This window comes from Synechocystis sp. LKSZ1, from assembly GCF_040436315.1.
Taxonomy (GTDB): Bacteria; Cyanobacteriota; Cyanobacteriia; order Cyanobacteriales; family Microcystaceae; genus Synechocystis.
Genome location: NZ_AP031572.1, coordinates 1,262,436 through 1,320,106 on the forward strand (window position 1 = coordinate 1,262,436; position 57,671 = coordinate 1,320,106).

A 57,671-nucleotide genomic window follows, 5' to 3' on the forward strand; every position below is an offset into this window, starting at 1 on the left:
AAACCCTGACAGAAGACTGGTCCTTGGAAAGACTCAAGAGGATTCGGGGGGCCCGCATTCTCTTGGTGGAAGATAATGACGTTAATCAGGAAGTGGCAGCTGAGCTATTAGAAGACGCGGGCTTTTTAGTAGATGTCGCAGCTAATGGCCAGATTGCAGTGGAAAAAGTACACTCCTCCCCCTACGCCTTGGTACTGATGGATATGCAAATGCCGGAAATGGATGGCGTTGAAGCCACGAGGATCATTCGTCAAAACCCCGATTACGATACCTTGCCGATTGTGGCGATGACAGCCAATGTGATGGAAGGAGACCGACAACGTTGTTTGGAAGCCGGTATGAATGACCACCTCGGTAAACCGATTGAACCCGATGAACTCTGGAAAAAATTACTCCAGTGGCTCCCCGCTTCGTCCGAGACCCCAGCCCCCCCTGAGGGTTCCTCTGGCCCAGGGCCAACCATAAATGAAGCGCTGGCCCTTCCCCAGGGGATTCCTGGCCTCAACCTCGAAGACGGCCTGCGACGAGTCCTGGGCAAGCAAACGCTCTACCTCAATATGCTTCGTAAATTTGTAGCTGGGCAAAAGTCCTTTGAGGCCGAGATCACTACGGCCCTCGATGGGGAAGATACGGCCCTCGCGGAACGTCTGGCCCATACCCTCAAGGGAGTTGCTGGTAATATTGGGGCCAGTGAAGTGCAACAGGCCGCCGCCTGCCTGGAAAAAGCGATCAAGGAGGGCCAACCTCGACGGGAAATTGAGGCCTATCTCGCAGAGGTGACCTTTCCCCTGCATCAGGTGATCGAGGCCTTAGAAGCTCAACTAACACCGTCCTCCCCTACCCCTACTGTTCTCAGTCAATCCCCGGTGGATTTAGCACAAGTCAAATCTGTCTGTCAGCGCTTGGCCCAACTCCTCCAGGAGGATGATGCGGAGGCTGCGGATTTTCTGCAAAACCATCGTGATCTGCTTAGCCAGGCCTTTCCCGGCCATTATGCGGCTATCGCCGCTGGCATCAATGCCTTTGACTTTGAAGCCGCCCTGATGGCCCTGAATTTGGCCCTGACGGCAGAGACAGACTCACAACCAAATTAGGCTAGAGTAGGTTGTGACTTTGATCGGTTCCCCACTCAGGTTATTGGGTCAGCAGTTCAGCTTTACCTCTAGCCGTCACTTCACTCCCCTCAATCAACTGATGGATACCTCCTCCTCCCCTAACCTGAGAGCAACCATTCTCGTTGTTGATGATTCCCCCGACACCTTGACCCTGATCAGTGGTTTACTCAGGGATCAATACCGCGTCAAAATTGCCAATCGAGGAGAACAGGCCCTGGCCATTGCCACTACTACGCCTCAGCCCGATCTGATCCTCTTGGACATTATGATGCCAGAGATAGACGGTTACGAAGTCTGTACTCTACTGAAGGCCAAGGCCTCAACCCAGAATATTCCAGTGATTTTCCTAACGGCTAAAACCGAGATTGAAGATGAGCAGTATGGCTTTGAACTGGGGGCTGTGGACTACATTACCAAACCCGTCAGTCCGCCCATTCTCTTGGCGCGGGTTAAAACTCACCTCAATCTCAAGAGTGCCTACGACCGTCTACAGCGTCTGCTTAAGTTTCGGGAAGATATGGTCAACATGATTGTCCATGACCTACGCAACCCCCTCTCCAGCATTCTGCCCATCACCGATACCCTCCTAGAGAGTCCGGAGCTGCCCCCAGAACGTCGGCAAAAAATGCTCCAGTTAATTCAAACCGGCGGCCAGCAACTGCACATCCTGGTAGAAGACCTCCTACTCAAAGCCAAATTAGAATCCAGTACCCTAAGCCTCAAGCGTCAGCCCACCAACCTCTGTGACCTCTGTGAGTTGGCCCTGAAGGAATTAGAGGCTATGGCCGCTCGCAAGCAAATCCACCTCTGCACCCAATTCCCCCTACCCCCCCACCGCTTCATCAACGTTGATGCTCTACTGTTTCGGCGGGCCATCGAAAACCTGATTACCAATGCCATTAAATTTTCCCCCTCCCAGAGTGAAATAACGGTTTCAGTCCATTATCCCGAAACAAAGGGAGCCGTCATTTCCGTCGCCGATCAAGGCCCAGGCATTGAAAGTAGTCTACGGGAATGTATCTTTGAAAAGTACGAAATTGGCCCTACCCTAGATGGTGTTCCCCAGCTTGGTTTGGGACTAGCCTTTTGCAAAATTATTGTTGAAGCTCACGCCAGTAAAATCAGTGTGGCCGATAATCCCCCTCAAGGCTCGATATTCACTATTGAAATTGATCACTAATCTTTCCCCATTACCTTGACATTTTTGTTTATGGATGATGCTTTAGAGACTCACCCCAAAGCGACTCTTCTGGTGGTCGATGACACACCAGATAATTTGGCTTTTATGAGTGGATTATTAAAGGACTTCTACCGGGTCAAAATTGCTAATAATGGTGAAAAAGCGCTTAAAATTGCCCAAACTCTGCCATCACCAGACCTGATCTTGCTGGATATTATGATGCCCGGCATGGATGGTTATGAGGTTTGTTTCCGTCTCAAGGCCAACCCCGCTACCCAGTCAATTCCCGTGATCTTTTTAACCGCAAAGGCAGAAATGGAGGATGAACAAAAGGGCCTGGAATTAGGGGCCGCCGACTACCTCACTAAACCCGTGAGTCCTCCGATCCTCATGGCCCGTGTCAAAACCCAATTGGCCCTCAAGGCCTCCGCGGATTTTCTGCGGGATAAAAATGCTTTTTTAGAGCAGGAAGTGGCCAGACGCACCCAGGAGATCATGGCCATTCAGGATGTCACTATTCAGGTCATGGCCTCCCTGGCGGAAACCCGCGACAACGAAACGGGAAATCATATCCGCCGCACCCAAAATTACGTCCGGGCCCTAGCGGAACAGTTAAGAAATCATCCCCGCTTCCAGGCTTTTTTGACAGATCACACTATTAAGATGCTCTATAAATCTGCGCCCCTCCACGACATCGGTAAAGTGGGTATTCCAGACCGTATTTTGCTGAAGCCCGGTCGCCTGACCCCGGAGGAGTTCGAGATCATAAAAACCCACACCACCCTAGGGCGGGATGCCATTGTCCAAGCGGAGAAAAGTTTGGGAATGAAGGTGGGCTTTTTGCAAATGGCTAAGGAAATTGCCTATTCTCACCAGGAAAAATGGGACGGTACAGGCTATCCCGAGGGCCTATCGGGAGAGGATATTCCCATCTCAGCTCGTTTAATGGCCCTGGCAGATGTCTATGATGCACTGATTAGTCGCCGGGTCTATAAGGAACCCATACCCCACGAGCAAGCCATTGAGATTATTCAAGCCGGTCGGGGCCAGCATTTTGATCCCGATATAGTAGAGGCGTTTCTGGCCATACACCATACCTTTAAAGCAATTGCTGAACAGTTTGTCGATGACCATAACAAGACGCCTTAGTCGTTCTGCTCTATAGACTGAAAAATCAACCCTTTACCAAGGCTAGTTGATAGTTCATCATTGTAAAGATGAAGATCTCGCTGGGGGAAAGGAATACTAATTTGATGCTCATTAAAAACCTCTAAAATTGCACAGTTCAAATCGCTAATAACTCGTTTTTTATTATTGATATCATCTAGCCAAAACTTGAGTTCAAAATTCAAGCAAGAATCACCAAAACCGAGAAAAAAAGCAACAGGATTAGGGTCAGCAAGAATTTTAGGATGATTGGTTGCAATCGCTAATAGAAGTTGAATCACTTCTTCAGATTTCGATTCATAACCAACCCCAATGGACACTGAACAATAGACCAGACGATCACTCCCTGTATAGGTAGTTAAATCTGAGGTAAAAAACTTTTGATTAGGAATAACTTTTTCAGCATTATCTAATAAACGAACCACTGTTGTTGCCCGAATACCAAGCCTCGTTACGCGACAGGTATCCCCATCCACACTCACCACATCCCCTGGTCTTAAAACCCCTTCAAACAGTAAAAGAATGCCACTGACAAAATTACTGACAACCTGCTGTAACCCAAAACCAATACCAACGGATAGGCCCCCCGTAATCGCGGCAACAGCCGTTCCATTTACCCCAACAGCTCCCAGAATAATCACAATCCCCAGACTAATTAAAAAATAACGAATTAACAATAAGCTGGCTTCAATTTTGCCACGTTCTAGTTCCGCTTTAGAGTTCAAAAGATTGAGGGTAATTTCTTCTAGAATTACAACGGTTACAATCCAAAAATAAAAGCCTGTGATTAACCCAATCAGAGAGCCAATTGTAACCACACTGCCAAACAATTTAAAGAGATAAATTTGAAATAAGGACTGAAGATTGTCATTTAACGTGGCCATACTACCGACGATAAATAAGACGATTAGAGGGGTGAAGAGACGACTTTGATAAGCGCGAATAATTCTCACTGGGAAAAGATTGTAGAGAGCCATCATCCCCAAACGATAAATAACGTAAACTATCATTAAACGGAAGGCTCTAATCACTAAACCATCCGTCCATTCTAAGGAATAAAAGAGGAGACGGCCTAATCCCAATAGTCCTAAACCAAGTAGGGGAAAATCTAAGGATTGAATGAAAAACGCTCGGTATTCTCGCCAGGAAAGTCGTTTATCTCCTAGGGAAAAATTAGTAAAATTTGGGAATTTATGCTGGAGCCAATGCCACAAAAATTTGGAGAAAAACCAGGCAAAAATTAAGGAAGAAAAAATCACTATCCACTGATGTTGTACCTCTGGACGACGCAGAAAAATGCCTTGTCGCAGGAAAAGGTCTGATAGGGTGGGAATTTGAGTTTCCATTGGTAAAAATAGAGAATCTAATGGGTTGGGGAAGAGCTAGTGGGTTTCATGGTAAGTCCTAGTTGGCGGTTAATTAATTCAGTCAGTTCTTGGGCTGCTTGCTCAGTCGAAATTTCGCCTGCGATCGCCGACTGATAGAGTGATTCTGCCACATCAAAACTGGGAAGAATTTTCGCTAAATTATCGAGGCGAATGGCAACGGCTGTCTTGGCTTGCTCTAGTAAAACGGATTCAATCGGTAAAAAGGCTTGATCCATTAACACTTGGCGATTGGTAGGAATAAGACTTTCGGTTTGAACAATACCTTGAAGTTGATGTTCGGGATTCGTTAAAAATTTGCCGAGGGCAATCGCCAAAGCACTTTCATTGTCCGACGTGCTCCGATTAATCATCAAGGTTTCTGTATAAAGAAAAGGAGTTGCTTTAAAGGGTTTGTTTCCAGGTAACAGTGCCACTTTTAGATTCTCTTTTAAGATTTTTTTAAAGGTAGCAATTTCAGAGGAATTGCAGACATAATAGGTTAAAAATCCCTTAAGAAATGCTTTGTCCAGGATTTTATGATCCGTTCTCAGTATCACAAAATTTCGTTGCGTAACTGCTTGTTTGAGCCAGGTTAACCATTTGCTCCAGGCGGCTAAACTAATTTCTATTTGACCCTGATCATTGACCAAGTAGCCACCAAAATTACCGATTCCCCAAAAGGTATCTTCAAAGTTAGAAACCATGCCAATGGAATAGCCTTTTTTTGCTCTTTCTATTAATTCATCTAGGGTTTTTGGTGGTTGACTGAGGCTAGAATTATCACTGTTTTGTAATTTTGCCTGGTTATAGCATAGCACTTGAGTACTGGATTTTAAAGGGATACCATAGAGTTTATCTTGATAACGAATTTGTTGGATATTGGCAGGGAAATAGCGATTTAGATCCATCTCGGCAGGGGCGATCGCCCGAAGACGCTTACTTTCAATTAAGGCTGGTAAGTTGCGGTTCAATTCGATCAAGGCACTAGCACCAAATCCCTTTTGAGATTGCCCAATAAACTTCGAGATAATTTGCTCTTTAGGAAGGTGAATACTTTGGATTTTAACATTAGGGTTAAGTTGTTCAAATTCTTGAAAACTATCATTAATTAATTTGGCCGCCTCAGGCTCTAAAGAATGCCAGATCAATAAATTACCTTGAAGTTGATTACCCGTTAGAGGAACTTCCTCATTACTACAAGCTGTAATACAAGTCAAAGAAAAAACAAGCAGTAAAAGTAAATATCTCCATGTTAGCCATTTTTTAAAAGAAAATTCTGTCTTTAATTGCTTTTTAGCTATGGCCAAAATATCTCTCACTGGCGTTAACAGAGCAAACATTTTGACAATCCTTTTTCTTGAAAATCAGAAATCGTACAGGGCAACAAGTTATTAAACAAGGAGGAAAAGTAATTACCATTTTTTACCAAGTCCTACTTTTTGACAAAGATCAAGGATTTTCCTGCTTGAATTTTTTAATGGCATCAATTAACTTTTGCACAGAAGCCTGACTAATAAAATCCAACTTAAACTGTTCACCCTGGCTCAAATATTCCGCATAAGCAGATTGTAAATAGGGACGAAATTTTTCATTTTGATTAATATAAACTTCAAAAAAAGAAATCTCAATAGCCGCCGTGTAATCAGTGATTAAATTCTGACTGGGTAAAGTTAATTGGGTCACAGTTTCAATGCTTTTACTCAGACCTGCATCCAATTCCGAAAAGTTAACGTGGGCTTGCCCTTCGACCATGGCCCAATATTTTTTGGGGCTTCCCAACCAGGTAAAAGAGGCGGCTTGTTCTAAGGCAGGCGGAGCGGCAGGATCATAGCTTCCTGAACCCAACATGATAGGAATGGTAATTTTACTTAGTCCCTTGGGGCCAAAAATGCCGCGATTGACAGGATTGGCCGCAAACACCGCTTTAACTCGATTATCTCGAAAGTTATAGGTTTGTCGGGGTAAATCTAAGGCACGACATTCTAGTAAAAGAGCAATGTTAACACCACCATAAAGTTGATCGCATTCCTGTTTAAGATAGTCAAAATCAATTTCTGCACCGGCGATCGCTAGGGCCGTATACCCCCCGAAGGAATGGCCGCCCATGCCCACATTTTGCAAATCTAACCTATTTTGAAACTCAGCAGCATTACGCCGTTCTAGCTCATCAATGACAAAGCTAATATCTTTAGGACGGTTAATAAAATCATTGAGATCAAAAGCGTCCCGATGGTAGCCTTCCAGCACTTCCTTGGCCCAAATACTATCACTACCAGGATGTTGGGGAGCCGCCACCAAAAAACCGTAGGACGCTAAACGCTCTAAAGCTTGGCCATAATCTTCAGGACGGGAGGCTAACCCATGGGAAAAAACCACCACCGGCCTTTTTCCGTCAGTGGATTGGGGAATATAAACATCCACATAAAAGGAGCGATCGCGGCTTTTATCAGTTAAATTCCAAACTTGTTTAGTAACTTTATAGGGGCCAACCTGACGCAGATCCGTTAACTGGGAATAGTCCACAGGGCGATCGGTGGCAGCTTCCTGGGCAGTCAACTGACGAAGTTCACTAATCAGAGTTTCCGTTGCTAGGATAAATTTATTAGCCTCCTGAGCAAAACCCAACAATAGTTCTCCCTGGAACTGCATGTTAGTCGGCAATTTTTTTAGGACATTGATCAAGGTAAAACCTTGAGGATCAAAAGCCGCTTGAACCAAAGCAGCTCTAAGAGCAGACTTCCCATTACTGCCTCCCTGAATTGTAATACCTCTACCTAGACGAGTGAGAATATCTTCACCAATACTAGTATTGAAAAAACGAGATACAACTACTGGCGATAAATCAATCTTTTTAGTCAGGGCCTCTCGAAAGGCAGCTTTTTGTTCGGGTGTTGTAAACTGAAGATAAAATTCGAGATTTTTATTGATCTTTCCTTCTTTGGCAAACAATTCCAATGAACTAATCTCAACGGAAAAGTTCAGGGGATTATAGATAAAAAATAGCTTTTCAGCAGCCTGCACTGGCATTACTGTTAAACAAGTAGCTCCGATTGCTAACAAAAAGGAGCTTATTTTCCCTATTGGATACCGTAAATCATGAGCTTTAAGCATTTGGAGTGGCTAATGGATGACTAAATTTATTTAAGTTGTACGATGGTCGAGATAAATGTACAGAGGGAAATACACCAAAACTAAAAATGAAAGCTAGCAGAAAGAAAGGGGCCATTAAAACTTTCGGAAAAGCCAAAGGCATTACTACCACTGCCGTTCTGATAATTGATTTCATAGAAACGATATCCTAGTTGCAGGGAGATATTTTCCCGCACCCAATAATCCATACCAAAGAGTAGATTCCAACTATAGTCAGTGTCTCCTGCAAGGCCAAAGCCTGAGTAATCTCCCCGTAACCAGAGGGAAATGGGATCGGAAAGTTGAATCCCCACCTTTGCGCCGAGCAAAGGCTCAAACCATAGCTTACTCGCTTGATAGGTATTTTGGGCCGTCCCTTCAAGATTGACCAGCGTGCTCGAAATTTGATAATTGATGGTGTTTTCTAGACTTAAATTGAGACTATTGAGCCGAGTGCCAACAATAGGTTGAAACCAGATTCTCGGGAAGCTTTGGCCCGATGGCTCCTTTGGCAAGCTGATCGGCGGTGTGTCACCAAAATTATAGGTAAGCGCAAAATCATAAATACCCTGATTAAACGTGAGGCTACTACTAATATCATTGGCAACCTGTTGCGGGTCTCGATTCTCGACAAAATCTTGAATCGTTTCTAGTTTTTCAAGTTTCTGATTCACCTGAGCTTGGGTTTCCTCCAAGGCCCCTTGCAGTTGTTTTAAGGGTTCACTATCTTGGATTTGGCGTAGTTCATCTATTTTTTGTCGAGTTTCTGTCAGGGTTGCTTGGAGCGCTTGGAGATTTTGTCGTACTTGATCTAGGCTCGGTGGCTGACCAATTCGCTCAATTTTATCCTGGATATCTTGAAGCTTATCCTGGTTTTTAGCAATGGCACTATTAATCGCAATGGCCGCTTTTACTTTTTGATCTGCATCGAGTTCAAACCCCGCTTCCCGAAAATTTTTAAGGTCTTCTACTTTTGCTGTCAACGTTTCTAAGCGCTGTTCTTTTTGGGCAAAATCGTCCTTGGCTTGATCAATGCGGCCCGCTAAATTCCCGAGAGCGTCCCTATCCTGCCCAAGCGTTTCCTTCAGCGTTTTAAGATTATTTGTCAGCGTCGCTAACTTGGTCTGGATCTCGGTTGCTTTAAGCTCCTTGGTCTCTCTGAACGTTTGAACCTGCTGATCGAATTGATCGGCAAATGCTCCTAGGTTCGTGTTAATTCCCCGGCTTAAAAGATAGTCCACCGTATTAAAGACACTCGGCGTGCGCGTATTGACCCGTTGAATGCTATTGACAGCCCCTAAGTTGGCATAATAGCCATCAATAATGAAACCCCAATTTCCTTTCCAAGCTTCCACTCGACCACTAGCCGTAAATTTTAGAGATTGCAACAGAGAGCCCAGACCCAGGCTATAGTTCACCGTTCGACCTCTAACCGTCGCACTGCCGTAGGTACTTACAGGCACCGTAACATAGGGCTGAAAGGTAAACCGCCAGCGATTATCATCTTGAATTGGTGAGGACTGACTCAACTCAGGAGACGCGGGGGCCGGTGCCGGCGGGGGTAAAAATTTCTGAGAAATTAGGGTATTTGGTGTTGTAGATAGAATTTCTAAATCCGAGGCGCAGGAACTCGTCGGAGCGGGCAAGGGTTGATCTTCTTCCAAACTGGATTCGGTCGGTGCAATCGCATTTAATTTCGGGATAGCCCTATTGCAGGAACTAACTAATTTTTCTGCTGTGGTTATTGAAGATAGTTGAACAGGGTTAGCCAGTACTTTTTGTGCCAATATTCCAGATGCGCCAATTAAAAATCCTTGGATGATTAATGTTAATGTGATGGATTTTTTTTTATTTTTAGACACGGTGATCATTCCTATGAGTTTTTTTAAATGCAATCCATTTAACCAGGGGCTACGCATCTAATTTGTAAAAAGCAGATTAGACAAGGGTTTGAGAAGTTACTTGAGTTTTTCAGTAAATCCCAGAACCATTGCCAGATATGGGTTTGATAATTTAAATGCGTTTACCCTGTCCATTTAACCTGCGTTCGAGGATTAGTGACTGGTAATGCCGTCCATAATTTTTTCCATTACCTGGTCAACCGTAAAGCTGGCAGCTTTTTGGCGCGGAGGAAACTCCTCAAAAGTTGAAATAAATTGAGCAACCAACGGTTGAGCCGCTAATACCAAAGGAATGTGATCAAACATCCAATCCCAATAGGTATTCGAGGTAATATCGGCACGTTCATAGGGATCGGTGCGGAGATTGAACAGTTTTGGCACGCGCAATACGACAAAAGGTTCAGCCCAAATTTGACAAGTACCTTGTACTCGTTGTTCCATGAAAACGGTTTTCCAATGATCATAACGTAGGGCCATTAAGTTGCCATCATCACTAAAGTAGAAATATTCTAAGCGTGGGCTTTTTTCAACTTCTCCTTTCAGGTAAGGAACAAGGTTATAGCCATCAAGATGTACCTTGAAAGTTTTATTCCCTGCCTGATGACCCTTGAGTAGTTTTTCCTTAATCTCTGGATCACCCGCGATCGCCAGCAAAGTCGGCAACCAATCCAGATGACTGACAATTTCATTGGAGATCGTACCCGGTTCAATCACACCAGGCCAGCGAATCAGTTCAGGAACCCGAAAGGCTCCTTCCCAGTTCGTATTTTTTTCACTGCGAAAAGGAGTCATCCCTGCATCGGGCCAGGAATTCATGTGGGGGCCGTTATCGGTGCTATACATAACAAACGTATTATCCGTAATACCGAGAGCATCGAGATAATCGAGCAATTCACCCACACATTTATCGTGGTCAATCATCACATCGTGGTATTCCGACTGCCAACGTCCCGACTGCCCTAAACTCTCAGGTTTCGCATGGGTGCGGAAGTGCATATGGGTCGTATTAAACCAGACAAAGAAGGGAATATCGGCCTTGACTTGGCGATCGATAAAATCCTTAGCTTTCGCTAGAACTTCATCATCAATAGTTTGCATCCGCTTTTTAGTCAATGCGCCCGTATCAACAATGCTTTGGGTCCCGTCGGGGTTCGCTTTACAGTCCAGTACACCGCGTGGGCCAAAATTTTTCTTGTAATTGGGAAAATCAGCAGCAGGAGGATAGTCTCGTAGTTCGGGTTCTTCTTCGGCGTTGAGGTGATAGAGATTGCCGAAAAATTCATCAAAGCCGTGATTAGTCGGCAACATTTCATCTTTATCGCCCAGATGATTTTTACCAAATTGACCTGTGGCGTAACCCATCGGTTTCAGTAATTCGGCGATCGTGGGGTCTTCGGAACGCATTCCTAAATTGGCTCCAGGCATTCCGACTTTACTTAAGCCTGTGCGAAAAACGCATTGACCTGTAATAAAAGCCGATCGCCCTGCGGTACAACTTTGTTCGGCGTAGGAATCAGTGAATAGCATTCCTTCTTTAGCAATACGATCAATATTCGGGGTTTTGTAACCCATTAAGCCATGGGTGTAACAACTGAGATTGGATTGACCAATATCGTCACCCCAGATAATCAAAATATTGGGTTGTTTTGTTGACATTTTTGATTCCCCATTCAATATTAAATCGGAACTATTCGATTATAAATTAATAAGCGGTTTAGAAATCTAAAGATTTAATAATGACTCCAATAAAACTAATGAAGCCAATCACTAATAAGGCTACCCCAACAATTTCCGCGCTGTGAGACTCTTCGTAGGTATAGCGATCACGTTGAATTTGCTTCAATAATTGACGGTGTTCTTTCAATCCTAAAGCCATTCCTAACATTCCTGTGCCAATAAAAGCCAAACCGACAATTACCGAAAATCTGACAGGATCAACGTGATGAACCACTTCAGTACGCTCAATGGTTCTCACAATTGTAGGAATGCCAAAACCAAAACCAATCAGAGATAAAGAAGTACGAATCCAAGCCATTAAGGTACGGTCAGCGGCGGCTCGACTTCTATATTTAGCCAGTTCAGTGCGATCGCTGGCTAATTCATTAGTAGAAAGTGGCTTAGAGGGTTCAGGATCCTTAGGAAATTGATTCATAATTATTGCAACAAAAATAAGGGTTTAATGCTTATAAATAATCTATGATTATTCGTTTTTTGTTGAGACTGGGATTCTAATTCTTTGGTTAAAAAATGATTTAAAAAAGTTCGGATTAGGGCGACGATTCCAAGTTTGCCTAAAGAATCAAAGGAAGAACTTAAAGTTGTAGTAAGAATATCGGCCCCTAACTGAAATTCTAAAGCCATTACCAACCACATCCCAAATTCTAGTCGGATTTGCGAAAATTTGTTTGGGCCATGATGACGATTAAGGGTGATCGCGAGTTGTCCTATTTTTACGATCCCTAAGATAATACAAAATACAGCAATAGCTTCTAGTAAGAACTTAAACAAGGTAATAACCAGAGCTAATCCACCTTCTAAATGTTCCAATAACTCCACTAAGTTCACCTCATTTTCAACTAAATATTAGGTTGCTATTTTCAGTTTGTGCTTATACCAAATTGAATATAAAATGCCAAAAACAGATCCTAAAATTAGGTAAGCAATCAAAGTAGGAACAACTTGCTTTTGTATGTCATTTAAAACTGCAATAAATAAGGCTAAACCGACATTACGAGCAATACAGGAAATGGCTAAAATAGACCGTTTATCTCCATCAGAGCCGCCTAAAAAATGTCCAATTGCTAGAGATATAATGACCATAATTGTGATCGCAACGAGAGGTAATCCCCAAATTTTAAACATCAAAGGAAGCCCAACAATAGAGGCTAGAATAATCACCACTAAAAATAAACCATTGGAAACAATTGTTAACGGACGAGCGATTGCCTCTGCATACTTAGTCCCAAATTTTTGTAACAAAAGACCGAGAGAAACAGGCAAAAATTGTACTAGTGTGACTTGTCGTGCAACTTCTAAAATCTTTACTTTGTCTGGAATTCCTTGAAAGAAAACAGAAAAAATACTTAAGGTTACAGGGGTAATGATAACGGAAAGTAAAGCCAAAGTTAATTGAAGACTGGCCGAATAGCGAAATCTGGCTCCTGCCATTTGCGATCGCTTTGTGGTTAGAGGCGCACCAGGAGAAGCGGCTAAAAAAGCTAATCCGATCATGACTTCGGAGGGTAAATGGAACAACTTGAGCAGGATAACAACGACAAGCGGAACTAGTACTGCCACTGCGAAAAGTGCGCGAAAGAGTAAAGCAGGTTTTTGCCAAAAAGAGAGCATTTTCTCTAGGGAGAAATTAACCCCTGTCGATAACATTAGAGAAAAGATGGTAGCTTTGACAAGAAGCATTAAAAAAAGATGGTTCATCGTTTTAAGTTACCATTTTAATTTCAACTACCGACTGATGAAACTTAGAAAGTTTGATAAAAACTCAATCTTCCCACGCCCATATCAAAGCCAATGGGATTTGGCCCCGCAGGAAACGTTGTCACGGAAAATAAATAGGTTCCTGACACTGATGGATTTTGATTAGCTTCTAAGCGAATACTAAAGCCTGTTCCTGGTGGAATGGGAGGATCGAAAATGACAGCGATCGCCTGCGTTTTGGGATCTTGGCTGGCTTTTAAAGCGAAGGCTTGCCCCTGACTATTTTGAGTGCCTTGAAAAGCAGTGGTATTCGCTAAATTAAACTGGATCGTCTGAACATTAGGTTGGGGTTGAATGGTTACTTTTCCTAACGATTGAACAGAATTTTTAGGCAGATCAAACGTGAAATAGTAATGGGCATTGGGCCAGTTTATTCGGCTGTCGGGAGTTTCTGTTGTTACTAGGTTAGGTGGCTGACCTGTAAAAAAGGTGCTGTTTTCAGGAAAAGGTAAAGTTTGAGCGAATCCACTAGGAATAGATAAACTCAAACTGCTGATCGCGCTAATCGCAAATACTAAGAGACGCATAGAAAATTTATCACGCTTATCGTGCAGGGCCACCGTAACCGCCCGTCAGTCCAACCCCGCGAGTTCCTGCTCCGACTCCATGAAAACCAGGGCCAACCCCACCACCAGCACCAATCCAATCAATAAACAAAGCCGTTGCACCACCTGATTTTGGCAGTTCACCTTCAATAATTTTATACTTATAAATTAGGTCTTTGCCTTCCATCACAGGATTACTGATTTCGATCACAGCCAACGTATTTTCTTGATTGCTGCCTTCATAGACAGAGAGGGTGGCATTGGGAGGATCATTTTTAAAGTTGTCTGCCCCCGCTTTATCTGTCCATTCATCGAAATAGGCAGGCATAGTGAGATTTCCTGCTACTCGTTTCGGGCGATCAGAAAAATATAGAGTTTGGGGGTTAACATTGACTAAACGCAGGGTTTTATCTTTCGGGTTAGCCTTAAAATTTTCTGACGTTTGTACGAACATTAATTGTACTTTTTGATCAGAAGTACTTTCTTGTTTTATGGGCTTGCTCTGAGCAGAGCTAATAACAGGAAATGCCCAGGGAGTTATTGTCAATAGAGCAGTAACTAGAAAAAGAACAGGATGAGTCGAGTGTTGAATGAGTTTCATAGACTTCATGGTGAGATTGATCCTTAAAATTGATTGTGGTTAAAGGCCATCGCTCTCTCCCAATTCGAGAAAAAGCGATCGCCAATTCTGGTTTGTTTTAACTACTCGGAAACGTGATTGTTTCGTTGGGCAGATTCGAGTTTCTTGATGTCTTGCGGTGACAGTTGCGGGCGATCGAGTTTCACCGTCAACTTGTTGAGCTTGCCAGTGAAAGCGAATGGCGGCTGATAATCTGCGTCGTTAACGCCGGTCAAGGTATCGGAGCCAATGTCGAAGCTCTCGTCCCATTGCAGGATCATCGGCAGGGTCTTGGGCATCGTCTTAGTAGCCACCACATTGCCGTCAACTTTGAGCGTACCAACGCCAGGTCGTCCAACACCGGAGAAGTCATTGAAAGCAAGGGTGCCGGCCCCGAGACCATCGTACTTGAAGTCGAACTCCACAGTGTGCTTGCCAGGGGAGAGCGCCTCGGTTCCCTCCCATTTTAGTCGCTCCAGGTCAACCATATTCCAGAGCCACACCGGTTTACCCTTGAGTAGGTAAAAGCCATAGCCACCAAAGCGTCCGCCGGAGGTCAGCATGATACCCTCCGCACCACCTTGGGGCACCTCAATGTCCGCCGTGACGGAATAGGAGGTGTTGAGCAGGAGTGGTGAATCGCCCTGGGGCAGGCCGACCATCGGCCGGGTGTAAACGAACTCGCTACGGCCTGCGGTGATGTTGGGTCGAGGTGCGACGATGCGGGCCGCCACCGAGGCATCCAATGGGAAGACCTGGTGTTTCCGGGCCTCGGCAACGAACTCCTGCCTCATTTCCTTCACCTTCTGCGGGTTTTGCGCCGCAATGTCTTGAGCTTGGGTGAATTCATTGTTCAGGTTGTAGAGCTGGAATACTTGGTTGTTGAGCGGATCGGGATTAGCGGGGCCAAATGCGTCCCAGGGAGCGCGATTTACCTTAGTGCTGAGTACCCAACCGTCCTTATATAACGCCCACTGGCCCATCATTTCAAAGTACTGAGTAGTGTGACGCGAAGGGGCCTTGGCGTTCTTAGAGTCGAAGGTGTAGAGGAAACTGGTGCCTTCAATCGGCGACTGCCGGATGCCGTCAACCACTTCGGGGGGTCGGATGCCAGCGGCTTCGAGGATTGTCGGCACGACATCGATCACATGGACAAACTGCTGGCGCAAAGCACCTTTATCCTTAATGCGCGCCGGCCACGACACCACCATGTTCTGGTTAATGCCGCCCAGCCGCGACGCATTTTGTTTGAACCAGTCAAATGGGGTATCGAAGGCCCACGACCAGCCAGCAGACATATGGTTGTAGGTCTGCTCAGTACCCCAAACATCATAAAACTTCAGCTGTACATCGGCGGGCAATTTATTCAAGCCATTGAAGAAAGCCACCTCGTTTGGCGTACCCAGAGGGCCCCCCTCGGCACTGGTCCCGTTGTCGCCGTTGATGTAGATGATTAGTGTGTTGTCGAGCTTGCCGAGATCCTGGAATTGCTGAACCACTCGCCCGATCTCGTGATCGCTATAGGCGGCGTAGGCGGCGAAGACCTCGACCTGACGAATGAAGAGCTTCTTCTCGTCAGCCGTGAGTTGATCCCACGGTTTCAGGATGTCACTGGGCCAGGGCGTTAACTTGGCATCCTGGGGAATTACGCCGAGTTTCTTCTGGTTCTCAAAGATGCGTTCCCGCAGTTTTTCATAGCCGTCGTCAAACAAGTGCAGGTTGTGAATTTTATCCACCCATTCTTTGGTCGGATGGTGCGGTGCATGGGTGGCGCCAGGGGCGTACTTGATGAAGATCGGCTTGCTTGGACTGATCTGATTCATTCGCGTCATGTAGTCGATCGCATCGTCAGCCATGGCGGTGATCAGGTTCCAACTGCCTTCCTGACCCTTGAAGGGATAAATCTGCGTCGTGTTGCGGAATAGGTTGGGTTGCCACTGGTTAGCATCGCCACCGACAAAGCCATAGAAGTACTCGAAGCCCATGCCGGTCGGCCACTGGTCAAAGGGGCCAACCTGACTGGCCTGGAACGCGGGCACATTGTGATCCTTACCAAACCAAGCGGTGGAATAGCCGTTGTCCTTTAGTATTCGGCCAATCGTCGCTTTGTCTCGTTCAATGATGCTGTTATAGCCGGGGAAGCCGGTGGACTGCTCAGAAATCACGCCAAACCCGGCAGAGTGATGATTACGTCCGGTAATCAGCGCCGCCCGTGTCGGTGAACACAATGCCGTCGAGAACATCCGGTTATAACGCAGGCCCTCTCTGGCAATGCGATCCATGGTCGGGGTTGGAATCACTCCGCCGAAGGTGCTCGGTACGCCGAACCCAGCGTCGTCAGTGATGATCAGCAGTACGTTGGGGGCATCCTGGGGCGGTACAATGCGGGGTGCCCACCAGGGTTTGGACTGTAGGGCATCGTCCTTGATCACCCCGCCAAATTTGGGAGCAGGAGCAGGAAGTTGCTCCCCACTGATGGACATGGTGGCACTGGGCGAACCCGGTACGCCGTTAATTTTTTGGGCGAGGACAGGAAACCACCAGAAACTAGAGGTCATGACCATCACCAGGGAGAGAAATCCCGCAAAGATTGGCTGAAAATGACCTGGCAGGAGGTACTTCAGAAGAGATTTGAGTTTGCTGAGCATAGTTAGTCCATAGGGTTGAAGCTGATTTTAGGTTTTACTTAATGCGAGAAATCTAGGATGTCTCCTCTGGAGTGGCCAAACGAAACCCGATATGGGAAGTCCCGGTATCAGGGGATTGGGCCTCTCGCGCCGAGGGCCGGTAACGACTGCAATAATTTTTAGCGCAGAGAAAGGAACCGCCTTTGATAACGTGTTTAGTAACGCCGGGATCGCGGGGATCAAAGCTCTGTTTTTTGTCAGCAACCCAGGGATTAATTTTTCCCGCCAACTCATCATGGCCGGGGGCATACCAGTCTTGAGTCCACTCCCACACATTGCCGGTCATGTCGTACAGGCCGTAACCGTTAGGGGAAAAGGAAGCGACGGGAGCTGTACCTAAATAGCCGTCCTTTCGGGTATTGGTGACTGGAAATTTTCCCTGCCAAGTATTAGCCTTTTGAGGGGAATAGGTACTACCCCAGCTAAAAACCTGGTCAGTTAAGCCCCCCCGCGCTGCGAATTCCCATTGGGCTTCCGTTGGCAAGGATTTACCGGCCCAGGCCGCGTAGGCTTGGGCATCCTCGTAGGCGATATGAACGACAGGATGATTTTCACGACCGGTAAGGTCACTATCAGGCCCCTCCGGATGTCGCCAGTTGGCCCCAGTCACCCAATGCCACCAACTAAGTTCGGTAACGGGTTGATCGGGAGGGACGGGACGAAACACCACCGAACCGGGTTGTCGTTCTTCCTCGCTGAGGTCAGGAAACTGTTCTACCGAAAGGGGACGTTCGGCGACCGTGACATAACCAGTTGCCTGAACAAATTGAGCAAATTGGGCGTTGGTGATTTCATGACTATCCATACAAAACGCATTCACTGTAACGGCTTCGGCAGCTCGTTCCTCTATCCATTGGTTATCGGCTCCCATCCGAAATGTTCCCCCAGGAATGACCACCATCTCTTCAGGGCAAGCTAAAACCATTGGCTCTAGCAATAGCCAGGCAATAATCGCTAAACCCAAAATCCATAATTGCTTCGGAAATACAGCCATAAAACCCGTTGATTAGTGGGATGAACGCATTACCTTTAATGTCGTTTAGGACGATAAATAACTTGTTTGTTGTTTAAGCAATTTTTTGGATAGCGGGTGGATTCCACGTTCCATTTAAGACGGCGGGTTTAGGAGAATACAAACGCAGGGTAACTCCCAATTGACCCTGGGGAGGAGAGGGCAACCAATTCGTTTCTTGATCCTTGCCAGGGGATTGGGCTTGAATGTAAATATCCAAAGAACCATCGGCATTGTATTGCAAATTAGAGCGATCGCCTAAGGCAAAACGATTGAGGGAATTGGGGACTTGATACCCTTCGGCATCGTACATCGTAATAGACCAAAACGCCTCTACAGGAGGTAGTTCCTCTGGCTCAAAATGCAAGATATAGTTATTCTCCCCTTGTAAGGGTTTGCCCTCCGCATCACAAACATTTAAAGGATAAATGGCATCCTCAGGGCAATTTGCCCCTAAACCCACCATCGTAATAATGGCCCGTTTGAGATAATCATTCCCATACACGCCTACCGTATTGGTATTCATCTGCCAACCATTAATAACTGGAGCAAGGGTTGGCGTTTTCTCCTTCATGATCTGCAATCCATCTACTACCGCCCGTTTTAATCCAGCTTGTATGGCCGAAGAAGCATTATTAAAATCAAAACTTTCCCCTACTTTCAGCCCAATACGCTCTAAACGGGCCAGAATAGACCAATCAGTAACGTGAGGAGTGTGTAATTTCATCAACTCTGCTCCGTAGCTGAAATACTGTTCTGCTGTCAGGGTGTTGACCTGAGTCAGAGGATCCGTTTTCATATCTACGGTGGGATCAATTACGGTTTTGACAGGAGTAACAGTTTTACCCCATTGCGAAAGTGGCGTTAATTTAAGGCTATCCTGAAGGTGATTCACTGCTCCATAGTCTTCGACCCCATTGGTTTGAATTCGTCCAATAATCCAGAAGTAGGGCGTGGGAGACTCAATTTTCCCGACACCTTCAGGTAATTCCCCTTGCCATTTTTGCGGGACAACGGCGTAATTTTGGGCATGGGTGCCACTGGTACGCTTACCAGGAACCGCAAACACATCCGTCCACATATCCAAGAGAGGCAGAAGATAATACCGTCCCTGGGTATCTGGCAGAGACAGGATCATCGGCTCCGGAGTAATATCAACCCATGCCAGCGTATATAACGTATCGAAATTGGGACGCACGACAACTCGTAAATCGGCAGGAGGAAATTGTCGCAAACTCTGAAATTCATTCACAGGGCCAAATCCAGGCTTTTCTCCTGATAGATAGTTGGTAAAAACCTTGCGGGATACATCCATCGTGATTAAGGGATAGAAATAGTGATAAGCCTCAATACCGATTTCATAGGCTTGTTTTTCGCTGACAAGGTTCATATTCATAGATTATTTCATCTTTTAGGAATGGATAAAAAAACGATCGCAATAGTATTAGGAAAGAAATCGCAATATGTATTGCTAGTCGCTTATAAAAGCGACCCATGTAACCTATTCATTAACCATTGATGCAGGAACTTGTACGGAGAAATCTCCACAAATTACAGCCAGCTTAGTCGGATTATTCAGGTCAGTTCCTCTGACTAGTTGGGGATCCGCCGGCCGGGTTTGACCGGGTTGGGTATTTTGACAAATGATAGTCGTAATTTGGGGATTTTGGCCGGGGGTAATAAAAGCGGCGCCAACGTAGGCCTTGAGTTGGCTCGACAGGGGAGATTGGGCAGGAATTAGATAACTGTAGGCAGCTTCCGAGGTAGTCCGCACCGCGTAGTCAAAGGTATTCGGTAAAGTAATACCAAAATCCTGCTGAATATTGTCAACTTGGGCTCGGAAATTGCCATTATTTTGGTAGTAGGTTCGCTGGCCCTCTGTCATTTTGGCGACAGCCTTGAGGGCCGCATTTTGGGCTTGATCCACGGAGGTATCCTGAGCAGAGACAGGGGCCATGGCTAAAAAACTTGGTTCTGAAAAGCCCAAGACTGTCAAAGGTGTTACTGCTAGTAAAAAAAGAGAGAATTTCATTAAATTTACCAATTTACTTGATGAAGACACTGAGTAAAAACTCTAATCCTGTAAGGAATAGGAAAGCGTATGGAGACAACTCGTCAATCCAGCAGATTATTTCAGTAATTCGATCTCCCCTGGTCGCCAAGTTTTGTCAAACCAAGGTTCTAATGGGCCGTAAAGCCGAAGAATCGTGTTCCAACCCGTGCCCGGAATCGTCTGCACCCAATTATTCTCCTTACCAGCGGCCGGTTTTGGCCCGAAATAGATATCCACAGATCCATCAGCATTAACCAAAAGCCCCTTCGTCTGACTACTGACACTGGGAAACTGTTGATCCGTCTGAATCTGCGATCGCGTCTGGTTGCTATAAAGAATGACTGACCAGAAATCTTTAACAGGAATATTGGGCGGTAAACGGAGACGATAACTCTTGCCACCATCGAGGAGATTACCCGTGTTATCACGGGCTGTCCAAGCATATTGAGAACCCAATCCGACCATTTTTTCTTCCATCGCAGGAGTAACCCCCGTCGCCATGAAATAGTAATAGATATAAGCATCCAGGTTCAGAACATCAGGCTGGGTTTGGAACTTATAGCCACCAATGAAAGGTAACTGCCAAGCACTGTTCGGATAGTAATAAGCCTCCTTCTGTCGATTGTGAAAGGAAATTGCCCGTGCCGTCGCATCCCCCACTGCCGCCGCTTCCGTCAGAATTTTTTTCATCCGTTCATCAGGCTTGAAAGGTTTGCCTTTTTGAATACCAATAGAGGCGTAGTAACCCAGTCGAATTTGATCGAGAGATTCACTCGGCTCTTCTTGTACCACTTGATTGAGCAGTTCCCAGAAACGATAATCGGCAGGTGCAACCGTATTAAACGGCTTGCCCGACATATTCACAAAATTCAAAGCAGGGGGATTGTTGGCACTGTTGAGGGGATAAATTTTTGTGTTCTTTGTCACCAACTCAACCCCCGGTTTCGGGTCGCCCTTGACCAAAAAACTGCGCCAAGGAATCCAAATATTAAAAGTCGGTGATTTCACCACGTTGTAACCCGAGGGAATTTCTCCTTTGTAGCCTGGGGGTAAAAACAGGTACTTTCCGCCTTGTCCCTTATCAGGGCCAGTAATGCCGACATCAATCACCCAGCGAAACCAAGTATCATTAACGGTTCCTAATACTTTTGGGGGAACTTCTAAGACTAACGGCCCCTTCGTCAGATCAAGCCATGTCCAACTATAAACGGTGTTGTCATTGGCAGTCAGGAAAATTGATCGCGAATCCAAAAGTTGCTCGAAAATTGGCACAACGGTATTCACTGGCCCCAAGGTACGGATCGCGTTACGGTTGGCCGCTTGGCTAACGGCAGGTATTGCCAATAAGTAAGCTTGAACAGCCCGTTGAAAGTCGAGGTTATCGTAGAGTTTTTTCGCTGTTGCTTCGTCTGGAAAACCATCAAAGAAATTGAGCGTTCCTAGACGAGTCTCCACTTTGGCGGGTGACGCAATTCCTGGGGGGAGGGGAGTTGAGAACTTTAATTTAGGGTTGGCAGGATCACCTGTCAGAGATTGTCCGTTACTGGGGGAAGCTATCGCTATCAAGTTGGCTGTGACAATTAGCAATCCAATGGTTAGCCTGTTGAGTGATACACGCTTGTTCGTATTTTGTTTTTTGGCGAGTTGCAGTTGCTTAAACCACAGCCAATACAGGGAAGAGAAGAAATAGGAAAGCATCCAATTTTACCTATTGATAATTATGAAGAAAAACTAACCATTAAGGGGCCGGAACCACCCGGTAATAAATGCCATTGGCCCCGTAGGACGGACTGAACCAAACTCCGTTGTAGAGATAGTAGGTGGTATTGCCAATGGTCTGAAGCATGGCTCCCATGGGTAAGGTCGGGTAAATGGCCCCCATCGCATAAGCTGTACTAGCGGCAGTGGCTCCGGCCGTATAACCGTCGGTATAGGCATTATTGGTGGCAGCAGTCGCTGTAGCGGCCCCAATGACGGCCCCGGTTGCAGCGGCCCCGGCCGCGGCCCAGCCGCCACAGTTATAACAGCCTGCACCATAGGTATTGACTACCGTTGGCGGATGGTAGGTGGCGTAGTCCCCCCCGTAGTAACGGTTGTAACCACCATAAACTGACGTACCGTAGGCACTAGTTCCTTGCCAATAGCCATCACCCCCCGAGGCCGTTCCGCCTCGATACCCAGTACCACTCCAGGAACCATCACTTCCCGAGGCCGTCCCCCCGCGAAAACCATCTGCACTCCAAGAGCCATCATCCCCAGAGGCCGTCGTGCCCCGAAAACCCGTACCACTCCAGGAGCCGTCACTTCCGGAAGCGGTTCCTCCTCGATAGCCACTGGCACTCCAGGAACCATCACTTCCCGAGGCCGTTCCTCGAAAACCACTCGCACTCCAAGAGCCTCCTCCGGCATGCATCCAAGCCGTTGCGGGCCGACAAAAGAGAGGAAGCGATACAGCTGTTGCAAGGAGGCCGATGGTTAGGCTGATTACAAGCTGATCATTGGTTTTAGGTTTAATCATTGGGGTTCTCCTGATGGGGATTTAGTCTTGGCCGGGACTTTGGGCTCGGGCCGGGCAAAGGGAATGGGGGCGGCCTTTTTAAGATGGGCCGGACTAAAGGCATCGGCGGCGATCGCCGGATTCAGATCCCAGTTGCTAAATTCCACTAGATGCCGCAACCGTGAAGGATCATCTCGATAAACCACACGCATTGCCCGAGGCAGTTTATCTTCTACGCCGATCCAGATTTGGGCAAAAACCTGATTATTAGCGATTGCCACAATATCGGTCTTCGTTCCCCCCACAATGTTGGACTGGCCGACTACAAAGGCCGTTTTCAACCCCTCCACCATGTCTTTGTAGGGATCACTGACAATCACGTCACTGAAGGGAAAGTAAATATCAGCAGTACGGTAGGCTTCCCTCAAGGCCGCATCCAAGGTTCCAGGGGCCTTGGCCATCGCCACCAAATTTTCGGCGGTCGCATAGGCCGCCATCATGGTGCCATCGTAGTAAAACTCCGTAGCGGGGCCATCCCCTAGCGTCAAAACTTGCAATTGATTAGGACGCTGTAATGTGACCTCTGAGCGAGTCATATAGGCCAGGGCCGGCCCAATGAGACTAGGACTTTCATAGGTTGCGATTGCTGTAAAACGCAATGATTTCGCCCCGGAGAGGCGATCACTCATGGCCTTAAGAATGGCGAGGGCCTTGGGTTCAAGGGTGACTTGGGCTGGGGACAGGGGAGTAGAAGGCTTGGTTAACGGTTGGGCCGAAGCCATCAATGGTATTGCACTGAAGACACTCAGCAGAATGGGTAGGGATAGAGAATAAAACCGGGCCAGTATCATCATCTTGGGATTGCCATGGATAGTTGTGTTTCAGTCTGTCCTTATGTTGGATCGGTCGTTGTTATTCTTGGGGTGGCACCAGCCCACATTCAAATAACTTGGTTAAAACCGGCGTTGCAATTTGACTGAAAAATTCCTGGGTCAATTGGGGGTCTTGGCGTAGGCGTTGGACAAAACGAGCCGTTAATTGATCTTTTAAGGTTGGGGGTTGGCCACTGCTTTGGACAGCATGTTGTTGGGCCATCGAGGCAGCCAGATCTTGACAGGAAGAACCACCAAATTTTTGAATCGTTTTCTGGGCAATCGCATTAACAACTTCTTCTGGAAGAGGATCAGAGGATTGAGCCCAAACAGCCATCGGCATCATGCTAGGAATTACAACAATTGAAACTATTACCTCAAAAAAATATGGATTTTTAAAAAATGGAAGTCTCATGACACATTTGTAAAGATTTTTTGCAAAAAAAAGCGAATATAGCCGACAGACTTGTCTAACGCCCGTTGATCATAGATAGTTTTGCCAAGATATTCTTGCCATTTGGTGCCAGGAGTCCCATCGGTTATTATTCTTAATCTTAATTAATAAAATGGCTCCCCCGATTCCTCTTCTTCGCGTCGTCAACCTGTCCCCCATCATCACCTTTTTAGAAGAACAGGGAACCCCCACCGAACAATTCCTACGACGGGCCAAACTCCCTGTCTATGCCTTGGATGATCCCTATACCCTCCTGCCCTGCCATCAAGTGATTGCCTTTCTCGAAGATGTCAGCCATCAAGAAGGCATTGATAACCTCGGCTGGAGAGTGGAAAACCGGGTATCTCTGACAGAGTACGGAGCCTTTGGCCGATTGATTTTGCAGTCCTTAACCCTGGGAGAAGCCCTCTTAACCAGTATTCGCACCTTGAGATTGTTTAATTCTGGGGTGCATTTGTGGCTACAGGTTCGGGGGGAACAGGCATGGTTTGGGCATCAATTCACGCAACTAAATGGTCTTGATTTTCCCTGCGGTATTCAAATTGCTCTGTTGTTAATGCTTGACCTAATCCAAAAAGCGGCAGGTCGTCATTGGTATCCCCAGGAAATTTACTTGCAAACCCCGCAAATCAGCAACCTGAACCATCATCCCCTCTCCTGCACCCGCATTGACCAGACGCAAGGGTTTACTGCTATTGTTTTTCCTCGCTCCTTCCTTAGCCTGCCCTTGGGTCAGACGCCACTGGCTGATCATCAAGCCGATCTCGACCTCTTGCAATCTTTGGCCCCCGCCCTGGACTTTGTTGGTTCCCTCCAGCAGGCTCTTACACCTTTGTTGCGCGAGAATTATCCCACCATTGAGGTTGCCGCCGAAATTGCCCAAATAAGTGTGCGAACTCTACAGCGGCGACTAGCTGAAGAAGGCCTAACCTATTCCCAACTCATCTCTCGCCTCCGTTACCAGAGAGCCATTTACTGGTTAGTCAATTCCGACCTCAAAATGATCGAAATTGCCGCCGAATTAGGCTATCAGGATGCAGCCCATTTTACTCGGGCCTTTAAGCGCTGGACTGGCGTCTCCCCCCAAGCCTTTCGGCGTGATCGCCAAAGCTAATATCCAGAATGAATAAGATAATCTAGACATTAAACCTGTTAATTCATTCCATCGAGGTCAATTTGATTTCGGGGGCTGAAAGAAGAATTTACTGAGATTACCCTTGCCCAGATACCGATCCAGTTCTTGGAAAATATTATGAATGAGAAAAATAATGGAAACACCGAGTAAAATCCCTAAAAATCGAGAAAAACTCCGTGTTTCTAAGAATAGAGTTAGGGCAGGAATCAAGGCTTTCGCTTCTTGATAAGCGTGAAAGAGATTTTCAAGCCCACTCAACACAAACACTGCAAAGGTATAAACTGCTGTTTTGTATAGCACTTGAAGGTAGCGGGCAGATTGGGAAAAGCGATTGAGCCAGGGGGTCATATCCATAATGGCAACGGACTTAGCCGAAATCAGTGCATAAATCACTGCTTTACCTACAATCGTCACATCAACTTCAAACTCCTTTAGAAAAAGCTTCATCAATAGGAGAATATAACCATAGCCAACAAAGAAAAAAAGACTCAAAGAGCCAACTTTCTGGATTTCATGTTTTAGAGATTGCATCATATTAATTAACGGTGTAACCCCGTCCTTGCATACAAGTTGTCCAAGCACGATAGTAATTAGCTAATTGTTGTTGTTCTGCGGCTTGTAATTGAGCCTGGGCTTGAGCCTGTTGCTGTTGTTCCTCACGTCTGCGAAATAATCCAGTCAAGGCCCCTACCCCTGCACCGATAGCGGCCCCTTCCCCTACATTGCCCCCGATCGCGCCTCCAACAACTCCCAGGAGAGAGCCTCTTGCCGCGCCTTGTACCATTTGACCTTGTTGGGAGGATTGAGCTGTGGTCATTGGGGATAGTTGGGAGGGATCCACCCCAGTTTGTTGTTTTGCCCAGCTATAGCAAGCAAAATGATCTTGTTGTTGTTGTTCCTGGGTTTGTCCTTTCGTCGGGTAGGCAAACGGTTCGGGCAATTGGGTCTGGGCCAGCGCCATCCCCTCAATGGAACATAGAAATAGAGTCAAAAAGAAACGGGATGGAACTGAAGACAACATTGTCATAGGAGGTATTTTGGCTAAAACAAAAATTATTCAAAAACGGAATCTTAAGGGGTCAGGGCAAGGATACAAAACTACAATGACGCTTGCTTGCCATTTCGTGCCAAGTTTCTATGGCAATAGTGAGAAGTGGTGTTGAAGCCATTGTCGGGCCTGTTCTCGATGGGCCAGTTCTCCATCCAAGGTCGCGCTTAAGGCCTGATCCAAAATTTGTTTGTACAGCGGCCCTGGCCGGTAACCCCATTGTTTCAGGTCTTCCCCCGTCATGGGGGCCTGGACTTGCCGTAATCTTGTCCAGTAATGCCAGAGCTGACGGCGTAGGCTCCGATGGGCCCGAGTGGCCACCAGAATTAACATTTCTAGAGGGTGGGGCCGCAAAAGTTTGACAATCTGACTCGGCTTTCGGCATTGGGGTAATGCTTGGCTAATGGTTCTTTCCACGACTGCTAATCGGCCCAGAATATCGACCCAGGCCTTGGGGAGCTGTAAATTACTGGCAATCACGGCCCGTTCAGGTTCCGGCACTGTGGCTAACAGGAGGGACAGGCGCACTAACCAGTGCTCTACGGTATCTTGGGGATCTAAATAATGGAGCCCACGGTCTGCATAACGTAGTTGCTGAGTAAGGGCCGGTGTTAGGGTGAGATCAGGGTGTAGACATTTCAAGGCCCCTAAATCCGAGAGCAGGGCCAGGGCCGGTTGCCAATAGGAAGAGCGCAAAATCACCGACAGTTCCGCCTTTAGGCGTGTGGTTAGGGCTGGGGCCGGATGATTGCCCAAGCGTAGGCGTTCATAGACACCGCTTTCTAGGGCATGGCGGATAAATCGTTCCGTTTCTGGTTCAAACTCAAAGCCGAGACGTACCGCAAAGCGCACCCCTCGATAAATACGGGTCGGATCTTCGATAAAACTATTGGCATGGAGTACCCGCAGTTGCCGGGCCTGGAGGTCAAGCAGGCCCCCAAAAAAGTCCAGGACTTCCCCCTGGCGCGGTGGCGTTAAGCGCACAGCGAGGGCATTAATGGTGAAATCCCGACGGTAGAGGTCTTGGCGAATGGAACTGGCCTCTACTTCAGGATTCGCGGCGGGGTAGGGATAAAATTCCGTGCGGGCCGTGGCAATATCCATCCAGAGGGAACCCAAAACCGGGTCTTTATGCCAGAGCAGGGCCGCTGTTTGGAATTCCCCATGCACCGAGAGTTTGGTCTGGGGATAGGCCCGTTGTAGTTCCGTTGCCAGGGCCACCCCGGCTCCGACGTCAGCGGCCCGATGGAAACCATCCACCACCAGGTCAATGTCCTGGAGTCCTAGATGAGTTCCCTCCTCCGCCAGTAAAATATCCCGCACGGCCCCGCCCACGAGATAGAGATGCCAGCCTTGGGCCTGAGCCCAAAGGGCCGCTTGTTCCAGTAATTGCCAGAGGGCCGGTTGCAGACGGCTTTTCAATAACTCCAGGGCTCGTTGTACTGACGGGAGTAAACAACTATCTCTATCGTCTAAACTACCTTGGAGAGCAGCCCGGTCTTGGTGAAGTTGCCGCAAAATATCGGTGCGAGTGACGATGCCCACCAACTTTCCTTGCTCCACCACCGGCAGGCGGCCGATGTCGTAGGTTACCATCAGTTTTTCAATATCGGGCAGTTGGGTATCCGGCGTAATCGTTTTGAGATTACGGCTCATATAGCCTTTGACTGGCGCATGGCTAAAACCATGGTGCAGGGCCAGATCCAAATCCCGCCGAGAAATAATGCCCACCAGTCGATCCTGTTCATCAACGACTGATAGACCGGAGTGACCATAGCGGAAAAGCACTCGCTGGGCCTGGTCAATGGTGGTTTGGGGCCGGATGGTTCGCACTGGAGAGGACATCAAATCTCGCGCTGTCAGGGGTGGCGGAATTTGCTCAATCAGTTTTTGCTGAAGCGTTGTCAGTAGGCCCGTCGGCTCGACTCCCCGTAGATTCACTGATGCGGCCTGGGCATGGCCACCACCCCCAAGCGGCACAAACAGGCTCGTTAAATCGGTTCCAGGAATGCGGGTACGACCAATCACCGTCAGTCGGCCCTCGGGATAGGCGACTTCTTCCCGCCGTTTGGTGTAATAGTGGCCCAACAGCAAAGCGTCTAATTCCGTTAATTCAAGGAGTCGTTCCGCCAGGTGGGAGAGGCCCGGTACGAAAGCTTCTGTGTTTAGCAAAACCGAGCCGAGGTGATAACTGCCAACGGTTTTGGATTGCAGGGCCTGCAGGGCCTCCGTAAACAAAAATTGCAGGGGAGGCGCAAAACCAGGGTCAGCATACTCGGCAATTACCCGCAGATTTGCCCCCTGTTCCATCAACCAGGCCAAGGCCCGGGCATCTCGGGCGTTACTTTGTTCAAAGGTCAAGGAACCTGTATCTACATGAATGCCCAGGGCCATCACCGTGGCCTCCACCGGCGCGAGGGCAATCTGTTCTGCCTGGAGTTTTTCCACAATTAAAGTCGTGGTGGCCCCGACGGCTTCTACCTGAATTTGACTGGCGGGAATATCCGACTCGACCCCCAGATGATGGTCATAGATTTCTATTCTTTCTAAATGGGGCAGGTCTAACCAAGCCTGGGCCTTACCGAGACGTTCCCGTTGTTGACTATCCACTACCCGGATCGAACGTAGGCGCTTGGGATTAACACTGCGTAATTCGATCAGGGCCAACTCATCTCGGTGCAGGGCCAGAAAATCCCGTACCGCTGGATGGGCTCCGCCCGTTAGGACAATACGACTGCCCCAGTAGAGCCGCGACAGCCCCACCGCCGCCCCTAGAGCATCAAAATCCGCTGTTTGGTGACACAAAATGACATCCATCCCTCCATTCTAGAGAGTTTGGGCCTGGCCCTCTGCTGACCGGGTTGACTCCCCCTAGTTGGTCGCCCCGAAAGCACTTTGCTTAGAGCACTAAAATATTTTTGTCAAGATATGTTGCACGACTCTTAACATTGTGTTACATTTATTTACATAAAGAAAACAAACCCCTCATTCAACAGGAAACAAACCATGACTCGCGGATTTAGACTTGATTCTGACCAACGCCTCAACAACTTTGCCATTGAGCCTCAGGTTTACGTTGATGACTCCGTGCAAGCTGGCTGGACAGAATACGCCGAAAAACTCAACGGTCGCTTCGCCATGATCGGCTTCGTTGCGCTTCTGGCCATGGAAGTAATTACCGGCCACGGTGTTATCGGCTGGCTGACCAGTCTCTAGGTTTTAACCGCTAGACCGCACGGGCCGATGGAATTCGACTGCCTTGGCCCCTTCTATACAAGCTTTTTATACTTTTGGAGGTTCCTATGAACGCCGACTATGACATCTTGCAAAACCCCAACCTGTTTGCCCCGGTGGTATTTCGCGATGATTTTAATCGCTTTGAAACCATCAATGCCAACCAGGCCTGGTCTCTCTTTTTCACCGCTGGCCAAGAAGACAAAGAACTGGGTTTCAATCCTGAACTCGGCCGCTTCTTTACCAATATTTTGCTAGCGGTCGCTGTGACGGGCGGTATCTGGGCCTACGTCTTTAGCCACCAACCCATCCTTTAAGGTTTTCTTCCCAAGCTCCTTCTTTCGACAATGAACTCAAGGTCTCCCCTAGATAACTCTGGGGGGATTTTTTTAGTTTGGAGGTAAGCGTCGGGAGGATGTTACCGAGTACTGTTGCACCTTTGCTTCTGAAAGCCGATGATGGGATTTGAACCCACGACCAACTGATTACGAATCAGCTACTCTACCGCTGAGCTACATCGGCATTGTTTACAGGCACTATATCATAGCACTGAATCAAGGGTTCGCCAACCCATAACCTAGAGAACGATGGACAAGATCAAACCCAAGACAAAGCTGGACGCGGATCGGTATGCACGCCTCCGGGCCGAAGCCGAATCTCCCTACCGGGGATTACGTAAATTTATCTACGTTGGCCTAGGAGCCTCGGGTTTCATTGGCCTGATCACCTTTGGGGCTCAACTCTTAGCCGGCCAAGACCCCCAACGGGTTTTACCCAATCTGGCCCTGCAAGCGGGAGTCGTGGCCCTTATGGTCTGGCTGTTTCGGCGGGAAAAATCCTAGGGTTTAGTGCTGGAGGGATTGGTATTGCTCCTCCGTGATGCGGCCGGCTGCGTAGAGGGTTTGGGTGATGTCGGAAATCTTGAGCACCGCATGGGCCTGATAGCCAGCTTGCTGAATGCGGTCTGTAACTCCCCCTTCATGGTCGATTAAGACCACGATATCCTCGACCTTCAGGCCAGCGGACTCGATTTTTTGGGCCCCTTCCAGGGCGCTTTTACCGGAAATAAGCACATCATCCACAATGACAACCGTTTCCCCCGGTTGATAATTCCCCTCGATTAAGCGGCGAGTTCCATGGGCCTTGACTTCCTTTCTGGGATAGATCATAGGGTGATGCAAGAGCAAAGAAAGGCCCGTCGCCGTGGGCAGGGAGCCGTAGGGAATGCCGGCAATGCGGTCAAACTGAAGGGTTTGCAAAATTTCCGCGTAGGCGGCGAGGACTTGGTGGAAAATTTGGGGGTTGGAGATAATGCGGCGCAGGTCGATGTAGTAGGAAAAGGTGGCCCCGGAGGCCTGAACGTACTCGCCAAATAAAAGGCAATCAATATCGAACAGTTGCAGGATTAAGTCTTGGTGGGGGTGGGGGGCCAAGAAACAGAGGTCGGGAGTCCAGAGGTCACAGTGGGAATCGTTGGGGATGGCTTGTTGACGTAGGCGTGTGATTTCTGTATTAAGGCTTTGTAGTTTCTCTCCTAAGTCTGGGGCCTGGAGATAGTCTTGGGGAACGGGCAGTAATAACCCCTCACCTTGGGCATTGAGACCGGCCTGTAAAATAGCCTCTAGATCACTCCCCTCGGCCCAGATACTGCGAAGAAGCAGGGTGCGCTCGGGGGCCGCTTGGCGAATTTGACGCAGGACATCCGGGTCATGGGTACCGACTTCTAGGTAGAGTTGCTCCAGTGGCCCCCAGGTCTGGACTTCGTGAACCACTTGGAGGTAGAAGGGATTGTCAGCGGCGGGAAAATTTTGCAGGGCCAAAGCACCAGGATTGGAAGTATGGCAAAGAATGAAAACTCCCTTCTCTGGATAGACCAAAAAAGGGGCGCTATGATCCTGGCCAGCAAAGGGCGTCAAGGTGACGGCATCGACGCACCAATCTTCAAAAATGGCCCGCGCGAAAATAGTGCTGGTATTTAAATCACTGTGCTTGGCATCCAGAATAACGGGAATGGTCGGGGGAATATGGGCCAAAACCGTCTGCAACAGGGCCAGGCCCTCAGGCCCCAACGCCTCATAAAACCCAAGGGTGGGCTTATAGGCACAGACTTGATGCTGACTTTGCTCAATAATCTCTAACAGCCATTGTTCAAGCTGTTGGCTGAGGGATTGCTGGCCGGCCGAATGCGCCGGGGGCATCATTTCTGGATTGGGGTCTAGGGCCACCACCAATAGACTCTGCTGGGCCGCGATGCTTTGGCTGAGTTTTTCCGAAAAGCTCATAGGGCAGTATCGGTGGGCTCTGAGTTGGATGGTTCCGCGTCTCCTGGGTCTGATGCATCCGAGGCGTTTTCTGAGGAAGCGGTTACAGCGTCATCAACGGGCCTTTCCAGTACTGTTTCAAGTTCAGGACTGACGATATCATCATCATCCAGGAGGTCATCTAAATCGTCGAGCAGGCTGGTTTCCTCTACGGGCTCGACATCCATTGGTTCCCTAACAGCGGGATTATCGTCGTTATCCTCTGCTCCAAGGCCTAGACTCTCTTCGGCTTCCAAGGACACAACCGGCGTGGTCGCCATGGCTTCAACCGGCTCAGACATTTCCGTATTATCGGCATTATCAATGGTCTCGGTCAGTTCAGCGGTGACGCTCTCCTCTGTTTCTACCGGCACGCTTAGGTCTTCATTGATGGTTTCAACCGGAGCAACGGTTTCCCCTTCCACTTCAGTGACGACGGGCATTTCTGGTGAATCTTCATTGGTTTCTTGGGGGGACTCCTCAACGGCCAGTTCGAGATCGTCTAGTTCATCAAGCTCATCAAGCTCATCATCTATCTCCTCCTGGGCGACGCTATCCAAGGCCTCTCGAATGGTTGGGGGCGGAGTTGAACGACGGCCAAAAAGACGACTGAAAAAGCCGGGTTTGCTGGGTTTGGCACTGGGGGACGGAGTCGTAAGGGGGGGACTGGTTTTCGGGGCAGTTTCTATCGCTTGATCAGGGCCTGCTGATTCAATCAGTTCCGGTTCCATGGAGGGAGAAACCGGCGTTTCACCAGTATCGCTGGTGGTCTCGGGAAGCGATTCGCTGATAGTTTCCGGTTCTAGGCTGGTCGTACTGACTTCGACAATGTCTTCGACGACTTCAAGGACTTCTTCTACTGTCTCAGCTATAACCTCTGCTGGTTGCTCCGTCTTGACCATGGCCTCTGGCTCAGTGGCTGATTCGAGTTCCGGTTCCGTCGGTTCCGTTGGGGCTTGGGGGGGTTGGGGTTTGACGGTTTTGGGTTTGCGTCGGCCCCCGCTCAACCAATCCAATAGAGAAAAGCTTTTGAACTCCGGTAAATTCTCGGCATTGGCGATGATGGCCCGGAGCTTCAGGGTCTGCCAAGCAAAACTCAAAATCAAAACAGTCGCCGCGCCTTGGCCCAGCAGAACCCCCCCGGTTAAACGCTGGGAGCAAATCCAGAGGACAAGGGCGTAGAAGAAACCGACCCCGCTCCAGAGAAAATCATCTTTGCGGTGTAATTTGGGGGCAAAAAAAGCCGAAAAGAAAAAAACAAGACTGGCTAGGCCAACGGTGAGCGCAAGAATAACAGCCAACATGCAACGTTGCTCCGTCGAGAATCCACTCCCCTATCTTAAGATGTCGGGTGAAGACCCCTGCCATGTTTTTTGGGCCAAAGCAGAAAGAGCGTCGCTCCCATAGACTTTAGTGCATTGAGTAGTTCAGACAATGGCTCGTTACAGGCCCTGGTCGGCTTGAGTTTTAAGCATATCCCGCAGAATGGTTTCCGTCAGCGTTGCTAATTGGTTCAATTGGGTTTTTAGCTGAGCTTCCCGTTGCTGGTAGTCGCGCTTTTTGTGGAGGGCCGCCCGGGCCAGATCTTCCCGTTGTTGCTGGAGGGCCTGTTGAGCAACGGCCTGCCAGGCCTGGACTTCCGCCTGAGCTTGTTGGTATTGGGGCTGGAGTTCATTCCAGGATAAACGAATGTCGCCGAGGGCCTCGTTGAGCAAGCGTTGGGCATTGCGGGGATCGGTACCCTGGAGGGCCTGGGTGAGGGGGTCTTTGAGGCCTTCCAGAGGAAGATTGTCGATCAGGGGCAGAAAGCGACGAATCTGCTGGCTTTCGCTGATGCCGGTTTTGCACCAGGTAGCAAAATGCTCACAATTATTGAATAGGAGATTATATTTTTGTTCCCCCAGACGGCTCTGGGCCCGCTCCACAACAATTTCTGGCAGAAAACAAAAGCGTTGGCCCTCGGCCAGACGTTGGACGGGTTGGCCCCGGCTAAAGGTCTGCCAACTGGTACGCTCGATGCGCTCGCTGGGTTTGCGGTAGTGAATGACAGAACCATCGCCACAATCGATACCATGGTGCTCGTAGAGGCCGTCCAGGGTCAGCCATTCCCGCAGGACATAAATTTGATCCCCTAGTCCCATGATTCTCCCAGGCCAAGTTCCCGTTTCAGAGTCGTGATAGATTTTTCACCAATGTAATGTTGCGTACAAATTACTTCTGGCCGACGGATCAGGTCGTCCCGCTCCGCGGTAATGGTCTGGAGTACCATGGGCTGGCTGGCGGGGTCGGTGATAATCGTGTGGGCAGTACGTACCAAATGGCGTAACTTGTGGTTGTCACTGACGAGGGCCGATTTCAAAAATAAATCATCCCCCCGCAGGCTATGGATCAGGATTTCCGCAATGCTTAAAATGCCGGGACTCAGGCTCACAATGCCGAGGCAGTTATCCTTCGGTAGTTTCTTAATCAATGCCAGTTCCTGGCTATAGTCATAGATATCAATGGGGATGACGCGCACGGCGTAGGGACTGGCGACGGCTTCGGCCTCTGCTAAAAAGTAGCGACTGGTGACCACCGTACCGGCATTCATTTCTGCCAGGGTCGCGGCCAGGTCTTCTAAGGGAACCAACTGGACAGGAATCACCAGGGCCTGTTCTAGTTCCTGCAAGATCAGTTCACCGGCCCCTAAATCTCGTTGGGGCACCGTCACTAAAACCCGTGCTGTACTGCGGAGCCGCCAATCCACCACCGTCAAAAAGAGTTCCCTCACCTGGGATAAACTCAAACCCTGGCTCAAGAGTTCATCGAGACTTTTTTGGATCAACTGACTGGCCGCCGGATAGTCCTGAAAGAGGGGATTATCCCGTTGGCCGGCCCCCTCGGGGTTGGGGACTTTGACGTAGATGCCAGAACCCGCAATGGATTCCACCAGACTGTTTTCCTCCAGTTGTTGATATACCTTGCTGATGGTATTGCGATGGAGGCCGGTAATCATGGCCAACTGCCGGGTACTGGGTAAACGATGTCCAGGGGGGTACTGCCGGGACGCGATGGCAAACCGGATTTGGTCAAATAACTGTTTGGAAGCGGGGATTTCGCTATCGTTTTGGATCTGGAACTGCAACATTGTTATTAATGGATCATAGAGAGGAGTAAGGCAAGCCGGAACTCGTTCCCTATGCTGGCAGAAAAAGCTGAAAATTGGTGAAGAATAGAAGTAAAATTCAAGGCCAAGTTCGAGTCTTGATTTCCCAGGCCTATCCCCTCCACTATTTGGGAAATTCCCCTAATCCCCATGAATAATCCCGTCTATCCCGATGTCACCCCGGCCGCAGAACCCCTTAACCATGACCATGCGGGCCAAACCCGTAACCCGCCCTGGGGCACCGTGACTATCCTGGAGGAAGGCCCCCGCTATCGCATCAACCGCATTGTGATCAAGCCAGGCCAACATATGAGTACCCAAATGCATTACCATCGCAGTGAACATTGGGTAGTGGTTTCAGGAACGGCCCGCGTACTCTGTAACGGCGAAGAAAAACTGCTCAAGCAAAAGGAATCCACCTACGTTCCCATGAATACTCCCCATCGGGTTGAAAATCCAGGGGTGATCGATTTGGTGATGATTGAAGTCCAGAATGGAGAATATTTAGGGGATGATGACATTGTCCGCTTTCCCGAAGACTAGATGGGCTCTGGAATACGGGCCACGATGGCCTTCCCGATCTCCAAGGAGGCCGTTGCCGCTGGCGAAGGCGCATTGCAGACATGGAGGGCCTGGTCCGCTTCAATAATCCAAAAATCCTCCACCAAGCGGCCATCCTGCTGTAGGGCCTGGGCGCGAATACCAGCCGGATTGGGAATGATGTCGTCTTCCGTCACCTCGGGAATGAGTTGTTGTAGGCTCCGCACAAAGGCCGGTTTGCTCCAGGAACGGATGATTTCCTGCAGGCCCTCTTGCCAATGCCGACGGGCCAAACGCCAAAAGCCAGGATAGGTGAGGACTTCCCCGAGATCCTTCAGATCTACCTCGAGTTTGCCGTAGCCCTCCCGCTTCAGATTTAAGACCGCATTGGGGCCAGCGTGGATACTACCATCGATCATGCGGGTGAAATGTACGCCCAAAAAGGGAAATTCTGGGTTGGGAACCGGATAAATTAACCCTTTGACGAGGTAACGTTTTTCGGGCCGGAGTTCGTAGTATTCTCCCCGGAAAGGGACAATTTTCGCCTCTGGTTCTAGGCCGGCTAAACGGGCCAGGCGGTCACTCTGAAGTCCGGCACAGTTAATTAAAAAACGGGCCGACATCTCTCCCTGATTGGTCTCTAGGGTATAACCCGTGCTGGTTTTTAGAATATTCAGTACCTGGTGCTGGAGGCGAATCTCTCCCCCCTGCTGTTGGATCAGTTCGGCATACTTTTGGCAGACTTGGCGATAGTCCACAATACCGGAGGTAGGCACATAAATCCCCCCCAGACAATGGACGTAGGGTTCGTGTTCCTTAACCTGTTCCGAGCTGAGTTTTTGAACAGCCAAACCATTTTGCAGGCCGCGTTGGTAAAGATTTTCCAGCAAAGGGAGTTCCGTAGGTTGGGTAGCGACAATCACCTTGCCACAAACCTCGTAGGGAAGATCATGGGTCTGGCAAAATTCCACCATGGCCTGGTTGCCGGCTTTGGTAAATTGGGCCTTGAAACTGCCTGGTTTGTAGTAGATGCCCGAATGGATGACCCCGCTATTGTGGCCGGTTTGATGAAAGGCAAGCCGCGCTTCTTTTTCCAGGACTAGCACTGTCGCCTGGGGGAAACGCTGGCCCAAAAACAGCGCCGTCGCTAGGCCAACAATACCGCCACCAATCACAACAAAATCATGGGTCATAGAATATCTATCAATAAATCAACAAGCTAGCTTTTGCGACAATTGCCCTTACCCGGCATCACAAAATCAACTGATTTCCGACTTCATCCGCTCTAGGGTTAGGTTCATTTGGTCAAACATTTGTTGGGGTGTCATACCAAACTGGCCAAGTTGGGTTTTTAATTGCTCGACCGTCATTTTAGCCATAAAATCTTCTGAGAGTTCAAAACGCTTCATAAAAATTTTGTAGCGATCCATTAACTCTTCCATTTTGTCAATAAAAATTTTTTTCCCTTCCCGGTCAAACTTACCGTACTCTCCCCCCAGTTGCACCAGAGATTGATAATCTTCAAAGAGTTTTTTAGCTTCTTGTTGAACGACTTCTGAATCAAAAAATCCCATGATTTAGATGCTCCCAACCGCAGTAATTAAGGCCCGCAAAACATCAGGGGTTTTGCTGTGTGTCCATTGTAAACTCATTTGAAGAAACTGATAGCCATCCTCAAGATACGGTTTTCCGTATTACTGCTGAAGGCCAGGATTCAGGGGCCATTTGGGGGTCATCGAACAGGGCCAAGGGGGCCAGCAACGGTACACTGGGGAGAGATTAGGCTACCTCCTGCAGATAGTCAAGTTTTGTGGAAATCCCTGATGCCGTCCTGTAATCTCCAGTCCCGCCTCACATTAGACAATTACCTGTTGACCCATCCCCTCAGCTATACCGACCGGGGAGAAGATGTGATTCTGGGCCTCAGCCAACCACCGAAATCCCTACCGCCTCACTATTTCTACGATGACCTCGGCTCGATGCTGTTTGAAAAAATCTGCACCCTGCCGGAATACTATCCCACTCGCACGGAAGCACAAATTTTGGCCCAGCAAGCTCCAGCCATTGCCCATTGCACTGGCCCCTGTGACTTGATGGAACTGGGAAGCGGCAGTTCCACGAAAACCCGCCTACTTCTGGATGCCTATACCCAGCTTGGTTATGGCCTCCACTATCTGCCCGTTGATGTTAGCGAGGGCCTGTTGACGGATACGGCCCAGGCCCTTTTGGAAGACTATCCCCAACTCACCATTCATGGCCTGGTGAGCACCTACGAACTCGCCTTTGCTGAATTGCCCCCGCCCCAATTTTCCCGACGCCTGATGGTCTTTTTAGGCAGTACCCTGGGTAATTTTTCCCCTGGTCAAACCCAACAATTTTTTCAACAAGTCCAGGGGGCCCTCCAGACGGGAGACTATTTTTTACTCGGGGTGGATTTACAAAAGCCAGTGGAGATTATCGAAGCTGCCTACAACGATTCTCAGGGGATTACGGCAGAATTTAATCTTAATATGCTGCGGCATTTAAATTGGCGCTTTGAAGGTAATTTTAACCTGGACTATTTTCAGCATCGGGCCATTTTTAATACGGAAAAGTCACAAATTGAAATGTATCTGGTGAGCCAAGTTCCCCAAACTGTTAGCCTCAAAAAATTGGCTCTGACGGTGCAATTTGAGGCGGGGGAATCTCTACTGACGGAAATTTCTCGAAAATTTAATCTCCAGACCCTGGTCACAGCATTGACCCAGTACCATCTCCCTCCCCAACAGGTGTGGACAGACCCCCAACATTGGTTTGGCCTGTTACTCTGTCAGCGGCAATCTTAGTACGGTTGACATGAAAGGAAAAACTTGGGGATGTTTGACCAAACTCCTGCTCCTGCTGGTGTTAATGGCAGGGGCTGGGCTGGGGGGATGGTACGGCGGTCGCTGGTTGCTGGCTCGCTGGTATGCCCCGGATCTGACAGAAAAAGCCCCCCCAACCTCGGCCATGGAAGAAAACCTAAAAGCCAAAAATGAGATCCGGGCCCGTCGTCTCAACCTCGGTATTTCCCCTCAATTACTAGCGGCCCTGGTGCGGGAGAGTTTAGGCTTCGAGACCGAAATGAATCTAGACGGCCCCAGTCCTGGCCCTATTGATGATGCGGCCTGGAATCAACGGGCTAATGAATGGCTCGACCTCTTGGCCAGCCTTAGTCCGGAAACGCGCCAACAGCTAGAAAGTCAGGCTCTAGTCTCTCCCCAGCATTGGGTGAGTCGCGTCAATCAACTGCGGTTGAGTAGTCGCAGTTTGAGGGATTTAGTCCAAGTCCAGTGGTCTTTTTATCTGCCCCAGGTGGCCTCAGAAAATCTGAAAGTAGGGCCCCTTAGCCAGGCCTGGCAGGCCGTCACAGCGGATGTGGTGACTCGTCTGGAATCCGGTGCCGCCTACGAAAAATTGAGTTTTAATCCAGGGGAACATCAACTGACCACTACTGGCCAACTGCCACCGGGCCAAGGTAAAGCCTTTGTGATTGCCCTCGAAGCCCAACAAATCTTGACCCTCAAGCTCTCGGCTCCAACGGGAGGACGACTCTCCCTCTATTCCCCAACGGGCCAGGCTGTTTTACTAGAGAACAGTCCCCAGTATCAGTGGTCTGGAAGCTTGCCGGAAACGGGCTATTACGAACTGGTGCTCACCAATCTCCAAGCGGAAAACCTCGACTATCAACTGGCCCTCGACCTCCCCTAGATTGCACCAAAGCCAAGGCCAGAACGTCCTATAATGGCGAAGTGTTAGTATTCGTGATTGCTGAAACCCTAGAACCCAGAGACCATGGCAGAAACTCTGTTATTTAATGCCCTCAGACAAGCCCTTGATGAAGAAATGGGACGGGATGACACCGTCTTTGTCCTTGGTGAAGATGTGGGCCACTACGGTGGTTCCTATAAGGTGACGAAAGATTTATATCAAAAGTACGGCGAATGGCGGGTTCTGGATACTCCCATTGCTGAAAATAGCTTTACGGGGATGGCTGTGGGGGCTGCTATGACGGGCCTGCGGCCGGTGATCGAAGGCATGAACATGGGCTTTCTGCTCCTAGCCTTTAACCAAATTGCTAACAATGCCGGGATGTTACGCTACACCTCCGGCGGAAATTTCAAAATTCCCATGGTGATTCGGGGGCCAGGGGGAGTCGGTCGGCAACTAGGGGCCGAGCATTCCCAGCGTCTAGAGGCCTATTTCCATGCGGTGCCGGGCCTGAAAATTGTCGCCTGTTCCACCCCCTACAATGCCAAGGGCCTGCTCAAGGCCGCCATTCGAGATGACAACCCGGTGCTTTTCTTTGAGCATGTTCTGCTCTACAACCTCAAGGAAAACCTGCCGGATCACGAATACATTGTGCCTCTGGACAAGGCGGAAATTGTGCGCCCCGGTAAAGACGTGACAATTTTGACCTATTCCCGGATGCGCCACCACTGTCTCCAGGCCCTGAAGCAATTGGAAAAGGACGGCTACGACCCGGAAATTATTGACCTCATCTCCCTCAAGCCCTTTGACATGGAGACAATTAGTGCCTCCATTCGCAAAACCCATCGGGTGATCATTGTGGAAGAGTGCATGAAAACCGGGGGGATTGCTGCAGAATTGATTGCCCTGATTAACGACCAACTCTTCGACGAACTGGATGGGCCGGTGGTTCGCCTCTCCTCCCAGGATATCCCCACCCCCTACAATGGCGCCCTAGAGCGTTTGACCATTGTTCAGCCGCCCCAGATCGTAGATACGGTGAAGCAGTTAGTGGGTTAGGCTCCCGATCATGGCCCCGGCCCACTGGCAGATTCAGCCCCCCGCTAACCTCCCGGCCCAATTTTGGCAGGCGGTGTCCCGCTACTGTGCCCAGTCCAACGGTTATTTTGCGGCCCAACTGCTGTGGCAACGCGGGATTCGGGATGAGGCCCAACTCCAGGCCTTTGTTGATGCCCAGGCCTACCGCCCCACCAGCCCCTTTGCCTTTGGCCAGGAAATGAAGTGGGCTGTCCAGCGTTTGCACCAGGCCCGCGAAACCGGGGAAAAGGTGGTCATCTGGGGGGATTTTGATGCCGATGGGGTTACGGCCACCAGTGTGTTGTGGGAGGGCCTGGGCCAGTTTTTTCCCCAGGGAGAGCAGTTAACCTACTATATTCCCCACCGTCTCCGGGAATCCCATGGCCTGAATCTGCCCCAACTGGAACGCCTGGCCGGAGAAGGGGTGCGTCTAATTGTCACCTGTGATACGGGTAGTACTTCCCTCCGAGAAATTGACCAGGCCCTGGCTTGGGGCCTAGACCTGATCATCACCGATCACCATACCTTGCCGGAGGAGCGTCCCCCGGTGGTGGCCATGATCAACCCCCGCTACTTTGCCGAAAACCATCCCCTGTACCATCTCTCCGGTGTGGCGGTGGCCTATAAATTGGTGGAGGCTCTTTATGAAAGTTTTCCGACCATTCCCCAGCAACCCCTGAGTGACCTCCTGGATCTAGTGGCCATTGGTCTGATCGCTGATCTCGTGCAACTAACAGGGGACTGTCGTTACCTGGCCCAAAAGGGCATCGAACAACTGCAAAAACAACCTCAAACCCAGTCCCGCCCGGGGGTGGCTAAACTCTTGGAATACTGTAAGGGCAACGGCGACCGCCCGACGGATATTTCCTTTGGCATTGGCCCCCGCATTAATGCCATTAGTCGTATCCATGGCGACGCCAGCTTTGGGGTGGAACTGCTCACCAGTCGTCAATCAGAGCGCTGTGCAGCCCTGGCGGAGGCCACGGAACTGGCCAATAGTCGCCGCAAAAGTCTGCAAAAAACCATCAGCGCGGAGGTAGAGAAACAAGTCCAACGGCTGGATCTTTCGACTACAGGGGTGATTGTCCTCGAAGATCCCCAATGGCCGGCAGGAATTCTGGGCCTGGTGGCCAGCAAAATTGCCCAGGATTATGGCCGTCCGACCATTCTCCTCTGTCGTCAGTTGGAAGCGACAGGGACTATTGTCCGAGGCTCGGCCCGCTCAATTCGCAATATCGATCTCTACGACCTACTCCAGTCCCAAGCGGAGCTACTATTGGGCTTTGGCGGTCATCCCTTCGCGGCGGGTCTGAGTCTGCCCCTAGAGAATCTATCCCTTTTCCGAGAGGCCATCAATCAACGATTCTGGCAAACCTACGGTGATTTAGTGGCCCTTGGCCCCCAGGTGGAGGTGGATTTAACGGTGACAGTAGCCGACCTGGGCCGAGAATTATTTCAGGAGTTGAAATTACTAGAACCCTGTGGCATGGGCAATCCGGCGCCGCGTTTACTGATCAAAGGTTGCCGTTTTGAGCGTCTTTGGAGTGATCAAAAGGATTGGGCAGGCCGACCAGTCATGTATCCCAAACTCACGTTTTATCTCAAGGACAACAGTAGTCCTGAAGGGTTTCCGGGTATTTGGTGGGGCCATACCAAGGAAGAGATCGACCCCCAGCAAACCTACGACGTGGTGGTGGAATTAGATTTCAACACCTATAAGGATAAAAATCGCTATGAAGTCCGGCTCATTGATTTACAAGTCAGTGACCCAGCTAGAACACCCTCTACTGATTTTCCCCCTGTTGCTGTCGTTGAGTCCCCTCTCCCCCCAATCTTGGCCCCCAAGGAGCATCATCGCCGAGAAGCAGAGCTTCCCGCTCTCTCCCCAGAAGACATCCTGCAACAGCTTCTCCGATTGGTTCACCAGGAAGCATCTTGGTCGGTGGAAACCCTTCCTGCCACCTGGAATCTTGGCCCGGTGACCACGCCCCTCGTTCTGGCTTTGGGAAAACGGTTACGGGCCCAACCGCCGCTACCAACCACCGAACTGGTGACTGACCTCCATCAATGCTTAGAGGCCCTGCAAGAGGAACAGTTTCAACGGCAATACCATTGTCAAGTTATTTTGAGCTGATACTCAAGTCGGCCGCTCCTCTACCCTTCCCTAAAAAGCGTTATTTTAGTAGAGGCTTTGGCTAAAGCATTTACTTATTCAACCCTCGTCACGCCACAGGAATTGCCATCACCATGGTTCAGAGTAGTACGAGTCAGGAAATACAGGCCCAATATCAAGCCGGACAACGCAATTTTCAAAATCTACAGCTACGGCGGGTAGACCTTCATGGCCTAGATTTGTCGGGGGCAGATTTTAGTGGCACCGATTTCACTGAGGCCAACCTACGGGATACCAACCTGAGTGGGGCCAATTTCACTGAGGCCTATTGCAATGGGGCCGACTTTTCCGGCGCTAATCTTACCCAGGCCAATCTGACCAAGGCCTCATTGATTAAGACGTATCTGATCAAAGCGAACCTCCAGCAGAGTAACCTAGAAAATGCGCTCTGTACCGGGGCCTACTTGACCCGCGCCAATCTCCAGGAGGCCTGTCTCAATGGCACATTTTTAAATGGGGCTAATCTCACCGGTGCGAATTTTAGCCAGGCTAAATACAACGGCAAAACTGGCTTTGATCCGAACTTTAACCCGGAGAAAGCGGGTCTTAAGAAAGTAGCTCAAGGCCTCACGACGGCCCCAACGGTCTCTGCGTCCCAAGCTTCGACGGCAATTGTCACCCCGGCCCTGCCCACCGATTTAACCGTCGAGGAGTTATTGCTGACCTTGAATCATCTGAGTGCTTTGGGAAATCATTACCTTGGCAACACCATGGCCCGGCGCTATTGGCAGTCGGCCCAACCCAAAACCGAGTGGTTCGAGCAATTTTACCTAGACCCTGCCACTGACAAAATTACAACCAAGGGCCCTAAAAAACAGGCCCTGACTCAGGAACAGATTCAACTGGCCCAAACTTGGGCTCAGAAATATGTCAAGGCCTGCACCCTCATTTTTAAAGATTTTCCGAAGTTAATCGAACCCGATCAACTGGCCTTTCCCGTGGTTTAGTAGCTATCTTCCCCACCAACGGTTTTGAGGACAAGACGCTGATTTGCTTGCATCAAAAGGTCAGCGACCAAGGTTTTCAGACGCAGCGCAATGGAAGGGTTGGCTAAGACCTCCTGGGCTTGGGCCCGACAATCGGCCCCGGTCACGAGATCAACTGGGTCTAAATTCTCCAATTCTGCACAGAGGTGCTCAAGGTTATCGGACATGGCAACACATCTCCCTAGGATTTGACCCAATCCTAACTTGAAAATTTGCTCAACATCGTGACAAAGCACGAAGAAAGGTTACGCAATCTTGACCTAGTGGCTTCACTACTACTATTGTTCAGCTTTTTCCAGATCACTGGGGATATCCCGCTGAAAATCGCACACATAGGTAGTCCACATTGAAGGGAAAGGCAAGCTCAAGGGTATCTAAAAAAAGATTTATACCAAATCTCTAAAGCCCGACTACATAACTAGACCCCACCCGTCCTCCCCTTCGCAAGGGGAGGTGCCGTAGGCGGAGGGGTAAACATCTGTAGCCTTAATTTGGAGGATTGGTATTAGATGGCGATTCTTCTTGGGGAGACTGGTGTCGTCATTTTTCTTCGTATTCAGAGCCTGTGTATTGTCTTTTCTTTGCTATTGAGGTTACGGAGAGGGGCAGTTTTGGCAAAGTTATGTTATAATCCTCTGCATCTCGTTAGCCGAGTTTAGGCCGAAAAGCCTAAAGCGGGGGACCCAAACCAAGGGGCGTATCTGGTTCAACCTCGTCAGTCCAGAAAATCGAGGTTTTTCTAGAGGGACATCTCTCAGTCCTAGTCCGACAGCTAACCCCGTAGGCATAGAGAGGAAACTGAGGAATCAGCATTTTTAATGACTTGATATCATCAGTATCCCTAGACCGCATCGGTCTATATTGTCCTGCCTTGATTTTGGTGTACGGCGATGTCAATTCAACTTAATCTTTCCGTGATTTCTGTTGCAGTGAGTTCAACTTGGCGGAAATCTAAACCCTTTATTTTACAAGACACCTTTCTCTATCCTTTGCTCGGCTTTACAGGGGTTATTCTCCTCTGGTGGGCAGTGGCCCTCGTTCGTCATGAAATGATGCCGACACCACCAGAAGCTCTGATGAGTAATCTGGATTTGATCATCAATCCTTTTTATCGACGAGGCCCTGGTGATTTAGGCCTAGGGTGGCTATTACTGGCGAGCTTAACTCGGGTTTGTATTGGTTTTTTACTAGGTGCCATCGTAGCCGTTCCCCTTGGTTTCTTAATTGGGATCTCCCGTCCAGCCTGGCTCGTATTTAACCCAATTATCCAAGTTTTTAAACCCGTTTCTCCTTTGGTTTGGTTGCCCATTGCGTTAGCAATTTTCAACGCCGCTGAACCCTCAGCAATTTTTGTGATTTTTATTACCTCTCTTTGGTCAACCATTATCAATACGGCAGAAGGTGTTTCTAATGTTCCCAAGGATTATTTAGAAGTGGCCCAGGTTCTGGAAATGCCTCGCTGGAAACAATTGGTCAAAATTGTTCTACCTGCTAGTTTGCCCTATATTTTCACAGGATTACGGATCAGTTTAGGCATTGCCTGGCTAGTGATTGTCGCCGTTGAGATGCTGACCGGTGGTATTGGTATTGGCTTTTTCGTTTGGGATGAGTGGAATCGCTTGAATGTGAGTTCTGTTTTCCTCGCAGTATTTGTGATTGGTATAACGGGTCTGATATTAGACTATGCCCTAGCAAGCCTGCAAATGGCCGTCACCCATCGCCCAGCTAAACGCTAGTAGGAGTACTTGTGATGAAGAATACTTGGACAAGGCGGGCCTTTCTACAGGCCTGCGGCGCGACGGCAGCGGTAGCTAGTCTCTCTAGCTGTAGTTCTTCTCCCTCCCCTAATCAAATACATCGCCAAGCTGAATTACAACCGCCCGTAGTCGATCCCGCCACGCTAGAAAAGCCGAATTTAACCGTAGGCTTTGTGCCGGTCAATGACTGTGCCCCCTTTGCAATTGCCTGGGAAAAGGGTTTCTTTCACAAATACGGTTTAAATGTAAAGCTGAGTCGGGAGGCCAGTTGGGGAAATTCCCGTGACGGCATTATTTTTGGCCGTCTTGACGCTTCCCCTGTTGTCTCTGGGGCCGTCACCAATGCTCGTCTCGGTGCAGAAGGGGCACGACACTTCCCTCTCTGTGCTGCTATGACTATCCATCGTCACGGCAACGCAATTACCTTTAACCAAGGGCTATGGGATGCTGGCGTTCGGCCCTGGCAAGACTATCAAGGCGATCTGCCTCGTTTTGGCCAGGATTTGAAACGTTACTTTGCACAAGTGCCCCTCGATCAACGGGTCTTTGCAGTAGTGCTGAGTTCTTCTATCTATGAATACTTTGTTCGCTACCTAGTCGCTGCCGCAGGGGTCGATCCCATCCAAGAATTTCGCGTCATTATTACCCCGCCCCCCCAAATGGTGAGCAATATGCGCATGGGAGCAATGCAGGCCTATATGGTGGCGGAACCCTGGAATACCCGAGCGATTACAGGCAATGAGGGCATTGGTTTTACCTTTGCCCAGGGCCGAGAAATTTGGCAGGGCCATCCCGACCGCGTGCTAGCAGTTTCCCAGACTTTTATCGACCAGTATCCCAAAACCTATCGTTCTCTGGTGAAGGCCATGATCGAGGCCTGCCAATATTGCAGTCGGCCTGAAAACCGGGCGGAGGTAGCTCGGATTATTTCCCAACGGGCCTTTACCGGGGCTAAGGACAAATATACGAAACCCGGTATTGTGGGGGACTACAACTACGGTGGCTTTGATGATAAACCCCGCTGGCGGGACAACATTGACACCACCATTTTCTTTGAGTTGCCCCCCGAATTGGTCCAGATTCCCCATGATCATTCCACCTTTCTCTGGCAATCCCAGGGCCTGTGGTTAATGACCCAAGCCACTCGTTGGGGCCAGGTGCGAGAGCTTCCAGCCCAGGCGGATACGATTCTGCGTCAGGCCTGGCGTACAGATCTCTATCGAGAAATTGCAACGGAAATGGGGATTCCTTGTCCGGCAGAAGACTACAAAGTTGAGCCAGCCGACAGGTTTATTGATCAACGTTCCTTTGATCCCAGTAATCCCAATGGCTATATTCAGAACTTTGAGATTCGCGCCCATCGCCCTCTAATTTTTGCCTTGTCTTAAAAATTTACTCTTGTGTTCATTGAGGTATCCCATGGTTCGTTCCAATACCCTTAATTTTGCCTCCTCAGAGCATTTTTCCCCCAATGACGGCTTTTTAGTCGTCGAAAATGTTTCCAAATCCTTTACTAAGCCCGATGGCAGTCCTTTTACCGTTCTTGAAGACATTAATTTAACCGTTGGCACGCAGGAATATGTATCAGTCATTGGCCATTCTGGTTGCGGAAAATCAACCCTCCTACGCCTAGTAGCGGGTTTAGACCGGCCGACCTCGGGCTTGATTACCCTAGAGGGCAAGGCCATTCGCAAACCGGGAGCAGAGCGGATGATGGTGTTTCAGGGATATTCTTTACTGCCCTGGCTAACGGTGCGGGAAAATGTGCGCTTAGCGGTGGATGAGGTCTTTAAAAAAATGAGTCCCGGAGAAAAAAATAAGGTCGTTGATGAGCATTTGGCCATGGTTAATCTCTTGCCTGCCGCCGATAAATATCCCCATGAGCTATCAGGGGGATGAAGCAAAGGGTCGGTGTGGCCAGGGCCTTGGCAACTCGTCCTAAAATGTTGCTATTAGATGAACCCTTCGGAGCGCTAGATGCCCTGACGCGGCCCAAACTACAACAGCAGGTTTTGGATATTTGGGAGAATCATCGCCAGGCCGTGATGATGATTACCCACGATGTTGATGAGGCCATTTTTATGTCCGACCGGGTGGTGATGATGACCAATGGCCCTGGCGCAGTGATTGGCAAGGTGATGGAAATTAATTTACCCCGTCCTCGCGACCACCATGCGCTTCGGGAAACGACGGAATACTATGAACTGCGGAATCAGGCCTTGGATTTTCTAGAACGTTACCAGTAAATACAGCTCTATTTATTGAGTGATCAAGCATCAAGACTTAATGCCAGTCACCTAGGCAAACCAAAACAAAAATGTTACAAGGTTTTTTTCAAATTGCGCTGACCCTCGTGATTGTGGTCGCCCTTATGCCCTTTCTCGGTCGCTATTTAGCTCGCGTATTTCTGGCAGAAAAAACGATTTTTGATTCTCTTTTATTACCCATAGAGAGATTGATTTATCGCTTTCTGCAAGTTTCTCCTACCGACAGTATGACGGGTTGGCAATACGCCAGAGCCATTCTGCTCAGTAATGGGGCCATGGCCGGATTGATTTTTGCGATGATTGCCCTCCAGCAATATCTGCCCCTGAATCCGACGGGCATCCCGGCCCCTACTTGGGATACAACCCTGCACACGACGATTTCTTTTATTACGAATACCAATCAACAGCACTATTCTGGTGAAACCTATCTGAGCTATGGTGCGCAAATGTTGGGTCTTGGTTACCTCATGTTTACCTCTGCGGGGACAGGCATTGCGGTGGCCATTGCCTTTATCCGGGGCCTGACGGGGCGGCCCTTGGGCAATTTTTACCGGGATTTGGTGTTATCCATCACTCGTGTCCTGTTACCGATTAGCATCGTTGGGGCCTTGCTGTTAATGTTAGCTGGCGTGCCGGAAACCCTAGACGGGCCTGTCGTGGTTCCTACCCTAGAAGATCCCAGTTTGAGCCAGGCCATTGCGCGGGGGCCAGTAGCTCACTTTGAAATCATCAAGGAACTGGGAGAAAATGGCGGGGGCTTTTTTGCGATCAATTCGGCCCATCCCTTCGAGAATCCCAATGGCTTGGCCAATCTGATTCAGCTTGTCGCCATTCTTGCTATCCCCACTTCGCTGATCTATACCTACGGTGTCTTCACTCAAAATCTGCGTCAGGCCTGGTTAATTTTTCTGGTTCCCCTGGGGATTTTAATCGGTTTTACCGTGATTACAGTGATGGGAGAATACAACGGCAATCCTGCGGTCAATGCCCTGCTGGGGGGGCTGGCTCCGAACTTGGAAGGGAAGGAAGTCCGCTTTGGCTGGGCCCAGTCGGCCCTCTACGCCGTTGTCACCACTGCCACGATGTGCGGGGCCGTTAATAGTCTGCATGACTCCTTTATGCCAACGGGGGGGTTTGCCACCTTGGCTAATATGTTCCTACAAATCGTCTTTGGTGGCCAGGGAACAGGAACAGCCTATCTCTTTGCCTACCTGATCTTGGCGGTCTTCGTCACCGGCCTGATGGTCGGACGGACCCCTGAATTTTTGGGCCGTAAGATTGAAAAGCGAGAAGTGGTGTTAGCCAGTTTCCTGATCTTGCTGGTGCATCCCATTGCGATTTTGATTCCGGCGGCTATCGCCATGGCCTTTCCCGATTTCCAAGGCATTAGTAATCCCGGCTTTCATGGCCTTTCCCAGGTGATTTATGAATATGCCTCTGCGGCGGCCAATAATGGTTCGGGCTTGGAAGGCCTGGGGGATTCCCAACCCTCGCCCTTGGCCCTGGCCACCGGCGCTAAGCCAACGGTGACGGCCCTGTGGTGGAACTTGAGTACAAGCTTTAGCCTACTGGTGGGGCGTTATGTACCCATCATTGCTTTATTGTTGCTGGCCGATGGCATGGCCCGCAAACAACCCGTCCCCACAACCATTGGCACTCTCCGCACCGATACCGTTCTATTCACCGGTATAACCGCAGGCGTCATTTTGATCATGGGGGCCTTAACTTTCTTCCCCTGGCTGGCCCTGGGCCCAGTTGCTGAGGCCTTCCAAATTGCTAGCGGCACCAGCCCTACCTAGATCCCAAGAAGTTAATCCTAAGCCGCTCAAGCAGAACAAAACCATCGACCCCACCCGTCCTCCCCTTGCCAAGGGGCGGTGCCGTAGGCGGAGGGGTAAAGAGAAGGATCTGTCGCCCTAATTTAAAGGATTGAGATAAAACAGTTATCGCTATGGAAACACCTGAACCGTCTCCTGTTACGAACCCCCCTCGCCGTCCCAGAGGGCCAAGGGAATCACGTCGCCATACGCCTAAAGTTAACCGCCAGGGCCTCTATCAACGGGCAATTCAGGCCGCTTTTTTCAAGCTAGACCCCCGTATTGCGGTTCGCAATCCCGTCATGTTTGTAGTCTGGCTGGGAACCCTCATTACCCTTTTTCTGACCCTAGACCCTAATCTCTTCGGTACCATTCCCAGTGATCCCAACCAGCAACGCATCCTGAATGGTCTGATCACCATTATTTTGTTTTTGACTGTCCTCTTTGCTAACTTTGCGGAGTCTGTTGCTGAGGGCCGAGGGAAGGCCCAGGCGGAGTCCCTGCGCTCCACTCGGCAGGATACCTACGCCCGTAAACTCCTGGCGGATGGCACGATTCAGGAAGTCAGTTCCACGGCCCTGCGTCAGGGAGACCAGGTGAAGGTAGTAGCGGGAGACCTGATCCCCGCCGATGGGGAAGTGATCCAAGGCATTGCTTCGGTGGATGAGTCGGCCATTACCGGAGAATCGGCCCCTGTTTTGAAGCAACCGGGAACAGACATTATGAGTTCGGTAACGGGGGGAACCCGTCTCGTTTCCGATGAACTGATTGTGCGGATTACCCAAGATCCAGGCCAGGGATTTATCGACCGCATGATCGCCCTGGTGGAAGGGGCTGAACGGACGAAGACCCCCAATGAAATTGCCCTCACGGTTCTGTTGGTGGTGCTCACTCAGGTTTTCTTGATTGTGGTGGCCACTATCCCGCCTTTTTCGAGCTACATTGCCGATTTTGTCGCCAGTCTGCTGGGAGAAGCTGCGGGGAATAGTCTGCGGGCTGGCTCGACCATTGCTATTTTGATCTCCTTGCTGGTGGCCCTGATTCCCACTACCATTGGCGGCTTGCTCAGTGCCATCGGCATTGCTGGCATGGACCGGGTGGCCCAGTTTAACGTGATTGCGACCTCTGGCCGGGCCGTCGAGGCCTGCGGTGACATCAACACCCTCGTTTTGGATAAAACGGGAACCATCACCCTCGGCAATCGTTTGGCCGATGAATTTATTCCTCTTAACGGTCATGACTGCCAAGAAACGGCCCAGATTTGCTATGCCGCTAGCGTCTTTGATGAAACCCCTGAAGGGCGCTCTATTATTCAACTAGCAGAAAAAATGGGGGCCGCCCTCAACATCGATATCAGTCAAGCTGAGGGGATCGAATTTTCAGCTCGTACCCGCATGAGTGGCACCGATGTGGGCAGTCATGAATATCGTAAAGGAGCCGTAGATGCCATCAAGGGGTTTGTGCGTTCTCGGGGTGGGCAAGTGCCCGAGGGCCTAGACCAGGCCTACGAAAAGGTATCTCGTTTAGGAGGAACACCGCTGGCGGTCTGTCGGGATAGCGATATCTATGGGGTTATTTACCTCAAGGATATTGTCAAACCTGGCATCAAAGAACGCTTTGACCAACTGCGGCGCATGGGAGTCAGAACTATTATGCTGACGGGGGATAACCGGATTACGGCCTCGGTGATTGCCCAGGAAGCCGGAGTGGATGACTTTATTGCCGAAGCCACCCCAGAGGACAAAATTCAGGTGATCCGCACAGAACAGGAAAAGGGCAAACTGGTGGCCATGACGGGGGATGGCACGAACGATGCGCCGGCCCTAGCCCAGGCCAATGTGGGCCTAGCCATGAACTCCGGCACCCAGGCCGCGAAGGAGGCTGCCAACATGGTTGATCTCGATTCTGACCCGACGAAACTGATCGACCTAGTGACCATTGGTAAACAATTGTTGATTACCCGAGGGGCCCTGACCACCTTTTCCATCGCCAACGATATTGCCAAATACTTTGCCATTATTCCCACCATCTTTGCGGCGGCCGGCATTGGGGCCTTGAATATTATGAGTCTGGAGAGTCCCCAGTCGGCCATTCTTTCAGCGCTCATCTACAACGCTCTGATTATTCCGGCTCTGATTCCCCTGGCCCTGAAGGGGGTGCAGTTTCGTCCTTTAACGGCAGATCAATTACTCCAACGCAACATGCTGATTTATGGCCTGGGGGGAATTATTGCACCCTTCATCGCCATTAAGGTGATTGATTTAATGCTTTCACCCCTGCTCTAAGTACCCATGGTTCAATCCTACCTATTTACGTTCAGGTGACTGTGATGAAATACCCGCGATTACCGTTAACCAACCCTGTGGCCCAGATCTCAGAGGTCTTTTCTATCCTGGGGTCTGCGGCCCAGCGGCAGAAATTACCGCGCTATCTCTTCCTGGGTCTTTGCTTGAATTTAATCCTGGCCCCAGTGGTCTATGGCGCCACCGGCGATGCCCTCAGTCGCCATCAGGCCTGGGCCCTGGGCCTATTGTTGATCGGCACCCTTAGCCTGTCCGTCTATCTCTTTTTTGTGATGTTTCTCCCGGAGAAGTTCTAATGAGTTTTTCGCGTGAAATCAGTCGGGCCCTGCGAGCAACCTTTCTGCTTTGGGTACTCACAGCAGTCCTCTATCCTTTGGCCATGCTGGCCATCGGCCAAACCCTTATTCCCTACCAGGCCAATGGTAGCTTGCTGAAAAATGCCCAGGGAACCGTTGTCGGCTCGGCCTTGATTGGCCAACCCTTCACCAGTGAGCGCTACTTTAACAGTCGCCCTAGTACAACCAATTACAGCACGGCAAACCCCCAACAGGATGAGGCCCTGGTCTTAAAAACTGGGGTATCCGGGGCGAGCAACCTGGCCCCGAGTAATCCGGCCCTGCTAGAGCGTATCCAGGGAAAACCCGATCCTGACTCTCAAAAGGCCATCGCCGGAGCCATTCCCCAATTAAAGGCCGCTGGTATTCCGCCAACCGCCGACTTGGTATATGCCTCCGGTTCTAGTCTTGACCCCCACATCACCCCTGAAGCCGCCCAGGGCCAGATTACCAGGGTAGCAAAGGCCCGAGGCCTCTCAGCCAGTCAACTGGAAGAGCTAATTCAAAGCAATATCGATGGCCGTTTCCTCGGTATTTTTGGAGAACCGGGGGTGAATGTGCTGAAACTGAATCTTGGTCTAGACCGTTATTCCACAGAGCAAACAAAGTGATCAGTCAGCGGCGGGGCAGACATAAAATCTTTATCGGCATGGCCCCAGGGGTCGGTAAAACCTTCAAGATGCTGGAGGAGGCCCAGGACCTCAAAGAGGAAGGGATCGATGTGGTGATTGGCCTCTTGGAAACCCATGGCAGAGAAGAGACTGCTGAACAAGCGGAAGGGTTAGAACAAATTCCACGTCAACGAATTGCCTGTGGGGAAAAGTTTCTGACCGAAATGGATACGGAGGCGATTGTCCAACGCTCACCGAAACTGGCCTTGATTGATGAACTGGCCCATACTAATGTGCCGGGATCTGTGAGAGAAAAACGCTACCAGGATGTCGAAGTGATCCTAGCGGCGGGAATTGATGTCTATTCCACCGTCAATATTCAACACATCGAAAGCTTGAATGACCTAGTGGCCAAAATTACCGGGATTGTGGTGCGGGAACGCATTCCCGACCGAATTTTGGAAGAAGCCAATGAAATTGTGGTTGTGGATGTCACCCCAGAAACCCTAGAAGAACGCCTTCTAGAGGGAAAGATCTACGCCCCGGAGAAAATTCAAACGGCCCTCACCCATTTTTTCCAACGGCGTCACCTGATTGCCCTACGGGAACTGGCCCTGCGAGAAGTTGCGGATACCGTCGAAGAGGACGGCAACCATTCGCCCTCACCTTCACCCACCTGGAGTATCCATGAGCGCGTCATGGTCTGTGTTTCCACCTATGCCCATTCCCTGCGTCTGCTCCGGCGAGCCGGCCGCATTGCCAATTATATGAATGCAGAACTCATTGCTATTTTTGTGGATAAACCGGATGCTTTTCTGACCAAGGCTGAAACCCTGCACCTGGAAACCTGCGAGCGCATCTGCCGGGAATTTGGGGGCCAATTTCTGCGGGTGACCAGCCACGATATTCCCCAAGCGATTGCCGACATGGCCGAACAAAAACGGATTACGCAGATCGTGATTGGGGAAAGTCAACAGGCCCGTTGGCCTCGTTTTTTTCGTCGTTCCTTTACCCAGCGCCTGATGGATCTCATTTGGCATAAAAATATTGACCTCCACATCATCGCCACAGAAAAGTGAGGTCATTGGAGAGGCGAGGCCGTCCCCTCAGTTTTTTGGTAAAATTTGGCGTAAAGCTAGGGGTGTCTAGGCAACTAGGCTGAGAAAAACCCTTAGAACCTGAGCCTGGGTAATACCAGCGGAGGGAAGCTGTTTATTGAGGACATCTAAATATGAGAGCAGATTGGGTTGCGAAACGGCAGGGACACAGCAATGTTTCCCAGATGCACTACGCCCGTCAAGGGGTGATCACCGAAGAAATGAGCTATGTAGCTCAGCGGGAAAACCTGCCGGTGGAGTTGATTCGTGATGAAGTGGCCCGGGGCCGGATGATTATTCCTGCCAACATCAACCACACCAACCTAGAACCGATGGCCATTGGCATCGCCTCGAAGTGTAAGGTGAATGCCAATATCGGAGCCTCTCCCAATTCCTCCAACATCGATGAGGAAGTGGCCAAGCTGAAACTAGCCGTTAAGTACGGCGCTGATACGGTGATGGATCTCTCCACGGGGGGCGGAGATTTGGATGTGATCCGTACCGCTATTATTAATGCTTCTCCCGTTCCCATCGGCACCGTGCCCATCTACCAGGCCCTGGAAAGTGTCCACGGCAGTATCGAAAACCTCACCCCCGATGATTTCCTGCACATCATCGAAAAGCACGCCCAGCAAGGGGTGGACTACATGACCATCCACGCCGGCCTGTTGATCGAATACTTGCCCTTGGTCAAAACCCGGATCACCGGCATTGTCTCTCGCGGCGGCGGTATTATCGCCAAATGGATGCTCCATCACCATAAGCAAAATCCCCTCTATACCCACTTCAACGAGATCATCGAAATCTTTAAAAAATACGATGTCTCCTTCAGCTTGGGGGATTCCCTGCGGCCCGGCTGTACCCATGATGCCTCCGATGATGCCCAATTGTCGGAACTAAAAACCCTGGGCCAATTGACCCGCAAGGCCTGGGAACACGATGTGCAAGTGATGGTAGAAGGGCCTGGCCATGTGCCCATGGATCAGATCGAATTTAACGTCAAAAAACAAATGGAAGAGTGCTCGGAAGCGCCCTTCTACGTCCTCGGCCCCTTGGTAACGGATATTGCTCCCGGTTATGACCACATTACTTCTGCCATTGGGGCGGCCATTGCCGGTTGGCACGGAACCGCCATGCTCTGCTACGTCACGCCGAAGGAACACCTGGGCCTGCCTAACGCTGAAGATGTCCGTAACGGTCTAATCGCTTACAAAATTGCGGCCCACGCGGCGGATATTGCCCGCCATCGGCCGGGGGCCCGGGACCGCGACGATCAATTGTCCACTGCCCGTTATAACTTTGATTGGAATCGCCAGTTTGAACTATCTCTAGATCCAGAACGGGCGCGGGAATACCACGACGAAACCCTACCAGCAGATATCTACAAAACTGCCGAATTTTGCTCCATGTGTGGGCCGAAGTTCTGTCCGATGCAAACCAAGGTGGATGCGGAAATGCTGGAAGAATTAGAAGTCTTCCTCGCGAAAGATAAGGAAGTAGTGGCCCAACGCTAAAGCCCGCCTATTCCTACCAATCTGTTGAAGATAATCTGACCTCGACCCCTGCCGTTGGTGGGGGTTATTTTTTCTGACTGGGCCTGAGAATCAAGAAATATTAATAATTGCACCTTCGGTTTCTGGTTGCTCAGCGGAGAACTGCTATAATCAGCCCCTAAATCACCCGGATTACAGGATTTCCCATGACTGATTGGCGCGTCATTGATGGCAGTATTACAGCTCCTAAGGGATTTAAGGCCGCTGGGATTACGGCCGGCCTTAAACCCTCTGGGGCTCCCGATTTGGCCCTGATCTATTCTGAGTCGGAAGCCATTGCCGCCGGAGTCTTTACCACCAGCCAAGTTCGAGCTGCCTGTGTGGATTACTGTCGCCAGCGTCTCCAGGCCAAGGCCAGTGCCCGCGCCATCCTCATCAATGCGGGCCAGGCCAATGCCGCCACTGGTAGTCAGGGTTGGGATGATGCCCAAGAATCTGCGCAACTCCTAGCCCAGTCCCTCAATCTGGCCCCGGAATCAATTCTGCTGGCCTCAACGGGAGTGATTGGCCAACGGATTAAAATGGAGGCCCTGCGGTCTGGGATTCCCCAAGTTGTGGCCGCCCTTTCGGAAACCGGCGGTGCCGCCGCGGCCCAGGCTATTATTACAACGGATCTCATCAGTAAAAGCGTGGCCCTGGAAACCCTAATTGATGGCCGCCCTGTCCGCATTGGCGGCATTGCCAAGGGGTCGGGTATGATCCATCCCAATATGGCAACGATGTTGGCCTTTATTACCTGTGATGCCGCCGTTTCAACGACGCTATGGCAACAGATGCTCAGCCGGGCCGCCGATAAAAGTTTTAACCAAATTACGGTAGATGGTGATACCAGCACCAATGATGCGTTAATTGCCCTGGCTAATGGTCAATCCCGGACGCCGGCCATCACGGAAGCCGGCCCCCAGGCCCAAACACTAGAAGCGATGTTGACGGCAGTTTGTGAACATTTGGCCAAGGCCATTGCGCGGGATGGGGAAGGGGCCACCTGCCTTATTGAAGTCCAAGTCAGTGGCGCCACTGACGATACCGCCGCTCGAAAAATTGCCCGTACCATTGCGGGGTCTTCTCTGGTGAAATCAGCTATTTTTGGTCGGGATCCTAACTGGGGCCGCATTGCCGGGGCCGCGGGCCGAGCCGGTGCCACTTTCCGGCAAGAAGACCTACAAATCAAGCTGGGGCCCTTTACCCTGATGGAAAACGGCCAGCCCCTCCCCTTTGACCGGCCCGCCGCCAGTGCCTACCTCAAACAAGCGGCTGCCGGGGCCTATCTCCAGGAAGATACCGTCCTGATTTCCGTCTGTGTCGGTAACGGTTCTGGGACGGGCGTGGCCTGGGGCTGTGACCTAAGTTATGATTACGTCCGCATTAATGCTGAATATACCACCTAGGGCCCTAGAGAATCAGCACCGAATTGACCTTACCGGCATTAGGGCCATCGCTGAGCGGCTCCACTGTCGGGGTCAAAAAACCAGCAGCACTCAGGCCGAGTCGCAGCCAAACTAAGAGGGTTGCTCCCATTACCAAAAACTTAATAGTATGAAAGGCCATAATACTAACCCTGCGTGAAAGGAGGAATATCCTTTATTGAACGAGTTTTGGCCAATCCCTACCTCCCCAAGACAGATGAACAATAATTCATTCTCTTGGGGGAGGATCCCCAGGCATTCGTGGTAGGATGAAAAATTGGATTGCCCAAAACCAGGGCCTATCTAACCTAGCTCTGTTTGCGCCTGCCGTAACCTGAAGCCCCTTTTTAGTTGCTTGTATTGACGTAGAAAATGAAACATACGCTCTCTGTTTTGGTAGAAGATGAAGCAGGCGTTTTGACTCGTATCGCCGGACTCTTTGCGCGACGGGGCTACAATATCGAAAGCTTGGCCGTTGGGCCGGCAGAACAGGGAGGGGTGTCTCGGATCACGATGGTGGTACCGGGAGACGATAGCACCATTGAGCAGTTAACCAAACAGCTTTATAAACTGATCAATGTCCTCAAGGTTCAAGATATCACCCAAACTCCCTGTGTTGAGCGAGAACTCATGCTAGTCAAGGTGAGTGCGGCGGCAGTGAATCGCGCGGAAGTGATCGAGTTGGCCCAGGTATTTCGGGCCCGCATTGTCGATATTTCCGAGGAAACCGTCACCATTGAGGTGGTCGGCGATCCGGGTAAAATGGTCGCCATTATTCAAATGCTGGCCAAGTTTGGTATTCGAGAAGTGGCCCGCACCGGTAAAATTGCCCTCGTCCGGGAATCGGGGGTTAATACTGAATATCTCAAATCTCTAGAAGCCAAGATTTAGTCTAAGGGGCCGATTTTTGTCGGCCGGCTTTGCCGCCAAATCCACCAGGCCGCTAAGCAAAGGGTGCAATTACCCAGCACTGTCATACTGGCCTGGAGGGTCACTAACCAATCGAGGCTTTCTCGGTTATCAAAAAAATGCCAAGTACAGGCGCAGAGAGCACTGACTAGGGCC

General features: G+C 49.7%; 53 protein-coding genes, 1 tRNA gene, 1 pseudogene and 2 riboswitches (2 of these 57 cut by a window edge). Of the genes and pseudogenes, 24 read left to right on the top strand and 31 right to left on the bottom strand.

Annotated features, from left to right (window positions below; translation table 11 throughout):
* The 3 genes in view from ABXS88_RS06000 to ABXS88_RS06010 are tightly spaced (at most 30 nt apart) and all read left to right on the top strand, a layout consistent with a single transcriptional unit that may run on beyond the window.
* Positions 1 to 1,094, top strand: partial view of a response regulator gene (locus ABXS88_RS06000; RefSeq protein WP_353674275.1) — the 3' end only. Its footprint begins 2,722 nt before the window's first position; the window shows 1,094 of its 3,816 coding nt (coding positions 2,723-3,816); its start codon lies off the left edge, out of view; it ends in the stop codon at positions 1,092 to 1,094.
* Positions 1,095 to 1,107: 13 nt separating this feature from the next.
* Positions 1,108 to 2,295, top strand: a complete 1,188-nt coding sequence (locus tag ABXS88_RS06005) for a response regulator (protein WP_353674276.1) — start codon at positions 1,108 to 1,110, stop codon at positions 2,293 to 2,295.
* A gap of 30 nt (positions 2,296 to 2,325) precedes the next feature.
* Positions 2,326 to 3,444: a two-component system response regulator gene (locus tag ABXS88_RS06010; RefSeq protein WP_353674277.1), complete on the top strand. Its 1,119-nt coding sequence runs from the start codon at positions 2,326 to 2,328 to the stop codon at positions 3,442 to 3,444.
* Here ABXS88_RS06010 and ABXS88_RS06015 read toward each other — a convergent pair.
* The 18 genes from ABXS88_RS06015 to ABXS88_RS06100 form a co-directional block, all read right to left on the bottom strand.
* A complete protein-coding gene (locus tag ABXS88_RS06015; RefSeq protein WP_353674278.1) occupies positions 3,441 to 4,442 on the bottom strand; it encodes a mechanosensitive ion channel domain-containing protein in 1,002 nt (333 codons plus the stop codon). The genes ABXS88_RS06010 and ABXS88_RS06015 overlap by 4 nt on opposite strands.
* Before the next feature lie 383 nt (positions 4,443 to 4,825).
* A complete protein-coding gene (locus tag ABXS88_RS06020; protein ID WP_353674279.1) occupies positions 4,826 to 6,169 on the bottom strand; it encodes an extracellular solute-binding protein in 1,344 nt (447 codons plus the stop codon).
* 109 nt (positions 6,170 to 6,278) lie between these two features.
* Positions 6,279 to 7,856 carry an alpha/beta hydrolase gene (locus tag ABXS88_RS06025; protein WP_353674280.1) on the bottom strand — a complete coding sequence of 526 codons (1,578 nt, stop codon included), beginning with the start codon at positions 7,854 to 7,856 and terminating at the stop codon, positions 6,279 to 6,281.
* 164 nt (positions 7,857 to 8,020) lie between these two features.
* Positions 8,021 to 9,820, bottom strand: a complete 1,800-nt coding sequence (locus tag ABXS88_RS06030) for a hypothetical protein (RefSeq protein ID WP_353674281.1) — start codon at positions 9,818 to 9,820, stop codon at positions 8,021 to 8,023.
* 192 nt (positions 9,821 to 10,012) lie between these two features.
* Entirely contained in the window at positions 10,013 to 11,515 is a 1,503-nt protein-coding gene (locus ABXS88_RS06035) for an arylsulfatase (protein ID WP_353674282.1), read from the bottom strand.
* Positions 11,516 to 11,573: 58 nt separating this feature from the next.
* Positions 11,574 to 12,011, bottom strand: a complete 438-nt coding sequence (locus tag ABXS88_RS06040; RefSeq protein ID WP_353674283.1) for a DUF202 domain-containing protein — start codon at positions 12,009 to 12,011, stop codon at positions 11,574 to 11,576.
* Between the two features lie 2 nt (positions 12,012 to 12,013).
* Entirely contained in the window at positions 12,014 to 12,415 is a 402-nt protein-coding gene (locus tag ABXS88_RS06045; RefSeq protein WP_353674284.1) for a DUF1622 domain-containing protein, read from the bottom strand.
* A gap of 27 nt (positions 12,416 to 12,442) precedes the next feature.
* Entirely contained in the window at positions 12,443 to 13,294 is an 852-nt protein-coding gene (locus ABXS88_RS06050) for a hypothetical protein (RefSeq protein ID WP_353674285.1), read from the bottom strand.
* Positions 13,295 to 13,338: 44 nt separating this feature from the next.
* Positions 13,339 to 13,914, bottom strand: a complete 576-nt coding sequence (locus ABXS88_RS06055; RefSeq protein WP_353674286.1) for a DUF2808 domain-containing protein — start codon at positions 13,912 to 13,914, stop codon at positions 13,339 to 13,341.
* Entirely contained in the window at positions 13,898 to 14,500 is a 603-nt protein-coding gene (locus tag ABXS88_RS06060) for a hypothetical protein (RefSeq protein ID WP_353674287.1), read from the bottom strand. Before ABXS88_RS06060 ends, ABXS88_RS06055 begins: the two co-directional genes overlap by 17 nt.
* 101 nt (positions 14,501 to 14,601) lie before the next feature.
* Positions 14,602 to 17,166 (bottom strand): arylsulfatase, encoded by a 2,565-nt coding sequence (locus ABXS88_RS06065; protein ID WP_353674288.1) that lies wholly within the window; start codon positions 17,164 to 17,166, stop codon positions 14,602 to 14,604.
* 52 nt (positions 17,167 to 17,218) lie between these two features.
* Positions 17,219 to 18,199: a formylglycine-generating enzyme family protein gene (locus tag ABXS88_RS06070; protein ID WP_353674289.1), complete on the bottom strand. Its 981-nt coding sequence runs from the start codon at positions 18,197 to 18,199 to the stop codon at positions 17,219 to 17,221.
* Positions 18,200 to 18,272: 73 nt separating this feature from the next.
* Positions 18,273 to 19,613, bottom strand: a complete 1,341-nt coding sequence (locus tag ABXS88_RS06075; RefSeq protein ID WP_353674290.1) for a DUF1254 domain-containing protein — start codon at positions 19,611 to 19,613, stop codon at positions 18,273 to 18,275.
* A 105-nt stretch (positions 19,614 to 19,718) separates the two neighbouring features.
* A complete protein-coding gene (locus ABXS88_RS06080; protein ID WP_353674291.1) occupies positions 19,719 to 20,174 on the bottom strand; it encodes a type IV pilin-like G/H family protein in 456 nt (151 codons plus the stop codon).
* A gap of 171 nt (positions 20,175 to 20,345) precedes the next feature.
* Positions 20,346 to 21,725, bottom strand: coding sequence for a DUF1254 domain-containing protein (locus tag ABXS88_RS06085; RefSeq protein WP_353674292.1), 1,380 nt, complete (start codon positions 21,723 to 21,725; stop codon positions 20,346 to 20,348).
* A 283-nt stretch (positions 21,726 to 22,008) separates the two neighbouring features.
* Positions 22,009 to 22,788, bottom strand: a complete 780-nt coding sequence (locus ABXS88_RS06090; RefSeq protein WP_353674293.1) for a hypothetical protein — start codon at positions 22,786 to 22,788, stop codon at positions 22,009 to 22,011.
* Complete coding sequence (locus tag ABXS88_RS06095; RefSeq protein ID WP_353674294.1) at positions 22,785 to 23,621, bottom strand: DUF2092 domain-containing protein; 837 nt, start codon at positions 23,619 to 23,621, stop codon at positions 22,785 to 22,787. Before ABXS88_RS06095 ends, ABXS88_RS06090 begins: the two co-directional genes overlap by 4 nt.
* Positions 23,622 to 23,679: 58 nt before the next feature.
* Positions 23,680 to 23,976, bottom strand: coding sequence for a hypothetical protein (locus ABXS88_RS06100; RefSeq protein WP_353674295.1), 297 nt, complete (start codon positions 23,974 to 23,976; stop codon positions 23,680 to 23,682).
* A gap of 229 nt (positions 23,977 to 24,205) precedes the next feature.
* On the opposite strand from ABXS88_RS06100, the gene ABXS88_RS06105 reads away from it, so the two are divergent.
* Positions 24,206 to 25,207: an AraC family transcriptional regulator ligand-binding domain-containing protein gene (locus ABXS88_RS06105; protein ID WP_353674296.1), complete on the top strand. Its 1,002-nt coding sequence runs from the start codon at positions 24,206 to 24,208 to the stop codon at positions 25,205 to 25,207.
* 57 nt (positions 25,208 to 25,264) lie between these two features.
* Here ABXS88_RS06105 and ABXS88_RS06110 read toward each other — a convergent pair whose 3' ends face one another.
* From ABXS88_RS06110 to ABXS88_RS06120, 3 genes are all read right to left on the bottom strand, one after another.
* Entirely contained in the window at positions 25,265 to 25,762 is a 498-nt protein-coding gene (locus tag ABXS88_RS06110; RefSeq protein ID WP_353674297.1) for a hypothetical protein, read from the bottom strand.
* 1 nt (position 25,763) lies between these two features.
* Positions 25,764 to 26,219, bottom strand: coding sequence for a glycine zipper family protein (locus ABXS88_RS06115; RefSeq protein ID WP_353674298.1), 456 nt, complete (start codon positions 26,217 to 26,219; stop codon positions 25,764 to 25,766).
* A 144-nt stretch (positions 26,220 to 26,363) separates the two neighbouring features.
* Positions 26,364 to 29,093, bottom strand: coding sequence for a CBS domain-containing protein (locus ABXS88_RS06120; RefSeq protein ID WP_353674299.1), 2,730 nt, complete (start codon positions 29,091 to 29,093; stop codon positions 26,364 to 26,366).
* Between the two features lie 189 nt (positions 29,094 to 29,282).
* Here ABXS88_RS06120 and ABXS88_RS06125 point away from each other — a divergent pair, with 189 nt between their 5' ends.
* Positions 29,283 to 29,492 (top strand): chlorophyll a/b-binding protein, encoded by a 210-nt coding sequence (locus ABXS88_RS06125; protein WP_353674300.1) that lies wholly within the window; start codon positions 29,283 to 29,285, stop codon positions 29,490 to 29,492.
* A gap of 86 nt (positions 29,493 to 29,578) precedes the next feature.
* A complete protein-coding gene (locus ABXS88_RS06130; protein ID WP_353674301.1) occupies positions 29,579 to 29,827 on the top strand; it encodes a hypothetical protein in 249 nt (82 codons plus the stop codon).
* Positions 29,828 to 29,960: 133 nt separating this feature from the next.
* On the opposite strand, the gene ABXS88_RS06135 is transcribed toward ABXS88_RS06130, so the two are convergent.
* A tRNA-Thr gene (locus tag ABXS88_RS06135) sits at positions 29,961 to 30,032 on the bottom strand.
* 65 nt (positions 30,033 to 30,097) lie between these two features.
* Here ABXS88_RS06135 and ABXS88_RS06140 point away from each other — a divergent pair.
* The gene (locus ABXS88_RS06140; protein ID WP_353674302.1) at positions 30,098 to 30,352 is read left to right on the top strand and encodes a DUF3493 domain-containing protein; all 255 of its coding nucleotides are present in this window, start codon (positions 30,098 to 30,100) and stop codon (positions 30,350 to 30,352) included.
* A gap of 3 nt (positions 30,353 to 30,355) precedes the next feature.
* Here ABXS88_RS06140 and ABXS88_RS06145 read toward each other — a convergent pair whose 3' ends face one another.
* The 4 genes from ABXS88_RS06145 to ABXS88_RS06160 form a co-directional block, all read right to left on the bottom strand.
* Complete coding sequence (locus ABXS88_RS06145) at positions 30,356 to 31,792, bottom strand: bifunctional orotidine-5'-phosphate decarboxylase/orotate phosphoribosyltransferase (RefSeq protein ID WP_353674303.1); 1,437 nt, start codon at positions 31,790 to 31,792, stop codon at positions 30,356 to 30,358.
* Positions 31,789 to 33,114: a Ycf66 family protein gene (locus ABXS88_RS06150; protein WP_353674304.1), complete on the bottom strand. Its 1,326-nt coding sequence runs from the start codon at positions 33,112 to 33,114 to the stop codon at positions 31,789 to 31,791. The genes ABXS88_RS06145 and ABXS88_RS06150 overlap by 4 nt, the downstream gene beginning before the upstream one ends.
* Before the next feature lie 138 nt (positions 33,115 to 33,252).
* Entirely contained in the window at positions 33,253 to 33,951 is a 699-nt protein-coding gene (locus ABXS88_RS06155) for a lecithin retinol acyltransferase family protein (protein WP_353674305.1), read from the bottom strand.
* Positions 33,942 to 34,937 carry a GntR family transcriptional regulator gene (locus ABXS88_RS06160; RefSeq protein ID WP_353674306.1) on the bottom strand — a complete coding sequence of 332 codons (996 nt, stop codon included), beginning with the start codon at positions 34,935 to 34,937 and terminating at the stop codon, positions 33,942 to 33,944. Before ABXS88_RS06160 ends, ABXS88_RS06155 begins: the two co-directional genes overlap by 10 nt.
* A gap of 168 nt (positions 34,938 to 35,105) precedes the next feature.
* On the opposite strand from ABXS88_RS06160, the gene ABXS88_RS06165 reads away from it, so the two are divergent.
* Entirely contained in the window at positions 35,106 to 35,498 is a 393-nt protein-coding gene (locus ABXS88_RS06165; RefSeq protein ID WP_353674307.1) for a phosphomannose isomerase type II C-terminal cupin domain, read from the top strand.
* Here ABXS88_RS06165 and lhgO read toward each other — a convergent pair.
* Together lhgO and ABXS88_RS06175 are read right to left on the bottom strand one after the other, a co-directional pair.
* Positions 35,495 to 36,688 carry an L-2-hydroxyglutarate oxidase gene (gene lhgO / locus ABXS88_RS06170; RefSeq protein WP_353674308.1) on the bottom strand — a complete coding sequence of 398 codons (1,194 nt, stop codon included), beginning with the start codon at positions 36,686 to 36,688 and terminating at the stop codon, positions 35,495 to 35,497. The genes ABXS88_RS06165 and lhgO overlap by 4 nt on opposite strands.
* Before the next feature lie 66 nt (positions 36,689 to 36,754).
* Positions 36,755 to 37,069 carry a DUF1825 family protein gene (locus ABXS88_RS06175; RefSeq protein WP_353674309.1) on the bottom strand — a complete coding sequence of 105 codons (315 nt, stop codon included), beginning with the start codon at positions 37,067 to 37,069 and terminating at the stop codon, positions 36,755 to 36,757.
* 249 nt (positions 37,070 to 37,318) lie between these two features.
* On the opposite strand from ABXS88_RS06175, the gene egtD reads away from it, so the two are divergent.
* From egtD to ABXS88_RS06200, 5 genes are all read left to right on the top strand, one after another.
* On the top strand, positions 37,319 to 38,320 hold the full coding sequence (gene egtD, locus ABXS88_RS06180) for an L-histidine N(alpha)-methyltransferase (RefSeq protein WP_353674310.1): 1,002 nt from the start codon (positions 37,319 to 37,321) through the stop codon (positions 38,318 to 38,320).
* A gap of 10 nt (positions 38,321 to 38,330) precedes the next feature.
* Positions 38,331 to 39,224 (top strand): hypothetical protein, encoded by an 894-nt coding sequence (locus ABXS88_RS06185; RefSeq protein WP_353674311.1) that lies wholly within the window; start codon positions 38,331 to 38,333, stop codon positions 39,222 to 39,224.
* Positions 39,225 to 39,308: 84 nt separating this feature from the next.
* Positions 39,309 to 40,283, top strand: coding sequence for an alpha-ketoacid dehydrogenase subunit beta (locus ABXS88_RS06190; protein ID WP_353674312.1), 975 nt, complete (start codon positions 39,309 to 39,311; stop codon positions 40,281 to 40,283).
* Between the two features lie 10 nt (positions 40,284 to 40,293).
* Complete coding sequence (recJ, locus tag ABXS88_RS06195) at positions 40,294 to 42,435, top strand: single-stranded-DNA-specific exonuclease RecJ (protein ID WP_353674313.1); 2,142 nt, start codon at positions 40,294 to 40,296, stop codon at positions 42,433 to 42,435.
* Between the two features lie 113 nt (positions 42,436 to 42,548).
* Positions 42,549 to 43,421: a pentapeptide repeat-containing protein gene (locus tag ABXS88_RS06200; protein ID WP_353674314.1), complete on the top strand. Its 873-nt coding sequence runs from the start codon at positions 42,549 to 42,551 to the stop codon at positions 43,419 to 43,421.
* On the opposite strand, the gene ABXS88_RS06205 is transcribed toward ABXS88_RS06200, so the two are convergent.
* Positions 43,418 to 43,627 carry a hypothetical protein gene (locus tag ABXS88_RS06205; RefSeq protein ID WP_353674315.1) on the bottom strand — a complete coding sequence of 70 codons (210 nt, stop codon included), beginning with the start codon at positions 43,625 to 43,627 and terminating at the stop codon, positions 43,418 to 43,420. The genes ABXS88_RS06200 and ABXS88_RS06205 overlap by 4 nt on opposite strands.
* Before the next feature lie 470 nt (positions 43,628 to 44,097).
* A riboswitch (cyclic di-AMP (ydaO/yuaA leader) is annotated at positions 44,098 to 44,259 on the top strand.
* 91 nt (positions 44,260 to 44,350) lie between these two features.
* Between ABXS88_RS06205 and ntrB the strand changes: the two genes are divergently transcribed.
* From ntrB to argJ, 10 genes and pseudogenes are all read left to right on the top strand, one after another.
* Positions 44,351 to 45,196, top strand: a complete 846-nt coding sequence (gene ntrB, locus ABXS88_RS06210; RefSeq protein WP_353674316.1) for a nitrate ABC transporter permease — start codon at positions 44,351 to 44,353, stop codon at positions 45,194 to 45,196.
* A gap of 14 nt (positions 45,197 to 45,210) precedes the next feature.
* Entirely contained in the window at positions 45,211 to 46,605 is a 1,395-nt protein-coding gene (locus ABXS88_RS06215; RefSeq protein WP_353674317.1) for a CmpA/NrtA family ABC transporter substrate-binding protein, read from the top strand.
* 31 nt (positions 46,606 to 46,636) lie between these two features.
* Positions 46,637 to 47,463: pseudogene (locus tag ABXS88_RS06220) on the top strand (nitrate ABC transporter ATP-binding protein).
* Positions 47,464 to 47,534: 71 nt separating this feature from the next.
* On the top strand, positions 47,535 to 49,283 hold the full coding sequence (gene kdpA / locus ABXS88_RS06225; RefSeq protein ID WP_353674318.1) for a potassium-transporting ATPase subunit KdpA: 1,749 nt from the start codon (positions 47,535 to 47,537) through the stop codon (positions 49,281 to 49,283).
* 152 nt (positions 49,284 to 49,435) lie between these two features.
* Complete coding sequence (kdpB, locus tag ABXS88_RS06230) at positions 49,436 to 51,586, top strand: potassium-transporting ATPase subunit KdpB (RefSeq protein WP_353674319.1); 2,151 nt, start codon at positions 49,436 to 49,438, stop codon at positions 51,584 to 51,586.
* Positions 51,587 to 51,630: 44 nt separating this feature from the next.
* Positions 51,631 to 51,900: a potassium-transporting ATPase subunit F gene (locus tag ABXS88_RS06235; RefSeq protein ID WP_353674320.1), complete on the top strand. Its 270-nt coding sequence runs from the start codon at positions 51,631 to 51,633 to the stop codon at positions 51,898 to 51,900.
* Positions 51,900 to 52,550: a K(+)-transporting ATPase subunit C gene (gene kdpC, locus ABXS88_RS06240; protein WP_353674321.1), complete on the top strand. Its 651-nt coding sequence runs from the start codon at positions 51,900 to 51,902 to the stop codon at positions 52,548 to 52,550. The genes ABXS88_RS06235 and kdpC overlap by 1 nt, the downstream gene beginning before the upstream one ends.
* Entirely contained in the window at positions 52,547 to 53,629 is a 1,083-nt protein-coding gene (locus tag ABXS88_RS06245; RefSeq protein ID WP_353674322.1) for a sensor histidine kinase KdpD, read from the top strand. Before kdpC ends, ABXS88_RS06245 begins: the two co-directional genes overlap by 4 nt.
* Positions 53,630 to 53,677: 48 nt before the next feature.
* Positions 53,678 to 53,773, top strand: a riboswitch (TPP riboswitch).
* 8 nt (positions 53,774 to 53,781) lie between these two features.
* Entirely contained in the window at positions 53,782 to 55,161 is a 1,380-nt protein-coding gene (gene thiC / locus ABXS88_RS06250; RefSeq protein ID WP_353674323.1) for a phosphomethylpyrimidine synthase, read from the top strand.
* A 185-nt stretch (positions 55,162 to 55,346) separates the two neighbouring features.
* Complete coding sequence (argJ, locus tag ABXS88_RS06255) at positions 55,347 to 56,588, top strand: bifunctional ornithine acetyltransferase/N-acetylglutamate synthase (protein WP_353674324.1); 1,242 nt, start codon at positions 55,347 to 55,349, stop codon at positions 56,586 to 56,588.
* Positions 56,589 to 56,592: 4 nt separating this feature from the next.
* Here the strand turns inward: argJ and ABXS88_RS06260 are convergent, their stop codons facing one another.
* Positions 56,593 to 56,748 (bottom strand): hypothetical protein, encoded by a 156-nt coding sequence (locus ABXS88_RS06260; protein ID WP_353674325.1) that lies wholly within the window; start codon positions 56,746 to 56,748, stop codon positions 56,593 to 56,595.
* 230 nt (positions 56,749 to 56,978) lie between these two features.
* Here ABXS88_RS06260 and ilvN point away from each other — a divergent pair, with 230 nt between their 5' ends.
* The gene (ilvN, locus tag ABXS88_RS06265) at positions 56,979 to 57,497 is read left to right on the top strand and encodes an acetolactate synthase small subunit (protein WP_353674326.1); all 519 of its coding nucleotides are present in this window, start codon (positions 56,979 to 56,981) and stop codon (positions 57,495 to 57,497) included.
* Here the strand turns inward: ilvN and ABXS88_RS06270 are convergent.
* A protein-coding gene (locus tag ABXS88_RS06270; RefSeq protein ID WP_353674327.1) for a DUF2499 domain-containing protein crosses the window boundary here: on the bottom strand, positions 57,494 to 57,671 show its 3' portion. Its footprint extends 140 nt past the window's final position; the window shows 178 of its 318 coding nt (coding positions 141-318); its start codon lies beyond the right edge, outside the window — the gene reads right to left on this strand; it ends in the stop codon at positions 57,494 to 57,496. The genes ilvN and ABXS88_RS06270 overlap by 4 nt on opposite strands.

Excerpts from the sequence above, each read along its gene's own strand:
- ABXS88_RS06095 (WP_353674294.1), bottom strand. The coding sequence starts at position 23,621 with ATGATGATACTGGCCCGGTTTTATTCTCTATCCCTACCCATTCTGCTG.
- ABXS88_RS06125 (WP_353674300.1), top strand. The coding sequence starts at position 29,283 with ATGACTCGCGGATTTAGACTTGATTCTGACCAACGCCTCAACAACTTT.
- ABXS88_RS06190 (WP_353674312.1), top strand. The coding sequence starts at position 39,309 with ATGGCAGAAACTCTGTTATTTAATGCCCTCAGACAAGCCCTTGATGAA.
- ABXS88_RS06260 (WP_353674325.1), bottom strand. The coding sequence starts at position 56,748 with ATGGCCTTTCATACTATTAAGTTTTTGGTAATGGGAGCAACCCTCTTA.
- ABXS88_RS06185 (WP_353674311.1), top strand. The coding sequence starts at position 38,331 with ATGAAAGGAAAAACTTGGGGATGTTTGACCAAACTCCTGCTCCTGCTG.
- ABXS88_RS06020 (WP_353674279.1), bottom strand. The coding sequence starts at position 6,169 with ATGTTTGCTCTGTTAACGCCAGTGAGAGATATTTTGGCCATAGCTAAA.
- ABXS88_RS06110 (WP_353674297.1), bottom strand. The coding sequence starts at position 25,762 with ATGATGCAATCTCTAAAACATGAAATCCAGAAAGTTGGCTCTTTGAGT.
- ABXS88_RS06035 (WP_353674282.1), bottom strand. The coding sequence starts at position 11,515 with ATGTCAACAAAACAACCCAATATTTTGATTATCTGGGGTGACGATATT.
- ABXS88_RS06100 (WP_353674295.1), bottom strand. The coding sequence starts at position 23,976 with ATGGCTGTTTGGGCTCAATCCTCTGATCCTCTTCCAGAAGAAGTTGTT.
- ABXS88_RS06015 (WP_353674278.1), bottom strand. The coding sequence starts at position 4,442 with ATGATGGCTCTCTACAATCTTTTCCCAGTGAGAATTATTCGCGCTTAT.
- ABXS88_RS06235 (WP_353674320.1), top strand. The coding sequence starts at position 51,631 with ATGAAATACCCGCGATTACCGTTAACCAACCCTGTGGCCCAGATCTCA.
- ABXS88_RS06025 (WP_353674280.1), bottom strand. The coding sequence starts at position 7,856 with ATGCCAGTGCAGGCTGCTGAAAAGCTATTTTTTATCTATAATCCCCTG.
- ABXS88_RS06130 (WP_353674301.1), top strand. The coding sequence starts at position 29,579 with ATGAACGCCGACTATGACATCTTGCAAAACCCCAACCTGTTTGCCCCG.
- kdpC (WP_353674321.1), top strand. The coding sequence starts at position 51,900 with ATGAGTTTTTCGCGTGAAATCAGTCGGGCCCTGCGAGCAACCTTTCTG.
- argJ (WP_353674324.1), top strand. The coding sequence starts at position 55,347 with ATGACTGATTGGCGCGTCATTGATGGCAGTATTACAGCTCCTAAGGGA.
- ABXS88_RS06105 (WP_353674296.1), top strand. The coding sequence starts at position 24,206 with ATGGCTCCCCCGATTCCTCTTCTTCGCGTCGTCAACCTGTCCCCCATC.
- ABXS88_RS06150 (WP_353674304.1), bottom strand. The coding sequence starts at position 33,114 with ATGTTGGCTGTTATTCTTGCGCTCACCGTTGGCCTAGCCAGTCTTGTT.
- ABXS88_RS06090 (WP_353674293.1), bottom strand. The coding sequence starts at position 22,788 with ATGATTAAACCTAAAACCAATGATCAGCTTGTAATCAGCCTAACCATC.
- recJ (WP_353674313.1), top strand. The coding sequence starts at position 40,294 with ATGGCCCCGGCCCACTGGCAGATTCAGCCCCCCGCTAACCTCCCGGCC.
- ABXS88_RS06140 (WP_353674302.1), top strand. The coding sequence starts at position 30,098 with ATGGACAAGATCAAACCCAAGACAAAGCTGGACGCGGATCGGTATGCA.
- ABXS88_RS06075 (WP_353674290.1), bottom strand. The coding sequence starts at position 19,613 with ATGAATATGAACCTTGTCAGCGAAAAACAAGCCTATGAAATCGGTATT.
- ABXS88_RS06205 (WP_353674315.1), bottom strand. The coding sequence starts at position 43,627 with ATGTCCGATAACCTTGAGCACCTCTGTGCAGAATTGGAGAATTTAGAC.
- ABXS88_RS06215 (WP_353674317.1), top strand. The coding sequence starts at position 45,211 with ATGAAGAATACTTGGACAAGGCGGGCCTTTCTACAGGCCTGCGGCGCG.
- ABXS88_RS06060 (WP_353674287.1), bottom strand. The coding sequence starts at position 14,500 with ATGAAACTCATTCAACACTCGACTCATCCTGTTCTTTTTCTAGTTACT.
- ABXS88_RS06050 (WP_353674285.1), bottom strand. The coding sequence starts at position 13,294 with ATGAACCATCTTTTTTTAATGCTTCTTGTCAAAGCTACCATCTTTTCT.
- lhgO (WP_353674308.1), bottom strand. The coding sequence starts at position 36,688 with ATGACCCATGATTTTGTTGTGATTGGTGGCGGTATTGTTGGCCTAGCG.
- ABXS88_RS06065 (WP_353674288.1), bottom strand. The coding sequence starts at position 17,166 with ATGCTCAGCAAACTCAAATCTCTTCTGAAGTACCTCCTGCCAGGTCAT.
- ilvN (WP_353674326.1), top strand. The coding sequence starts at position 56,979 with ATGAAACATACGCTCTCTGTTTTGGTAGAAGATGAAGCAGGCGTTTTG.
- ABXS88_RS06175 (WP_353674309.1), bottom strand. The coding sequence starts at position 37,069 with ATGGGATTTTTTGATTCAGAAGTCGTTCAACAAGAAGCTAAAAAACTC.
- ABXS88_RS06010 (WP_353674277.1), top strand. The coding sequence starts at position 2,326 with ATGGATGATGCTTTAGAGACTCACCCCAAAGCGACTCTTCTGGTGGTC.
- egtD (WP_353674310.1), top strand. The coding sequence starts at position 37,319 with ATGCCGTCCTGTAATCTCCAGTCCCGCCTCACATTAGACAATTACCTG.
- ABXS88_RS06155 (WP_353674305.1), bottom strand. The coding sequence starts at position 33,951 with ATGGGACTAGGGGATCAAATTTATGTCCTGCGGGAATGGCTGACCCTG.
- ABXS88_RS06165 (WP_353674307.1), top strand. The coding sequence starts at position 35,106 with ATGAATAATCCCGTCTATCCCGATGTCACCCCGGCCGCAGAACCCCTT.
- ABXS88_RS06070 (WP_353674289.1), bottom strand. The coding sequence starts at position 18,199 with ATGGCTGTATTTCCGAAGCAATTATGGATTTTGGGTTTAGCGATTATT.
- ABXS88_RS06040 (WP_353674283.1), bottom strand. The coding sequence starts at position 12,011 with ATGAATCAATTTCCTAAGGATCCTGAACCCTCTAAGCCACTTTCTACT.
- ABXS88_RS06145 (WP_353674303.1), bottom strand. The coding sequence starts at position 31,792 with ATGAGCTTTTCGGAAAAACTCAGCCAAAGCATCGCGGCCCAGCAGAGT.
- thiC (WP_353674323.1), top strand. The coding sequence starts at position 53,782 with ATGAGAGCAGATTGGGTTGCGAAACGGCAGGGACACAGCAATGTTTCC.
- ABXS88_RS06120 (WP_353674299.1), bottom strand. The coding sequence starts at position 29,093 with ATGGATGTCATTTTGTGTCACCAAACAGCGGATTTTGATGCTCTAGGG.
- kdpB (WP_353674319.1), top strand. The coding sequence starts at position 49,436 with ATGGAAACACCTGAACCGTCTCCTGTTACGAACCCCCCTCGCCGTCCC.
- ABXS88_RS06160 (WP_353674306.1), bottom strand. The coding sequence starts at position 34,937 with ATGTTGCAGTTCCAGATCCAAAACGATAGCGAAATCCCCGCTTCCAAA.
- ABXS88_RS06200 (WP_353674314.1), top strand. The coding sequence starts at position 42,549 with ATGGTTCAGAGTAGTACGAGTCAGGAAATACAGGCCCAATATCAAGCC.
- ntrB (WP_353674316.1), top strand. The coding sequence starts at position 44,351 with ATGTCAATTCAACTTAATCTTTCCGTGATTTCTGTTGCAGTGAGTTCA.
- kdpA (WP_353674318.1), top strand. The coding sequence starts at position 47,535 with ATGTTACAAGGTTTTTTTCAAATTGCGCTGACCCTCGTGATTGTGGTC.
- ABXS88_RS06080 (WP_353674291.1), bottom strand. The coding sequence starts at position 20,174 with ATGGCCCCTGTCTCTGCTCAGGATACCTCCGTGGATCAAGCCCAAAAT.